We start from the raw sequence: 57671 nt of genomic DNA on the forward strand, positions 1-57671 counted from the left end.
CGATAGCGCCGACAGGTTCACCCCGTGCTGAAGCTGCCGGCGCTATCGCCGGGCAAGCCCGCTCCCACGTTGCAGTTCCAGTCCACTGCCGCGATTACCAGCGCTTTCCAGACAAACGCCTCGCCGCAGATGCCGCGAGGCGTTTTTTTTGCAGGCCCAGGCGGGCATACTAGGCCAGTCTCCATCCCTGGTACGCCCAACCTCATGCTTCGCGCCCTGATTCCTCTCGCCCTGTCTTGCCTGCTCAGCCCGGCCTTCGCCGATGAGCGTGCGCAGACCCAGCAACAACTGGACGCCACCCGCCAGGACATCGCCGAGCTCAAGAAGATGCTGGGCAAGCTCCAGGAGGAAAAGTCCGGCGTGCAAAAAGACCTCAAGAGCACCGAGACCGACATCGGCGCGCTGGAAAAACAGGTGGAGGCGTTGCAGCAAGAACTAAAAAAGACCGAGGGCGAACTGGAGCGCCTTGATACCGAGAAAAAAAAACTCCAGTCCGCCCGCGTTGAACAACAACGCCTGATCGCCATTCAGGCCCGTTCGGCCTACCAGAACAATGGCCGCGAGGAATACCTCAAGCTGCTGCTCAACCAGCAGAACCCTGAGAAATTCGCCCGCACCCTGACGTACTACGATTACCTGAGCAAGGCGCGCCTGGAGCAACTGCGCACCTTCAACGAAACCCTGCGCCAGCTGGCCAATGTCGAACAGGACATCGCCAGCCAACAGGCGCAACTGCTGGCCCAGCGCGGCAATCTCGACAGCCGCCGCCAAGAGCTCGAAGCCGAGCGCAGCAAGCGACAGCAGGTGCTGGCCAAGCTCAACAGCGACCTGAAAGCGCGCGACCAGAAGCTGCAAGCCCGCGAGCAGGATCAAGCCGAGCTGGGCAAAGTCCTCAAGACCATCGAGGAAACCCTTGCTCGTCAGGCCCGCGAAGCCGAGGAGGCGCGCCAGAAGGCCTTGCTCGCTCAGCAGGAGGCTGAGAAGCGTCGCCAGCAAGAAGCCCTGGCCGCTCGCCAAGCGCCAGAGCCGCCAAAGAAAAAGGCCCTGACCACCCTCGGCCCACTGGTTTCTGGTGATGGCGCCAACTACGGCGGCGCATTTTCTGCCGCTCGGGGAAAACTTCCATGGCCAGTCAATGGTCGACTACTGGCACGCTTCGGCGATGCACGCGGTGGTGACGCCCGGGCCAAATGGGATGGTGTGATGATCAGCGCCGCCACCGGCACCCAAGTGCGCGCTGTGCACGGCGGTAGAGTGGTATTTGCCGACTGGTTGCGCGGCGCTGGACTTCTGGTCATTCTCGACCATGGTAATGGTTACCTGAGCCTGTACGGCCACAACCAGAGCCTGCTCAAGAGCGCCGGTGACGTAGTCAAGGCCGGCGAAGCCATCTCCACCGTGGGTGACAGCGGTGGCCAGGATAGCGCAGGCTTGTACTTCGCCATTCGCCAGCAGGGCCGCCCCAGCGACCCCGCGCAATGGTGCCGTGGCTAGGCATTTTATTTTTACGGTGGCTGCACCGTGGCTCCTGCGGGAGCGCCAACAGGATCAGGAGTTCGTTCGACATGCTGCACTCGCCTCGCCTCACCCAACTGGCCCTGACCATCGCCCTGGCGATCGGCGCGCCCCTGGCCGTTGCCGCCGAGCCGGCCAAGCCAGCCGCGGTGCCAGCGCCGGTGCCTGCCACCGAGGTGACGGCCAAGTCGCCGCTGCCCCTGGAGGAGCTGCGCACCTTTGCCGAGGTCATGGACCGGATCAAGGCGGCCTATGTCGAGCCGGTGGACGACAAGACCCTGTTGGAAAATGCCATCAAGGGCATGCTCAGCAACCTCGACCCACACTCCGCCTACCTTGGCCCTGAAGACTTCCAGGAGCTGCAGGAAAGCACTAGCGGTGAATTCGGCGGCTTGGGCATCGAAGTCGGCATGGAAGACGGCTTCGTCAAAGTCGTCTCGCCGATCGACGACACCCCGGCCTCCCGCGCAGGCATCGAGGCGGGCGATTTGATCGTCAAGATTAACGGCGCGCCCACCCGCGGCCAGACCATGACCGAAGCGGTCGACAAGATGCGTGGCAAGATCGGCGAAAAAATCACCCTGACCCTGGTTCGCGATGGCGGTACGCCGTTCGACGTCACCCTCGCCCGCGCGGTCATCCAGGTCAAGAGCGTCAAGAGCCAGCTGCTCGAGAACGATTACGGCTACATCCGCATCACCCAGTTCCAGGTCAAAACCGGCGATGAAGTCGGCAAGGCCTTGGCCAAGATGCGCAAGGACAACGGCAAGAAGCTGCGCGGTGTGGTCCTGGACCTGCGCAACAACCCAGGCGGCGTGCTGCAGTCGGCGGTAGAAGTGGCCGACCACTTCCTCACCAAGGGCCTGATCGTCTACACCAAGGGCCGTATCGCCAACTCTGAACTGCGCTTCTCGGCCAACGCCGCCGACGCCAGCGAAGGCGTACCGTTGGTGGTGCTGATCAACGGTGGCAGCGCCTCGGCCTCGGAGATCGTCGCCGGCGCTCTGCAAGACCAGAAGCGCGCCGTGCTGATGGGCACCGACAGCTTCGGCAAAGGCTCGGTTCAGACCGTGCTGCCACTGGCCAATGACCGCGCCCTGAAGCTCACCACCGCCCTGTACTTCACCCCCAACGGCCGCTCGATCCAGGCCCAGGGGATCGTTCCGGACATCGAAGTGCGCCCAGCCAAGCTGACCGCCGAAGCCGATACCGAGAACTTCAAGGAAGCCGACCTGCAAGGTCACCTGGGCAACGGCAACGGCGGCGCCGACCGCCCGACCGGAAGCAGCAAACGCAAGGATCGCCCACAGGATGATGACTTCCAGCTGAGCCAGGCCCTGAGCCTGCTCAAAGGCCTGAACATCACCAAGGGCGATTGATCCTCTCGATGCGTTATCTGCTGTTTACGCTGTTCTGGCTGCTGGCTGGCACCGCCCATGCGGCGCCAGCCAAGGCTTATATGAGCATCATCATCGACGACCTGGGCCAGAACATCGAGCGCGACAATCGCACGCTCGCCCTGCCTGGGCCGGTCACCATGGCGATCATGCCCGATACGCCGCATGCCATCGATTTCGCCCGTCAGGCGCACAAGGCCGGCAAGACGGTCATCCTGCACATGCCCATGGATCCGGCCACCGGCCCCTACGCCTGGCACCCCGATATCCCGTTGCCGGAACTCGCTAGCCGGCTCAACGCCGCCCTGGCGAAGGTGCCCCACGCTGCCGGCATCAACAATCACATGGGCAGCCGCATGACCGCCCAGCGCACGCCAATGACCTGGTTAATGGCTGAGTTGCAGCAGCGTCACCTGTTCTTCGTCGACAGCCGCACCAGTGCCGCCACGGTCGCCGCCGCCGAAGCTCAGGCGATCGGCCTGGCACATGTGTCGCGGGATGTATTCCTGGACGATGTGCGCACCACAGAAGCGATCACCGCCCAGCTCCAGGTGGGTATTGCCCAGGCCCGCAAGCAGGGCTCGGCGGTACTGATCGGCCACCCCTATCCACAGACGCTGGAGGTTCTGCAACGGGAAATTCCGCGCCTGAAGAGCCAGGGCGTCGAGCTGATCGAGCTTTCACAGATGATTGCCGAGCGTGGTAACCAAGCCATGCCCGGACATGGCAAAAACGGCCGCTACAGCAACCGCTGACTATCTGTCAGATCTATCTACCGCTTGCCGCCCAGGCAGTTGAAAACAATGGAACTCCAAACATTACGGAGACTTCCATGTTCAAGCGCCACCCTTTCTGCCTGGGCGCAGCCCTGATCAGCCTGGCCATAACGGCCAGCGCCGAAGATACCGTCCAGCCTTCGGTCCCCACCCCTGAGCTGCTGACCAATGCCCACGGTGAGCGTCGCCAATGGACCGGCATTGGCCGCCTGACCCGGCCAGGCGGTAGCCAATGCATTGCCAGCCTGATCGACAGCCGCGCGCCCGGAATGGCCGCATCAGGCCCCGCCTACCTGGTCACCGCGGGGCATTGCGTGGACAAACGCAACGGCGTGATCGGCCATGACACTGAGATCGAAGGCAGCATCAGCTTCAACTTCTTCGTAGACACCCAGGACCAGCGCCACACCTTCGCCCTCAAACGCACGCTGTGGAGCAGCATGCAGGGCCTCGATCTGGCCCTATTGGAGCTGGACGCGAGTCTCAGCCAGGTCATGGCGCAAGGCATTGTGCCGTTAGCGCTAGCCGCAGATTCTCCCCCTGGCGCAAACGTGCATGTCATCGGCGAGTCATCCGACAATGAGCTTGGCTTGCGCCTGACAACCTGCAGCCAGGCCACTACCGACTTCGTGATCGCAGCCCCGTGGGTATGGCGCAACATCTACAGCATCGACTGCCTAGGCCTGGGACCCGGCTCCTCCGGCAGCCCAGTGATCGATGTGCAAAGTGGCCGCCTGCTCAGCGTGCTCAACAGCGTTTCTGAACCGATAAGCGGCAAAGCTGCCCCTTGCTCACTGAGCAGCCCCTGCCAAGTGCCGGTTCAAACCGATAAACCCGCGTTGACGACGGGCTTTTCCATACCACTGGGCCGCTTGCAAGGGTGTTTCGCTCAAGGCTCTGCCAATCTGTCACTGGACAGTTGCCAACTGCTGCCGGGCTTTGAGTTGATCGTCGAAAAAAATCCCCGATCGCTCACCAAGATCGCGACCGATGCAGAGGGTAACGAGCGTCTACCCAGGTGGGGCCTTAGCTTTTCCCTGAATACGCCACGCTACCGATACAAAACCGTGCGCAACCCGCTCGCCTGTGAAAACCCTGAGGGCTACAGCGGCACTATCGCTGCTGAGCAAAATCACATTGACGAGCCCATCGGTCCAGAACCAGGCTGGCACTTCCTCTGCCTGATCGGCGTGGACTCAGCCGAGCACAAGCCCTCCCCGGCCTTGATGGGCAATAGCCTGAGCCTAGCGACCCAGCTGCTTCCCGCAGCTCCCGTGCCAGACCCCGACATGACCGTCACAGCGCTGCCCAATGGCAATGTACAAGTCAGTTGGCGCACCGCACCGCCGCACCTGACCCTGTACCGGGTAAAGCGCGGGCCACCTGCGACCACTGACTGCCAGGATCCCGCTGGCTTTCGTCACCTGCGCCATAAGCGCTATGAGTTCAAGGCCCAGCAACTACCACTGACGCTGTGCACGGTCAGTGAAGACTTGATAGAGCAACGCTCTGCAGTACGCACCGATCTGTTACAACCAGCGGCTTCAGGGAAAAAATGAGCGGCGCAACGAGAAAGGGCCCTGTTCTCACGAACAGGGCCCTTCTCTTTTGCTTCAACCGTTGTCAGCTATAGACACGGCCAAGCAACTGGCGATGGCTCTCGAACTGATCGAGCACATCACGCACCACCTGTTCAGGGGTAAAGCCCATCAGGTCGTACTCCTGGCTGCCGTCGTGCAGGTACACCTCGGCGCGGTAGAAACGCTGGCGGACTTCCGGCTCACCTTCGACCGGTGCCTCGCTCGGCGCGGCCATGTAGCCGTCCAGGCTCACTTCATAGACGAATGGATTACCCTCTTCCATCATCACCCGCAGGCCCATCATGTTGCGCGACTGGCCCACTCGGGTTTCGACCTCAAAGCCCAGGGTGCGCAACTGTGCGGCGGCATCCTTGAGCGCAGGGCTGACCTGCTTGTCCATGAAGCGCTGAACCACGGCCTGAGTCGGCTGCAGGTCCATCGCACTGAGGCGCTCGCTGAAACCGCGACGACCACGGGCGGCCAGTTCGGCACGCTCCTGCTCAAGCTGCGAATCCTGCTTCATGGCCTTGTACAGGCCAAACATGAACAGCACCAACACCACCGAGAACGGCAGCCCGGCCAGTACCACCATGGTCTGCATCGCCGCGAAGTTACCCGCGAACAGCAAACCGATGGTGACCAGGGTAATCACCACCGACCAGAACACCACCATCCAATGCGGCGCGTCTTCGTCGACCTGGCCACCTTTGCACGACAGGTTGGCCATCATCACCGCGCCGGAGTCGGCTGGGGTGAGGAACAGCACGAAGCCCACGAACACCGCTACACCAATGACGATCTTGGCCGCTGGGAAATACTCCAGCAGCTGGTAGATCGACATCGACGGCTGCTCCAATGCGGTTTTGCCCAACTCCACGGCGCCATGGTTCATCACCAGGTCCAGCGCAGTGTTGCCGAAGATCGACAGCCAGGCCAGGGTGAAGCCCAGCGGGATCAACAGCACGCCCGCGACCAGCTCACGCACGGTGCGGCCTTTGGAAATACGGGCAATGAACATGCCGACGAATGGGCCCCAGGAGATCCACCAGGCCCAGTAGAACACGGTCCACAGGCCCAACCAGCGCTCGGACTTGCCGGCCTCGCCTTCATAGACGTAGAGGTCGAAGGTCTTGAGCACGATGCCGTTGAGGTAGTCGCCAATGTTCTGCACGAAGCCGTTGAGCAGGTGCAGGGTGTCACCCGCCAGCAGGACAAAGATCAACAGGCCGCTGAACAGCAGGATGTTCAGGTTGGACAGACGGCGGATGCCATTTTCCACACCGGAAACCGCCGCCACCGTGGCGACCGTGGCCATGACCAGGATCACGATCAGCAGGTTGGTCTTGCTGTGGTCCATGCCGAACAGGTATTCCAGGCCCGAGGCCACCTGCATCGAGCCGATACCCAGGTTGGTCACCAGGCCCAGCAGGGTCACGAACATACCGAAGATGTCCACTGCGTGACCGGCGCCACCCTTGACCCAACGCTCGCCCATCAATGGGTACAGCGCCGAGCGCAATGCCAGCGGCTGGTTGTGGCGGTAGGCGAAGTAACCCACGGCCAGGCCGACCAGGGCGTAGATCGCCCAGCCATGCAGGCCCCAGTGCAGGAAGGTCAGTTGCAGGCCCTGGCGCGCAGCCTCGGCGCTGGCCGAAGGTCCTTCAGGCGGATTGAAGTAGTGGTCCAGCGGCTCGGAGGCGCCAAAGTACAGCAGCGAGATACCGATACCGGAGGAGAACAGCATGCCGGCCCAGGCGCCGTAGCTGAAATCAGGCTGGTCGTCCTTGCCGCCAAGCTTGAGCTTGCCGAAATTGGAGAAGGCCAGGACCACCACGAATACCAGGTATCCGCCGATCACCAGCATGTAGTACCAGCCGAAAGTGCGGGTCAGCCAAGTCTGGGCGACGTTGAGAACTTCACCGGCTTTTTCCGGTACAGCGATAAGCAAGGCAGTCAACACAAGGATCAGCAGCGCGGAGGTGATGAACACCACGTTGTTGACCCGGACCCTCTCGGCGGGGGGTTTGGTTAGGGAGGCAGAACTCATTGCACGAATGCTCCGGGGAGTGCGGCTGTGGAGGCTAATCAGTCATTTCCCGCGCAATTGGTGCAATAGCCCTACTGCGTCAGGTGTTATAAAAGCACCTTGGAAACCGTGATCCCGAATCGAAACGTTGCAAAAAACCAGACAGATGGCCTGTGTGCGAACCGCCTCCCATGCTTGGGTGCGCGCATTAGCCACAGCTCATCTCGCCCGCTCCAAGGGCCTGTCGCACGGCCAGTGACCGTTCGGCAGAATCTGTCATTTGCATCGCTCTAGCCCGTCAACGCCTTGTATTCCGGGGGTTACACGATTTCCTGGGGTGACAATCAGTGCCGTTTGAAACAGCTGAAAAACTGTCAATGGCACAAATTGTCGCAGAGCTTATTCTTTATTGATTGAACGTTCAATCAAAACAAAATAGACTGGCCTTCGCCGAGGCAGCCGCTTGTCGTCTGCCCGCAGGCCTGAGGAGAAAGCAAGATGCCCAAGGTCGGTATGCAACCCATCCGCCGCCAGCAGTTGATCGAAGCCACCCTGCAGGCGGTCGATCAGGTCGGACTGGGGGACGCCAGCATTGCGCTTATTGCCCGTTTGGCCGGGGTGTCGAATGGCATCATCAGTCACTACTTTCGGGACAAGAATGGCCTGATCGCAGCGACGATGCGTTACATCATGAACATGCTCAACGAAGGCGTAAGAGCACGTCGCCAGGCCCTGACGGACGACAGCCCACGCGCTCACCTGAAGGTGATCATCGAGGGCAACTTCGATGCCAGCCAGGTGAACGGCCCGGCAATGAAAACCTGGCTGGCCTTCTGGGCCTCCAGCATGCACCAGCCCGATTTGCACAGGTTGCAGCGGATCAACGATCACCGCTTGTATTCCAACCTGTGCTGTCAGTTCCGCCGCGCCCTGCCGCTCTACCATGCGCGCAAGGCAGCCCGCGGGCTGGCAGCGCTGATCGACGGCCTTTGGCTGCGTGGCGCTCTGTCGGGAGATGCATTCGACACCGAGCAGGCAATACGGATTGCCTACGAATACATGGATCTACAACTGGCTAAGCAGCACACCCTGGCCACAACCGACCAGGCCGCTGAACAAGCGCGCACGGCACTTGCCCACCCGGCAGGAGCGTGACGCGCAAAGCCAACCACACACTGCACTTGCGAGGACACTATGGCCCGTTTCGGAACGCAAAAACTCTACATCGATGGTGGTTATGTCGACGCTGGCTCTGACGCCACCTTCGAAGCCATCAACCCGGCTACCGGCGAAGTCCTCGCCCACGTGCAGCGTGCTACCCAGGCTGACGTCGAGAAAGCCGTCGAAAGCGCCGAGCGTGGCCAGAAAGTCTGGGCGGCGATGACCGCCATGCAGCGTTCGCGCATCCTGCGTCGCGCCGTCGACATCCTGCGCGAGCGCAATGACGAGCTGGCCCAGCTGGAAACCCTGGACACCGGCAAGTCGTACTCGGAGACCCGCTACGTCGACATCGTCACCGGCGCCGACGTGCTGGAATACTACGCAGGCCTGGTGCCGGCCATCGAAGGCGAGCAGATCCCCCTGCGCGAAAGCTCCTTCGTCTACACCCGTCGCGAGCCGCTGGGCGTGACCGTCGGTATCGGCGCGTGGAACTACCCGATCCAGATCGCCCTGTGGAAATCCGCTCCAGCCCTGGCCGCTGGCAACGCGATGATCTTCAAGCCGTCGGAAGTCACCTCGCTGACCACCCTGAAACTGGCTGAAATCTACACCGAAGCTGGCCTGCCAAACGGCGTCTTCAACGTACTGACCGGCAGCGGCCGCGAAGTCGGCACCTGGCTGACCGAGCACCCACGCATCGAGAAAGTTTCCTTCACCGGCGGCACCACCACCGGCAAGAAAGTCATGGCCAGCGCTTCGAGCTCCTCGCTCAAGGAAGTCACCATGGAACTGGGCGGTAAATCGCCGCTGATCATCTGCGCCGACGCCGACCTGGACAAGGCCGCCGACATCGCCATGATGGCCAACTTCTACAGCTCCGGTCAGGTCTGCACCAACGGCACTCGGGTGTTCATCCCTGCCGCGATGAAAGCCGCCTTCGAAGCCAAGATCGCCGAGCGCGTTGCGCGCATCCGTGTCGGCAACCCAGAAGACGAAAACACCAACTTCGGCCCGCTGGTCAGCTTCCAGCACATGGAAAGCGTGTTGGGTTACATCGCCAAGGGTAAAGAAGAAGGTGCCCGCGTGCTGTGCGGCGGCGAGCGTCTGACCGAAGGTGATTTCGCCAAGGGCGCATTCGTTGCCCCGACCGTGTTCACCGACTGCACCGACGACATGACCATCGTCAAGGAAGAGATCTTCGGCCCAGTGATGAGCATCCTCTCCTACGAGAGCGAAGAGGAAGTCATCCGCCGCGCCAACGACACCGAGTACGGTCTGGCCGCTGGCGTATGCACCAACGACATCAGCCGCGCCCACCGCATCATTCACCAGCTGGAAGCCGGCATCTGCTGGATCAACGCCTGGGGTGAGTCGCCAGCTGAAATGCCAGTAGGCGGCTACAAGCAGTCGGGCGTTGGCCGTGAGAACGGCGTCAGCTCGCTGGCCCAGTACACCCGCATCAAGTCGGTCCAGGTTGAGCTGGGCGGCTACAACTCGGTGTTCTAAGCACCCCGTGTAGTCACGCCCGTGCCGCTCGGCACGGGCGTTCCCGCTTCCTGATCACCGCAAACGAGGGTACTTCGCATGTCCCAAGAATTCGATTACATCATCGTCGGTGCCGGCTCGGCCGGTAACACGATCGCCACCCGCCTGACCGAAGACGCCAGCGTCAGCGTACTGCTGCTCGAAGCCGGCGGTCCGGACTACCGCTTCGACTTCCGCACCCAGATGCCAGCCGCCCTCGCCTTCCCGCTGCAGGGTCGCCGCTACAACTGGGCCTACGAGACCGATCCAGAGCCACACATGGACGGTCGCCGCATGGAATGTGGCCGCGGCAAGGGCCTGGGTGGCTCCTCGCTGATCAACGGCATGTGCTACATCCGTGGCAACGCCCTGGACTTCGACGGCTGGGCCAAGCTTCCAGGCCTGGAAGACTGGGCTTACCTGGACTGCCTGCCATACTTCCGCAAAGCGGAAACCCGTGACATCGGCCCGAACGATTACCACGGCGGCGAAGGTCCGGTCAGCGTCACCACGCCTAAAGCCGGCAACAACCCGCTGTTCCACGCCATGGTCGAAGCCGGCGTGCAGGCCGGCTACCCGCGCACCGAAGACCTCAACGGCTACCAGCAGGAAGGCTTCGGTCCGATGGACCGCACCGTGACCAAGAAAGGCCGTCGTTCCAGCACCGCTCGCGGTTACCTGGACCAGGCCAAGAAACGTCCGAACCTGACCATCGTCACCCACGCCCTGTCTGACCGCATCCTGTTCGACGGCAAGCGCGCCGTGGGCGTGACCTACCTGGTCGGCGACAGCGAAGAGCGCGTCGAAGCGCGTGCCCGCAAGGAAGTCATCGTCAGCTCCGGCGCCATCGCTTCGCCGCAACTGCTGCAACGCTCCGGCGTCGGCCCGCGCGCCCTGCTGGAAAGCCTCGACGTCCCGGTCGTGCACGACCTGCCGGGCGTCGGCGAGAACCTGCAAGACCACCTGGAGCTGTACCTGCAGTACGCCTGCACCCAGCCGGTCTCGCTGTATCCGTCGCTGCTGTGGTGGAACCAGCCGGCCATTGGCGCCGAGTGGATGTTCAATGGCACTGGCATCGGCGCCAGCAACCAGTTCGAGGCCGGTGGTTTCATCCGTACTCGTCCTGAGTTCGAGTGGCCGAATATCCAGTACCACTTCCTGCCGGTGGCGATTAACTACAACGGCTCCAATGGCGTGAAGGAACACGGCTTCCAGGCGCACATGGGCTCGATGCGTTCGCCTAGCCGCGGCCGTATCCAGCTCAAGTCCAAGGACCCGCGCCAGCACCCGAGCATCCTGTTCAACTACATGGCCACCGAGCAGGACTGGCAGGAATTCCGCGACGGCATCCGCCTGACCCGGGAGATCATGGCCCAGCCAGCGCTGGACCCGTACCGTGGTCGCGAGATCAGCCCGGGTGAGCATGTGCAAACCGACGAAGAGCTGGATAAGTTCATCCGTGAGCACGCCGAGACCGCGTTCCACCCATCCTGCTCGTGCAAGATGGGCAGCGACGAGATGGCTGTGGTCGACAACGAAGGCCGCGTGCATGGCATGCAAGGCCTGCGCGTGGTCGATGCCTCGATCATGCCGATCATCATCACCGGCAACCTCAACGCCACCACGATCATGATCGCCGAGAAAATCTCCGACAAGATCCGTGGTCGCAAGCCACTGCCGCGCAGCACGGCCAAGTATTACGTGGCTAACGGCGCGCCAGTCAAAGGCAAGTCGATGCGTGAAGTGAAGCAAGGCTGATTTGCGCGTTATCCGCTTGGGGCTGCTGCGCAGCCCCAAGCTTCTTCATGAGCACACGCTCAGGTTGGAATAGGGAAAAACCGCCGCATCAACGAGTCATCATCGGCCCCCAGTCGCCGCGCCAACACCTCCCGATCAAACACCTCCCCCGTACGCATCTCATACACCCTCGCCCCCGCCGGCACCTGACCCAATCCCTTCAGCCGCACCTCCATGAACCGATGGTTCATTCCCTTCACAGCGGTCACTTTCTCGACCTGTAGATAACGCCCCGGCAGCATCAACGACTCGACCTCATCCGGCCGTCGCGAGAACGGCGCCACCGGTGTAGCCTCAGCAAACTCGCCTGGCTCCAGCACATACACCACCGCATGGTCATCAAATACCGTCTTGCCGCTAACCTGCGCCTGTGGGTTGTTGAACACTTCCCAAAGCGCGTAGGGGTTCTCGGTGAACGAGGTGAAATCGGTGGTCACCAGCACATCACCCACCCCTACCCCACCCTCGCGAAACACCGACGTGCCGGTACCGCGTAATACCGACGCTGCCCGGTACAGCGTTAACTGATTGTTCACCCCAATCTGGCCCAGCGCATGCGCCAGGTCGTGGCTTCGCTGAATACCGACGCTACGCCTGCCCTCGAGCGGCAAGCCACGCCAGAGGTTGTTGTAGCGCTCCGGTGAGCTGGTGTATTCGGCGATGGCGGCCGAACCATAGCCATACTCGTCGCGGTACACCGGATACGGCTCGCTGAAGGCATCCAGGTATTCGCCACTAGTACCCAACACATCCAGATCAGCCCAGGGCACTGCGCCCATTAGCGACTCTTGACGCGCCAGAGCGCGATCGGAATACGCCAGAAGCTCATCTGCTGCGGGCAGCATGTAACGCTCCCAGTCAGGCCCGGAAACGGCCAGTTCGCTCTGCGCGCCGATCCGCAGCGGTTGCCGCGCACCGGCAAACAACTCGCCACTGCGCATCATCGCCGCGTCCAACAAGATGAACAGGATATCCAGCACCACTGCCGACCACGCCGCTGTGCGCCAGGCCGACTTACCATTGATGGCGCGATCCAGATGCAAGCCAAGACTGCCCACGCCAAGCCCCAGCGAAGTCAGCACCACCGGCCATCCAAACGGCGCCATGGGTGCGATGATCAGGCTGGCAGCCTGCAACCCGGCCAGCCAATCCGCCTTGCGCAGCTCGGCATTACTGGTCAGGCGCTCATGGGCGTTGTTGACCAGTTGCGCCATGGCTTGCTCGCGCAAGCGTACGAACAGATCGCCAGTGATGGCCTGCCCGGCGATGCCGATATCGCCCCGCGCTTGTGCCAACAACTTCAAGTAGTTGCGCAGGCGCGGCCGCAGTGATTGCGCCAGGACATCACCGCCGATGAAGTAGCCGATCAAACGCTCGCGGCCCACGGACGTACCCGCCTGACCGATCAACCACACCTGCAGTGCATGGCGGTCATCGAACACCCGCAGCGCATTCTGCTCATCCGCCAGGTACAGGCAGCACCTGCCCGTGCCGAGCGTTCGCTGGAACAGGGTCCGGGCGGCGATGCCGCCAATGCTCATGGCACTCCAGCCGCTCTGCGCCGAGGCCGCACAGCTGCGACGCAGCGCCTGCACAGTGCTCGGCACAGTGGCTACCACGAGGCTCGCCGCGCGCAGATCGGCGCGCTCCGCCTCGGTAAGTGCCGACCGCTCAAGCGCAGCCAGAAACCGCGCCCGGGCCAGCACACAGAAGTCCTCACTGTGTTGCGCCTGAAAAGTTTGCAGCAACTGCGTGTAGCGCTCAGAGAAGTTCATCTGCCAGAACATATCCAGCACCCCTTGGGGCGCCAGGCGAACTTCGTTGCGCTCGTCATATTCGCCATGGCTGGCATCCACCCGATAGAAACCGCCATAGACAGACAGCTGGTCAGCGTCGGTTTGCTGCGCCGGACTGAATCGCTGCATCACCAGCTCAGTTAGCGTCAGCGAGCGCCGCGGCGGCCCCCGATGACGCCAGCCGGTGTAACTCAGCGAGCTGCTGGCGGCCGATTCGAACTCATGCCAATAGAGCGTGTCAGGATCGAGCCAGTACCCCAGCAGGCGCTGCAGCACGTGGCCGGCAGCCTGCCGGGCAAGGCCATGCAAATCAGGAAATCGACCTAGGAAACGCTGGGCAATGTGTTCAAGTGTCTGGTTGTTGCCGCTACTCATGGTGCTCTGCCTAAGTGAAGGTGGAGCACCACTTCAGCTCAAGTCGCCTGCCGCCATGCGGTAACGCTTTACAGCCCGCGCCGGCATCAGGTTAGAATCGATTGGCACGCAACCTGCGTGCTCGGCGTCAGCCTTCCCTTCGCGTTTCCCCCGGAGTACTGCCTTTGGATGCAAGCACCATCAATAGCCTGTTCCTGATCGGCGCATTGCTGGTGGGTGCAAGTATCCTGGTCAGTTCGCTGTCATCGCGCCTGGGCATCCCTATTCTGGTCATCATCCTCGCGGTCGGCATGGTCGCTGGAGTCGATGGTGGCGGCATCATCTTCAACAACTATCCAACCGCCTACCTGGTGGGCAACCTGGCCTTGGCGGTGATCCTGCTCGACGGCGGCCTGCGCACGCGGGTGGCGAGCTTTCGCGTAGCCTTGTGGCCGGCGTTGTCGCTGGCCACAGTGGGCGTTTTGATCACCACGGCGTTGACCGGCATGGTCGCCGCCTGGCTGTTCGACCTGAGCCTGATCCAAGGGCTGCTGATCGGCGCCATCGTCGGTTCGACCGACGCCGCAGCGGTGTTCTCGCTGCTCGGCGGCAAGGGTCTGAACGAACGGGTCACCGCTACGCTCGAGATCGAATCGGGCAGCAACGACCCGATGGCGGTGTTTCTCACCGTCACCCTGATTGACATGATCGCCAGCGGCCAGACTGGCCTGCACTGGAGCCTGTTGACCCACCTGCTGCGCGAGTTCGGCATCGGCGGCCTGCTGGGCCTGGGCGGCGGCTGGCTGATGTTGCAGCTGGTCAACCGGATCAACCTGGCCGGCGGCCTGTACCCGATCCTGGTGGTCGCCGGTGGTTTGGTGGTGTTCTCCCTGACCAACGCCTTGCATGGCAGCGGCTTCCTTGCTGTGTACCTGTGCGGCCTGGTGTTGGGCAACCGACCCATTCGCAGCCGCCACGGCATCCTGCACATGCTCGACGGCATGGCCTGGCTGGCGCAGATCGGCATGTTCCTGGTGCTCGGCCTGCTGGTCACCCCGCACGACTTGCTGCCGATCGCCCTGCCCGCGCTGGGCCTGGCGCTGTGGATGATCCTGGTCGCCCGCCCCCTCTCTGTGGTCGCCGCCCTGTTGCCGTTCAAGGCTTTCCATGGCCGCGAGAAAGGCTTCATCTCCTGGGTTGGCCTGCGCGGTGCAGTGCCGATCATTCTTGCGGTGTTCCCGCTGATGGCCGGGCTGCCGCAGGCGCAGCTGTTCTTCAACCTGGCGTTCTTCATCGTGCTGGTATCGCTACTGGTGCAGGGCACCAGCCTGCCGTGGATGGCCAAGCTGCTGAAGGTCACGGTGCCGCCGGACCCAGCGCCGATCTCCCGCTCCGCGCTGGAGGTGCACGTCACCAGCGAGTGGGAGCTGTTCGTCTATCGCCTGGGTGCTGAAAAATGGTGCATCGGCGCCGCCCTGCGCGAGCTGAAGATGCCTGAAGGCACGCGAATTGCCGCGCTGTTTCGCGGCGAGCAATTGCTCCACCCCTCGGGCAGCACCGTGCTGGAGGTGGGCGACATGCTCTGCGTAATCGGTCATGAGCACAATCTGTCGGCGCTGGGCAAACTGTTCAGCCAAGCGCCCCAGCGTGGTTTGGATCTACGCTTCTTTGGCGACTTCGTCCTTGAAGGTGATGCCGAGCTGGGTGCGGTGGCGGCACTTTATGGCCTGAAACTCGATGGCCTGGACGCAAAAATGCCGTTGGCGCAGTTCATCCGACAAAAGGTCGGAGGCGCTCCAGTAGTAGGGGATCAGATCGAATGGCACGGCACAATCTGGACCGTCGCGATGATGGACGGGAACAAGATCCACAAAGTCGGCGTCAGATTCCCGGAAGGTACTCGGCCTGGCCCCGGGTTGTTCCTCTAGACTTCGACTTGCCTCGTTTTACAAGAACCCTGCACAAGACTCTGCCTATGTCCCTGCGCGTGTATCTCCGCGCAGCCCTGCTCGGGCTGTGCTTGTCCCTCTCGTTCGCCGTCAGCGCGGCCGAGGCTCCAACCACCGCCAGCATCCAGAACAGCCTCGACAAGATTGCCGATCGCAAGCTTCCGGAGGCCGAGCAGAAGGCTCTGCAGCAGGTCCTCGAAGACACCTTGAGCCTGCTCGGCAGCAAGGAAGACAGCGAGAAGAAGCTCGCCGCGCTCAAGCAACAGCTGGCCGACGCCCCGCGCCTGACCAGCGAAAGCCAGCGCGAACTGATCAAGCTCAAGACCAGCAAGACCGTACCGGTTGCCCAACGCTACGCCAGCCTCAGCGTGCCGCAGTTGGAACAGCTGCTCAGCGAACGCAGCACCCTTCAGGGCGAGCTGCAAAAAGCGCTGTCCGAAGCCAACAGCCTGATCATCAACTCGCAGACCCGCCCCGAGCGCGCCCAACGCGAGATCAGCAACAACCAGACTCGCGCCCAACAGATCAACAGCAGCCTCAAGTCCGGCAAGGACAACGGCAAGACCCTGTCCGCCGACCAGCGCAACCAGCTCAATGCCGAACTGGCCTCGCTCAACGCCGTGACCCTGCTGCGTCGCCAGGAACTGGCCGGCAATGGCCTGCTACAAGACCTGGGCAACGCCCAGCACGACCTCTTGATCGAACGCGCAGCGCGTCTGGAACAAGAAATCCAGGACCTGCAGACGCTGATCAATGACAAGCGCCTGGCCCAGTCGCAGCAAACCGTCACCCAGCAGTCGATCGAAGCGCAGAAAGCCGGCGGCAGCAGCCTGTTGGCCACTGAGAGCGCTGCCAACCTCAAGCTCTCCGACTACCTGCTCAAAAGCACCGACCGCCTCAACGAGCTGACCCAGCAGAACCTCAAGACCAAGCAGCAGCTCGATAGTCTGACCCAGGCCGACCAGGCCCTGGACGAGCAGATCAACGTGCTCAAGGGCAGCCTGCTGTTGTCCAAGATCCTCTACAAGCAGAAGCAGACCCTGCCGCACCTGAAGCTCGACCGCGACCTGGCCGACCAGATCGCCGACATCCGCCTGTACCAGTTCGAGATCAACCAGCAGCGCGAGCAGATGAGCAACCCGGTGGGTTACGTCGACCGCCTGTTGGCCACCCAGCCCGAGCAGGATGTCACCCCACAACTGCGCAAAGCACTGCTGGAAGTGGCGATCACCCGCAGCGACCTGCTTGAGCGGCTGAACCGCGAACTGTCCGCCCTGCTTAACGAGTCGATCACCCTGCAGCTCAACCAGAAGCAGTTGCTGAGCACTGCCCAGGGCCTGCGCACCACCCTGGAAGAGCAGATGTTCTGGATCCCCAGCAACAAGCCGCTGGATTGGGAATGGCTGCGCAGCGTGCCGCAACGCTTCGTCGACCAGGTCGCCAACCTGCCGTGGGGTTCGGGGATCAAGGAGCTGACTGACGGCCTGATCCAACGGCCGCTGCTGTTCCTGCCGCTGTTCCTGGTCATCGGCGGGCTGCTGTGGCGCCGCAAGTACCTGTACCAGCGGCTGGGCAAGGTTCACCAGGACATCGGCCACTTCAAGCGCGATAGCCAGTGGCATACGCCCCAAGCCATCCTGATCAACATTCTCCTGGCACTGCCAGTCAGCATTGCCCTGGCCCTGGGCAGCTACGCACTACAGATCGACGCGCGTGGGCAGAACGCCAACCTCGGCGCGGCCCTTTGGCAACTGGCCCAGGCTTGGTTGGTGTTCTACACCGCCTACCGCATCCTTGCCCCGGGCGGCGTGGCGGAAATCCACTTCCGCTGGCACAAGCCGCAAGTCGAGTTCCTGCGCGGCTGGGTGCGCCGCCTGGGTACCGTGGTGCTGGCATTGGTCGGCGTGGTGGCGGTGGCTGAGCACCAGCCCTCGGCGTTGGCCGACGACGTCCTGGGGATCGGCGTGGTGCTGACCTGCTACGCGCTGATGGCCTGGCTGCTCAGCCGACTGCTGCTCAGCAGCCCGGCGCACCGCGATACTTCGCTGTTCCGCAAAGCAGTCGGGGTGGCCTTCACGGCCCTGCCGATCGCGCTGTTCGTGGCCGTGTGCTTTGGCTACTACTACACCGCGCTGAAACTCACCGACCGGCTGATCTACACCCTCTACCTGCTGCTGTTCTGGCTGGTGATCGAGGCCGCCTTCGTCCGGGGTCTGTCGGTGGCCGCTCGCCGCCTGGCCTACCAACGCGCGCTGAGCAAGCGCCAGGCGACCAAGGAGGGGCTCGATGGCGAGGTCATCGCCGAAGAGCCGACGCTGGACATCGAGCAGGTCAACCAGCAGTCGCTGCGCCTGATTCGCCTGGCCCTGCTTGGCGGTTTCATTGGCGGCCTGTACTGGGTCTGGTCGGACCTGATCACGGTGTTCGCCTACCTCAACAACTTCACCCTCTATGAGTACACCAGCGGCACCGGCGCCGCCGCCAGCATGGTGCCGATCAGTCTCGGCGATCTGCTTGGCGCGCTGGTGATCGTCGGTATCACCTTCGCCCTGGCGGGCAACTTGCCTGGCTTGCTGGAAGTGTTGGTGCTGTCGCGCTTGAACCTGGCCCAGGGCAGCGCCTACGCCACCACCACGTTGCTGTCGTATGTGATTGCCGGGGTGGGCTTCGTCAGTACCCTGTCGACCCTCGGGGTGAGCTGGGACAAGTTGCAATGGCTGGTCGCCGCGCTATCGGTGGGTCTGGGCTTTGGCATGCAGGAGATCTTCGCCAATTTCATCTCCGGCATCATGATCCTGTTCGAACGCCCGGTGCGCATCGGCGACACCATCACCATCGGCAACCTGTCCGGCACGGTGAGCAAGATCCGCATCCGCGCCACCACCATCACCGACTTCGACCGCAAGGACATCATCGTCCCCAACAAGACCTTTATCACCGGCCAGCTGATCAACTGGTCGCTGACCGACACGGTCACCCGGGTGACCTTGAAGCTGGGCATCGACTACGGTTCGGACCTGGACCTGGTGCGCGACCTGCTGCTCAAGGGCGCCCATGAGAACCCGCGGGTGCTCAAGGATCCGGAGCCGCTGGTATACTTCCTCAACTTCGGCGAAAGCTCGCTCGATCACGAGCTGCGCATGCACGTGCGCGATCTAGGCGACCGCAACCCGACCCTGGATGAGATCAACCGCTACATCAACCGCGAGTTCAAGGCGCACAACATCAAGATTTCGGTACGTCAGGTCGAGGTGTTCCTGATGGATACCCAGGGGCAGAAGCAGAAGTTGATTGCTGTCGAGGGTGGCGATGGCACTGCGCCGCAGGGCACTCGGCCGGTGTAACTGGACTCCAAAGGGCGTGAACCGCAGAATTGCGTCGAGGGCTACGCCCTCGTTCGCAGGCAAGCCCGCTCCCACAGGAGCAGCACAATCCCTGTAGGCACGGGCTTGCCTGCGAAGGGCCGCACCGCGGCCGCCAATTCTCCAACCAGGAGCCGGCCCTTGAAAGCCCTCGACCAACTGACCTTCGACAACCGCTTCGCTCGCCTGGGCGATGCGTTCTCCACCCAGGTCTTGCCCGACCCGATCGCCGACCCACGGCTGGTCGTCGCCAGCCACTCAGCCATGGCCCTGCTCGACCTCGACCCCGCGCAAGCCGAGCTGGCGCTGTTCGCCGAGCTGTTCAGCGGGCACAAGTCATGGCAAGACGCCGACCCACGGGCGATGGTCTATTCGGGCCACCAGTTCGGCTCCTACAACCCACGCCTGGGCGACGGCCGCGGCCTGCTGCTCGGCGAAGTGGTCAACGATGCTGGCGAGCACTGGGACCTGCACCTCAAGGGCGCCGGCCAGACCCCTTACTCACGCATGGGCGATGGCCGCGCGGTGCTACGCTCGTCGATCCGCGAGTTCCTTGGCTCCGAAGCCCTGCACGCCTTGGGTATCCCCAGCAGCCGTGCCCTGTGCGTAGTCGGCTCCAGCACGCCGGTCTGGCGCGAAACCCGCGAAAGCGCGGCGATGCTCCTGCGCGTTGCTCAAAGCCATGTCCGTTTCGGCCACTTCGAGTATTTCTACTACACCCGTCAGCCAGAACAGCAACAGCTGCTGATCGATCATGTGCTGGAACAGCATTACCGCGAATGCCGCGAGGCCGAGCAGCCGTACCTGGCCATGTTCCGCAGCATCGTCGAGCGCAATGCCGAGCTGATTGCCCGCTGGCAAGCCTATGGCTTCTGCCACGGGGTGATGAACACCGACAACATGTCGATTCTGGGTATCACCTTCGACTTCGGCCCGTTCGCCTTCCTCGACGACTTCGACGCCAACTTCATCTGCAACCACTCCGATGACCGTGGCCGCTACAGCTACTCCAACCAGGTGCCAATCGCCCACTGGAACCTCAGCGCCCTGGCCCAGGCCCTGACGCCCTACATCGAGGTCGAGGCGCTCAAACAAGCGCTTGGGCTGTTCCTGCCGCTGTACCAGGCGCATTACCTGGACCTGATGCGCCGCCGCCTGGGTTTGACCAGCGCCGAGGACGACGACCTGGCGCTGGTCGAGCGCTTGCTGCAACGCATGCAAAGCGGCGGCGTCGACTACACGCTGTTCTTCCGCCGGCTTGGCGAGCAGCCGATGGCTGAGGCACTGAAGGTGGTGCGTGATGATTTCATCGACCTCGCCGGGTTCGATGCCTGGGGCGCAGACTATCTGGCCCGATGCGAGCGGGAGCCTGGCAATGCCGAAGGGCGGCGTGAGCGGATGCATGCGGTGAATCCGCTGTATGTGCTGCGCAATTACCTGGCGCAGAAAGCCATCGAAGCGGCTGAGGGCGGCGATTACAGTGAAGTGCGGCGGTTGCATCAGGTGCTAAGCAACCCCTTCGAAGAACAACCCGGGATGCAGGCCTATGCTGAACGGCCGCCAGAGTGGGGTAAGCATCTGGAGATCAGTTGCTCATCGTAAACTGACCACTTTCGGGGGCGCAAAGCGGCCCCAAAACACCCAGGAGTTTCTATGTCAGAACCATTACTGATCCCCTGCCCGCACTGCAACGGCCTCAACCGCCTGCCCGCCGCACGCCTGAACGACGCCCCCAAATGCGGCCGTTGCAAACAGAACGTACTCCTGAACAAACCCTTCGACCTCAGCGAAAGCAGCTACGCCAGCCAGATCAAAGGCGACCTGCCGCTCCTGCTGGACGTGTGGGCCGACTGGTGCGGCCCATGCAAATCCTTCGCACCGATCTTTGAACAGGCTGCCAACCAACTCAGCGGCCGCTGCCGCCTGGCCAAGCTCGACAGCGAGGCCAATCGCAACCTCGCCGGGCAACTGGGCATCCGCTCGATTCCCAGCCTGATCCTATTCAACAATGGCCGCGAAATCAGCCGCCAAGCGGGCGCCTTGCCACTCCAGTCATTGCTGGAGTGGCTGCGTAGTCAAGGGGTCTAGGCGTTTTCTTCGAGCAGCGAGTGCAACTCGACAAACTGCTGAGTCAGCTTGTGCCGGGGCTCCAGATGGATCAGCGGCAAACTGGCGTGGTGCGATTCGCGCATCTTCACCGAGCTGCTCAGGTACACCGGCAACACCGGCAATCCCTCTTCCAGCAGCTCGTCGAGCATCTGTTGCGGCAGAGTGGCGCGTGACTGGAACTGGTTGACGACAATGCCTTCAACCACCAAGTCTTCGTTGTGGTCATCCTTGAGCTCTTCGATCTCAGCCAGCAGGCCATACAGCGCCTGGCGCGAGAAGCTGTCGCAATCGAACGGAATCAGCACTCGATCGGCGGCGATCAACGCGGAAACTGCGTAAAAATTCAGCGCAGGCGGGGTATCGATGTAGATGCGCTCGTAATCCTCATCCAGATCATCGAGCAGTTTGCGCAGCTTGTTGATCTTGTGCTTGGCCTCAAGCTTGGGCTGCAGGTCGGCCAGCTCCGGGGTCGCGGTGACCACGTGGAGGTTGTCGAACGGTGTCTCGTAGATATCGACCTTGTTCTTCTTGGCAAACGGCCCGCTGGACAGGCTCTGCTTGAAAAAGTCGGCGATACCCATGGGGATGTCCTCACCGGTCAGCCCGGTCAGGTATTGGGTCGAGTTGGCCTGGGCATCCAGGTCGATCAGCAGGGTCCGATAGCCCTCATTGGCGCTCACCGCCGCCAGGTTGCAGGCGATGCTCGACTTGCCCACACCACCTTTCTGATTGAATACCACGCGCCGCATGAGAGACCTCCGTGTATCAACGAATGCCCGAGTATGTGTGCAGCGGCCGGGCTTGACCAGTACCGTTGCTCAACCTTCTCCTACAACAACCGATACCTTGTCCAGGCACTGTTATCAGACGCATCTGGCTCGCCAGCAAAGTCATGTATCGCTAACCTCGTGATTTTTCCGCTGGCCACGGTCTAAGCATTTGCTACAGCTCGGCAGCACCGGGATAATGCGCGCCAGTCGGCGAATGCCAATCCCCTGTCAGGCCGTTGTGGCGCTCATTTCAATGGCGAACGCGTCTCCACAGGGCGGGAAACAGACACATCGTGATCACCTTCGACATCAGCCAATGGCGCGCTTGGGCTCCAGGCCTGCAGACGCCTGCCGATTGGCAGGCCTGGGCCGATGGCGCCGATCTGCCTGCAGATGACGGCCAAGCGCCAGACGTAGGGTTCTTGCCGGCCATGCAACGGCGGCGCCTGAGCTATCTGGCGCGCATGGCGTTTGCGGTTGGCTGGCCACTGGCCGAAGGTATCGAGGCCCTGCCGCTGGTGTATGTCTCGCGTCACGGCGAAACCCCGCGCACCTTCGCCCTGCTCAGCGAGCTGGCCGAGCGCCAGCCGTTATCACCCACCCAGTTCAGTTTGTCGGTGCACAACGCGGTGATCGGCTTGTGGTCGATCCTGCGCGGCGAAACCAGCGAAATGACCGCCCTGGCGGCGGCCGGCGACGGTTTCGAGCAAGGCGTGATCGAAGCCGCTGGCCTGCTCCATGAGGGGGCGCCGGCGGTCCTGCTGATCGTCGCCGAAGAGCAGCCGCCAGTCGCTTACCGGCCGTGGATCGACGATGTGCCCTGCGCCTACGCCGTGGCCCTGCTGCTAACCCCCGGCACGCAGTGGCAACTGACCCTCGGCCAAGCGGTCTCAGGGCAAGCAGCACCAGGCCCTGCGCCGCTGCCGCATGCACTGAGCTGGCTACGCGCCCTGCTCAGCGAGCAAACCCGCCTCACTCACCCAGGAAAGCAGCGCTCATGGACCTGGCAACGACAGCCATGAACACGCCTCGCGACGCCTACTATTGGCGCCTGCTGGCGACCGCCCTGAGCTTCTTGCTGTTCGGCGTCGGTGGCCTGTGCCTGCGGCTGCTGGTGTTTCCCTTGCTCGCCTGCCTGCCAGGTGATGCCGAGCGCCATCAACAACGCGCCAGGCGCACCATCGGCTGGCTGTTCTGGCGCTTCATCCGCTTCATGCGTGCCAGCGGCGTGCTGACTTATGAGATCATCGGCGCCGAGCGCCTGGGGCGCCCTGGGCAGATGATCATTGCCAACCATCCGTCGCTGATCGATGTGGTGTTTCTTATCGGTCTGGTGCGCAACGCCAACTGCGTGGTCAAGCAAAGCTTGTTCGCCAACCCGTTCACCCGTGGCCCGGTCCGCGAGGCGCAGTACCTGGGTAACGATGGCAGCATGCAGATGTTCGATGCCGCAGTCGATGCGCTGCACCAGGGCCAGCCACTGATCATCTTCCCGGAAGGCACCCGCACCGAACCCGGCAAACCACCGGCCTTTCATCGTGGCGCCGCCGCAATCGCCCTGCGCGGTGCGAAGATCATCACGCCTGTGACCATCAGCGTCAGCCCCACCACGCTGACCAAGAACGAGCCGTGGTACCGCATCGCCCGGCGCCGCGTGCACGTGCGCCTGAAGGTCGGCGGCGACATCGACCCGGCGGCTTTCGCAGCCCTGGGCCCGGCGCCCATGGCCTCGCGCCGGCTCAACGACTATCTGCATCACTATTTCATCAAGGAGCTCGCCGAAGATGAGCGATCCACAGCAACACCTGAACCGTGATATCAAGCAGTTGATCATCGATGCCCTGGGCCTTGAAGACATCACCGTGCAGGACATCGACGACCAACAGCCCCTGTTCGGCGAAGGCCTGGGCCTGGATTCGGTGGACGCGCTCGAACTCGGCCTGGCCCTGCAGAAGCACTTCGGCATCAAGATCGACGCCGATGCCAAGGACACCCGTAGCCATTTCAGCAACGTCGCCAGCCTGGCGGCGTTCGTCACTGCCCGTCAGGCCGCCTGAGACCGCCCCATGCAAAACCGTGAAGACATCTTCAATATCCTGCGCGACGCCTTGGTCGAGCTGTTCGAAACCAACCCTGCCAGCATCACCCTGGACTCCAACCTGTACCAGGACCTGGAAATCGACAGCATCGATGCCATCGACCTGATCGACCATATCAAGCGCCAGACCGGCAAGAAGATCAGCGCCGAAGACTTCAAGAGCGTGCGCACCGTGGGCGATGTGGTCGAAGCCGTATTCCGCCTGGTCAACACTGCGGCATGAAACGCCTGGTCGGCCTGGGCCTGGTGCTGGCCGGCGTGCTGTATCCGTTTGCCGTGCATTTCGGTCTCGGCCATTTCGCGCCCTGGCAGTTCGCCGTGCTGCTCGGCGGCCTGTGGCTGGCCCGCAGCGTCAGCGCACCGCGCCGCCCCGGCAACCTGTGGATGGCGGCAGCAGCGCTGACGTTCTGCGCCGTGCTCGCGCTTTCCGACAGCAGCCAACTGCTGCGTTGGTATCCGGTGCTGGTCAACGCCTTCATGCTGGTGCTGTTCGGTTCGAGCCTGAAATACGGCCCGCCGCTGGTTGAGCGCTTGGCCCGTTTGCGCGAACCGCAGCTGCCTGAAGCGGCGCTCAGCTACACCCGCCGAGTGACCCAAGTGTGGTGTGGCTTCTTTGTGCTCAACGGCGGGACCGCTGCGGCTCTCACCCTCTGGGCGCCGCTGAGCTGGTGGACCCTGTACAACGGCCTGATTGCCTATATCGCCATGGGCCTGCTGTTTGCCGGTGAATGGCTGACACGACAACAGGTGCGAGGACGCGCATGAACTGGATCAACCCCGAGCAGCTGTTGCGCCCCGTGGACGGGCCGCGCTTGGTCACGCAGGCGCCCGCCCTGACGCATGCCGAGCTGTGTGAACAGGCCCTGCGCCTGGCCGGTGGCCTGCAAGCGAAAGGTATCCAGCGCCTGGCGGTGCACCTGCAAGACGCTGCCGAGCTGGCCATCGCGTTGCTCGGTGCCTGGCGCGCCGGCGTGCAGGTCTTGCTACCGGCCGACCTGCAAGCGCAGACCCGCGCACGCTGGGACGATCAGGTCGACCTGTGGATAAGTGACCAGCCCGGTGACCTCAGCATCGCCGACCTACAGGACGAACCGCTGTCGCCCGCCGAGCTGGATCTCGATAAGTGCCGGATTGGCCTGTGCACCTCAGGTTCCAGCGGCCAAGCCAAGCTGATCGACAAGCGCCTGCGCCAGCTGGCCAATGAAGTCGCCGCCCTGGAGCAGCTGTGGGGCGCGGCCCTTGGCGATGCCTGGATCATCGGCAGCGTGGCCACCCAGCATATCTACGGCCTGTTGTTCCGCGTGCTTTGGCCTCTCTGTGCCGGCCGGGGTTTCCTGCGCCAGCCAATGCCCTTCCCCGAAGATCTGCAGCGGGCCAGCCTCGAACTGCCAAGCTTTGCCTGGGTGGCCAGCCCGGCGCTGCTCAAGCGCATGGGCGATAACCTCGATTGGCCAGCATTGAGCCAGGTGCGCAAAGTGTTCTCATCAGGGGGCGAGCTGCCGGCCGAGGCAAGTGCACGTCTGCAGCAGCGGCTTGGCCAATGGCCCGTGGAGATCCTCGGCAGCTCGGAAACCGGCGGCATCGCCTGGCGAGAGGGCGGCGACCTGTGGCAACCCTTCGCAGGCGTGCAACTTGCTGTGGATGAACAGGGCGCCCTGCGCATCGCCTCGCCCTACTTGCCGCCTGGCCATATCGAACAAAGTGCCGATGCTGCCGAACTGTTCAGTGATGGCCGCTTGCGCCTGCTCGGCCGCCTCGACCGCATCGTCAAGCTGGAAGAAAAACGTATCGCCCTGCCCATGCTCGAACAGGCGCTGTGCCGCCACGCCTGGGTCAGCGAAGCGCGCCTGGGCGTGATCGAGGAAGGCCGTGCCTCGCTGGGCGCCTTGTTGGTACTTAGCCCAGCCGGCGTGCACGCCTTGCGCAACCAGGGCCGGCGGACCTTGCTCGACAGCCTGCGCCAGCACCTGGCCCAGTATTGCGAGGCGCTGGCCCTGCCGCGGCGCTGGCGACTGCTACGGCAATTGCCGATGAACGCCCAAGGCAAACTAGCCGAGGCGCAGGTCCAGGCCCTGCTCAAAGCGCCACGGGCGAATGATCCCCAGGTGCTTGAGCGGCTGGAAGAGGGCGCTCTGCTGCGCCTGTGGGTGCCTGCGGACCTGCCCTGCTTCACCGGCCATTTCCCGAGCACGCCGATCCTGCCGGGCGTGGTACAGATCGACTGGGCCATTACCCTCGGCGCCGCACTGGTGCCGCCAGGGCTGCGTTTCGCCGGCATGGAAGTGCTCAAGTTCCAGCAACTGGTGCGCCCCGCAGACGAGCTCGAACTGAGCCTGCGCTTCGACCCGCAACGCAGCAAGCTGTACTTCGCCTTCAGCCGCGCAGGGCAACCCTGCTCCAGCGGCCGCATTGTGTTGGAGGCCGCCTGTGCATAAGCCTTGCGCGGTGATCCCGGTGTACAACCACGAACGGGCGGTGCCTGCCGTGGTCGCTGAATTGCGGCGGGCGGGCTTACCCTGCGTGCTGGTGGACGACGCCAGCCATCCGCCTTGCGCCGAAGTGCTACGCCAGCTGGCTGGCGAGCCGCAGGTGTTCCTGGTCACCCTGAGCAGCAACCAGGGCAAGGGCGGCGCGGTGATGGCCGGTTTGCGCGAGGCGGCGCGGCTGGGTTTTAGCCACGCCCTGCAAGTGGACGCCGATGGCCAGCACGACCTGGCTGATATCGCCACCTTCCTGGACCAGTCGCAGGCCCATCCACAGGCGCTGATCTGCGGTTATCCACAGTACGACGCCAGTGTGCCCAAGGGCCGCCTGTATGCCCGCTACCTGACTCACGTATGGGTGTGGATCAACAGCCTGTCGCTGGCGATCCCTGATTCGATGTGCGGTTTTCGGGTTTACCCGCTGCCAGCGACCCTGGCCCTGATCGACTCGGTGCAACTGGGCCTGCGAATGGATTTCGACACGGAAATTCTCGTGCGCCTGGCTTGGCGCGAGCAACCGATGCGCTGGCTGCCAACCCGTGTGCATTACCCGCAGGACGGCGTCTCGCACTTTCGCCTGGTGCACGACAACGCGCTGATTTCGCGCATGCACGCGCGCTTGTTCTTCGGCATGCTGCTGCGCGCGCCACTGATCCTCTGGCGCCGGTGGCGACGATGAACAGCCCATCACGGCACTGGGCCGAGCAACGCGAACGCGGCAGTTTCTGGTTGATGAAGCTGACCGCCGGGCTGGTGCGCCTGCTTGGCCGGCGCCTGCTCAGCCCGCTGATCCACGCCATCGTGCTGTACTTTTTCCTGTTCGGCCGCCGTGCCCGGCGCAGCGCCTGGCAGTATCAACAACGGCTGGCTGCGTACAGCGGCACAGCCACGCCAGCGCCCAGCCATTGGCAGGTGTTCCGCCAGTTCATGGCCTTCGCCGATTCCCTGCTGGACAAGCTCGACGCCTGGAACGGCAAGCTGCGCCTGCAAGATATCGAAATCGACGACCCTGCCGGCCTGCGCCAGCAACTGCGTGGCAGCCGCGGGCAAATGCTGGTCGGCGCGCACCTGGGCAACCTGGAAGTCTGCCGGGCCTTGGCCGAGTTGGGCGAGCAGGTGACCATGAACGTGCTGGTGCACACCCGCCATGCCGAACGCTTCAATCGCTTGCTGGGCGAAGCCGGGGCCAGCCACCTGCGGCTGATCCAGGTCAGCGAGCTGGACCCGGCGATCATGCTGCAGCTGTCCGAACGCCTGGAACGCGGCGAATGGCTGGCGATTGCTGGCGACCGCGTGCCCCTGCATGGCGCGCGTACGGTCGAGGTGGATTTCCTCGGCCATCCGGCCGCATTTCCCCAAGGCCCCTGGTTGCTGGCAGGGTTGTTGGGTTGCCCGGTCAACCTGCTGTTCTGCCTCAAGCGCGAAGGCCGCTATCGGATCACTCTGGAGCCGTTCGCCGAGCGCCTGCACTGGCGGCGCGACAACCGCGAACAGGTGATCGGCGAATGGGCCGCGCGCTACGCTGCGCGACTGGGCCATTATTGCCAGCAGGCGCCCACCCAATGGTTCAACTTCTACCCCTTCTGGAAAGACCGATGACGACGCATGAGTCTGTAACCTTCGGCGAGGCGCCGCTCGCCATCGAGGATGTCCTGGCCCTGAGCCAGCGCCAAGCAGCCGCACGCCTGGAAGAGGACCCCGCCTATCGTGAGCGGATCGCTCGCGGCGCGCGTTTTCTCGACACCCTGCTGGACAAGGAAGGGGTGATCTACGGCGTCACCACCGGCTATGGCGACTCGTGCGTGGTGGCAGTACCGCCGGAGCACGTCGAAGCCCTGCCGATCCACCTGTACACCTTCCACGGCTGCGGCCTGGGCAAGCTGCTCGAGCCTGCGGCCACCCGCGCGGTACTGGCAGCGCGGCTGCGCTCGCTGAGCCATGGGATGTCGGGGGTGCGCCTGGAGTTGCTGGAACGGCTGCGCGCGTTCCTCGAACACGACATCCTGCCGCTGATCCCGGAAGAGGGCTCGGTGGGCGCCAGCGGCGACCTGACCCCGCTGTCATACGTAGCGGCGACCCTGTCTGGCGAACGCGAGGTGCTGTACCGCGGTGAAAAGCGCAGCAGCGCCGAGGTACATCGTGAACTCGGCTGGCAACCGCTGGTGCTGCGCCCCAAGGAAGCCCTGGCATTGATGAACGGCACCGCCGTGATGACCGGCCTGGCCTGCCTGGCCTTTGGCCGCGCCGACTACCTGCTCAAGCTGGCCACCCGGATTACCGCACTCAACGTGATCGCGTTGCAAGGCAACCCTGAGCATTTCGACGAGCGCCTGTTCGCCGCCAAACCGCACCCCGGCCAGACCCAGGTCGCCGCCTGGCTGCGCCAGGATCTGGCCATCGACGCCCCAGCAGCCCCGCTGCAGCGCCTGCAAGACCGCTACTCGCTGCGCTGCGCACCCCATGTACTGGGGGTGCTGGCCGACAGCCTGGGCTGGTTGCGCAGTTTTATCGAAACCGAGCTCAATAGCGCCAACGATAACCCGATCATCGACGGCGACGCCGAGCGAGTTCTGCATGGCGGGCATTTCTATGGCGGGCATATCGCCTTCGCCATGGACAGCCTGAAGACCCTGGTGGCCAACGTCGCCGACCTGCTCGACCGCCAGCTCGCGCTGCTGGTCGACGAGCGCTACAACCATGGCCTGCCGAGCAATCTGTCCGGTGCAGAAGCAGGCCGTGCGATGCTCAACCATGGCTTCAAGGCAGTGCAGATCGGCGCCAGCGCCTGGACCGCCGAGGCGCTCAAGCAGACCATGCCCGCCAGCGTGTTTTCCCGCTCCACCGAATGCCACAACCAGGACAAGGTAAGCATGGGCACCATCGCCGCACGCGATGCCTTGCGCGTTCTTGAGCTGACCGAGCAGGTCGCTGCGGCAACCCTGCTGGCAGCCAATCAGGGCGTCTGGCTGCGTCGCCGCCAGGCGGGTGAGCGACCACTGCCGCCAGCGCTGGCCGAGATGCATGGCGCATTGCTGGAAGACTTCGCCCCCGTCATCGAAGACCGCGCATTGGAGCGAGAACTGCGCCTGTGCCTGAGCCGTATCGCCGAACGACACTGGAGGCTGCATGCGTAGCCCCGGCGTGTTCCACGTCGATACTGAGATCGTCGTGCCGTTCTTCGATGTCGACAGCATGCACATCGTCTGGCACGGGCACTACGTCAAGTACCTGGAAGTCGCCCGCTGTGCCTTGCTCGACAAGCTCGAGCACGACTATCGGCAGATGCACGCCAGCGGCTACATGTGGCCGGTGATCGACTTGCAGCTGCGCTACATCCGTGGCGCCACGTTCGGCCAGCGCCTGAACGTGCGCGCCAGCCTGGTGGAATGGGAAAGCCGACTGAAGATCAATTACCTGATCAGCGATGCCGCAAGCGGCGAGCGCATGACCCGCGCCAGCACAGTGCAGGTTGCGGTGCACATCGACAGCGGCGAAATGCAACTGGCCTCACCGCAGGTGATGCTGGACGCGGTGCAGAAGGTGCTGTCATGAAATGTGCCACTGGGCCTGCGTTGCAGGCCATCAAAACACTGCAAAGCCCTGTGGGAGCGGGCTTGCCCGCGAAGGGTCGCAAGGCGACCCCAAACCCTCAAAACCACTCCATGGCGCTGGCGTTACGCGCCCTCACCACGTTAGCCCTGCTGCTCACCAGCCCACTAACCTTAGCCTTCACCCTCGAAGACCTGCAAAAGCAGCTAAGCGAACCCGCCGTAGTCAAAGGCCCCTTCATCCAGGAAAAACACCTGCGCGCCCTCCCCCAGCCCCTGGTCAGCCGCGGCCAATTCGTCCTGGCCCGCGACCACGGCCTGCTCTGGCTGTTGCAAACACCGCTGCGCCAGGACTACCGCATCACCGCCAGCGGCATTGCCCGGCGTGATCCATCCGGCTGGCAAACCCTGCCCAGCCGTAGCGCCGGCGCCGAGCAGAACCGTCTGTTTTTCGCTGTCCTGCAAGGCGACAGCAGCGGCCTGCAACGCGACTTCGAGCTGAACTTGCAAGGCACCGCCGAGCACTGGCAACTGCAGCTGAACCCTCGCTCGCTGTTGCTCAAGCAGATCTTCCGCCGTATCGACATCGCCGGCGGCCAGTACGTCGAGCGCATCGAGCTTGAAGAAAGCCAAGGCGACAGCACCGTGCTGCGCATGCCAGCCAGCAGCGGCGCCACCGCCCTGAGCGATACGGAGCGCAGCGATTTTGCCGATTGAACGTCTGTTGCCACGGCTGTTCCTGGCCTTGCTGATTGCTGTGCTCGCCGTCGCCGGCTGGCAGTGGCAGCGTGGCGCGCCGCTGTCGGGCGACTTGATGGCGCTGGTGCCGGGCGACACCCAGGATCCGTTGGTACAGCGCGCCGAGCAACGCATGCAGGCACCGCTGAACCGCGAGATGCTGGTGTTGGTCGGCGACCAGGACCGCGAGCGCGCCGTGGCGCTCGCCGAACGCCTGGCCAAACAGTGGCAAGCCAGCGGCCTGTTCGAAAAGGTCCAGTGGAGCTTGCAGACCGACCTGCAAGCAGTGCGCGAACAATTGCTGCAAGGCCGCCTGGCAATGCTTTCGGCCGCTGATCGCAGGCAGCTGGTCGAACAGCCCGATGCCTTTATCGAACAACGCGTGCAAAGCCTGTTCGACCCCTTCACCGGCTTTAGCCTGGTCCCCAGCCAGGACGATTGGCTAGGCCTGACTGGACGCATCCAGGCCAGCCAGCCGAAGCCCGCCAATGTCCAGCTCGACACCGCCAGCGGTGCGCTGATCGCCGAGGCTGACGGCAAGCACTGGGTATTGCTGCGCGCGCGCAGCCAGGGCGATGCCTTCGACCTGAAGTTGCCGTTGCAGGTCGCCGACCTGCTGGCCGCCAGCCGGCTCCAAGCCGAGCAGAGCGGGGCCCAACTGATGGCGGTCAGCGGCCTGTTGCACGCCGCCAATGGTCAGCGCCAGGCCAGCCGGGAGATCACCTGGGTCGGCGGTGGCGCCACCCTGGGCATTCTTCTGCTGTTGCTGCTGGCGTTTCGCCGCTGGCGGGTGTTGCTGGCATTCGTGCCGGTGCTGGTTGGCATGCTGTTCGGCGCGGTGGCCTGCGTGGCGCTGTTCGGCAAGATGCATGTAATGACCTTGGTCCTGGGTTCCAGCCTGATCGGGGTGGCGGTGGACTATCCGCTGCACTACCTGTCCAAGAGCTGGAGCCTGCGCCCTTGGCGCAGCTGGGCGGCGCTGCGGCTTACCTTGCCGGGGCTGAGCCTGAGCCTGGTCACCAGCTGCATCGGTTACCTGGCCCTGGCGTTCACCCCGTTCCCGGCACTGACCCAGATCGCTGCATTCTCGGCGGCGGGCCTAGTCGGCGCCTACCTCAGCGCAGTGTGCCTGCTACCGGCACTGCTACAGTCTGTCGAGCTGCGCCCGGCAGACTGGCCACTGCGCATCGCCCAGGCCCTCACCGACCTACGTGAACGCCTGCTGAGCAAAGTCCCCAGTGCCGTGTTGCTGGGCCTTTTGATGCTGTTCTGCGCCGCAGGCCTGTGGCAACTGGACAGCCGTAACGATATCCGCCAGTGGGTCGGTAGCTCACCGCAGTTGCTGCAAGAGGCGCAGGCCGTCGCACGCATCACCGGTTACCAGCCGACCAGCCAGTTCTACCTGGTCCGCGCCGCCGACCAAGGCCAACTGCTCGAACGCTTGCAGGGGTTGAGTACAAAGCTCGACGAGCTGGCTGAACTGGACAAGCTCAAGGGCTACATGAGCCTCAGCCAACTGGTCGCCAGCGCTGGCGCTCAGCAACAGCTACGCCAGGCGCTGGCGCAATTGCCTGCCCATTGGCAACCGTTGCTGGCGCTGGGCGTGCCGCAAGATGCATTGGCCGCAGAGCTTGAACAACTGCGCAGCCTGCCCGATCGCTCGATCGAGCACGTCCTGGCTGGCCCGCTCGGCGAGGCTTGGCGACCGTTGTGGCTGGGCAAGGATGGTCATGGCGTGGCGGCGATCGTCAGCCTGCAAGGGCTCAATGATCCGGCGCTGCTGCGCTTGCAGACCGATGAACTGCCAGGGGTGCAACTGGTGGATCGGCTCGGTCAGCTGAACCAGTTGTTCGCCGCTACCCAAGTCAGCGCCGCCGAGTTGAAACTGCTGTCGTGCGCGCTGATCCTATTGCTGTTGGTCGTGCCCTTCGGTTTGGCTGGCGCCCTACGGCTGGTAGCCCTGCCGCTGCTGGCCGCGCTGTGCAGCCTGGCCAGCCTTGGCTGGCTGGGGCAACCGCTGACCCTGTTCAGCCTGTTCGGCCTGCTGCTGGTAACGGCGATCAGTGTCGACTACGCGATCCTCATGCACGAACGGATCGGCGGCGCTGCGGTCAGTCTGCTCGGCACCTTGTTGGCGGCGCTCACCACCTGGCTGTCGTTTGGCCTGTTGGCACTGTCCAGCACGCCGGCGGTGAGCAACTTTGGTCTGGCAGTGAGCCTGGGCCTGGCCTTCAGTTTCGTCCTGGCGCCTTGGGCCGCCGCCCGTGATAGAGAACCCGCGCAATCATGAAACCCCTGCTGCTGTTGCTGACCCTGCTGCTGAGCGCCTGCGCTGCGCGGCCACCGCTACCGGAGCGCCTACCCCAGCTGACGCTGCCGCAGCAATTGCACGTGCAACGCGAACAAGCCGGGCAACGTCAGGACTGGTTGTTGGTGGTGCAGCGTGAAAATGGCCACCTGCGCTGGTCGCTGCTCGACCTGATGGGCATCCCCCAGGCGCGGCAATTGCTCGATGGCCAGGACTGGCAAGCCGATGGCCTGCTGCCGCCCAACCCCGCTGCGCGCGAGTTGTTCGCCGCCGTGCTGTTCGCGCTAACTCCCGAGCAGCAACTGCTGCAGCTTTATCCACAGGCCCGGCAGCAGGAGCAGCGGCGCTGGCTGGATACGCGCTGGCAGGTCGACTATCGCCAGGCCGACCACTTCACCTTGAACCTCGGCCAGGGCCTGCGTTACCTCGTCAGCCCTCTGCCCAATGAGACTGCGCCATGACCGCCTACCTCAATGCCCTGGGCCTGGTCTGCGCCCTTGGCCAGGGCCAGGCCGAAGTCGCCCGCAAGCTGTTCGCCGGTGACTGCTCAGGCATGCAAGCGCAGGACGGCTGGGTGCCGCAGCGCAGCCTGCCGGTCGGCGCCGTGGCCGGCCCGTTGCCGCAGCTACCCCTAGCAGGCCAGCAAAGCCGCAACAATCAGCTGCTGTATGCCGCTGCCCTGCAGATCGAGCCGGTCATCCGCCAGGCCATCGAGCGCCACGGCGTACAGCGGGTCGGTGTGGTGCTAGGCACCAGCACCTCGGGAATCGACGAAGCCAGCGCCGGCATCGCCCACTACCTGGACGCTGGGCACTTCCCTGCGGACTATCGCTATGACCAGCAGGAACTGAGCGCACCGGCCAACTTCCTGGCCGCTTGGCTGCAACTCGAAGGCCCGGCTTATGTCATCTCGACCGCCTGCACCTCCAGTGGCCGCGCCCTGTTGAGCGCACGCCGACTGCTCGATTTGGGCCTGTGCGATGCGGTGCTGTGCGGCGGCGTCGACAGCCTGTGTGGCCTGACCGTCAATGGCTTCAACGCCCTGGAGGCCGTCAGCTCACAGCGCTGCAACCCATTGTCGGTCAACCGCGCTGGGATCAATATCGGCGAAGGCGCGGCGCTGTTCCTGATGACCCGCGAAGGTCCAGGCATTGCCCTGCTCGGAGCAGGCGCCAGCTCAGACGCGCACCACATTTCCGCCCCCGAACCGAGCGGCAAGGGCGCCTTGCAGGCCATGGGCAAAGCGCTGGACAATGCCCGTCTCAAGCCCGCGCAGATCGATTACCTGAACCTGCACGGCACCGCCACCGAGCACAACGACGCCATGGAATGCCGGGCCGTGCACAACCTGTTCGGCGCCCAGCTGCCTTGCTCATCGAGCAAGCCGATGACCGGCCATACCCTCGGCGCCGCCGGCGCCCTGGAAGCAGCCTTCTGCTGGCTGAGCCTGAGCGAGCACAACCCACTCGGCCTGCTGCCGCCGCATGTGTGGGATGGCCAGGCCGACCCACAACTGCCCGCGCTCAATCTGGTCGATGGCAGCCAGCGCCTGGCCCTGCACGGCCCGCGCCGGTTGATGAGCAATTCGTTCGCCTTCGGCGGCAACAATGTCAGCCTGATTCTCGGAGATGCACCATGACCACCTGGCCCCTGGCCGACCTGCTGCCACACGCCGGTGACATGATCCTCATCGATGGCATCGACAGTTGTGACGAGGAGCAGATCCACACCCACGCAACGGTCCGTGCCGGCGGCCAATTCAACCGTGCCGACGGCAGCCTGCCCGCCTGGCTGGCGCTGGAGCTGATGGCGCAGAGCGTGGCGGCCTATGCCGGCTGTCGCGCACGGCGCCTGGGCCAGCCGGTGGAAATGGGCTTTCTGCTCGGCACGCGCAAGTTCGAGTGCACTGTCGAACACTTCCCCGTCGGCGCCCAACTGCGTATCCATGCCCTGCGCTCGTTGGAAGACGACAACGGCATGGGTGTGTTCGAATGCCACCTGCGCGGCGACGGCATCCAAGCCAGCGCCCGCCTGAATGTCTATCGCCCGCCCCAGGCAAGCCAGTACCTGGCCGAGCCGGCACCCGAGGAACACCCGCATGACTGACACCATCCTGGTCACCGGCTCCAGCCGCGGCATTGGCCGCGCGATCGCCCTGCGCCTGGCCCGCGCCGGCTACGATCTGGTCCTGCATTGTCGCAGTGGCCGCAGCGAGGCCGAGGCGGTTGCCGAACAGGTCCGCGCGCTGGGGCGCCAGGCACGCATCCTGCAATTCGATATCGCCGATCGGGCTGCCTGCGCTGCCATCCTCAATGAGGATGTCGAAGCGCATGGCGCTTACTACGGCGTGGTGTGCAACGCCGGGCTGACTCGCGATGGCGCCTTCCCGGCCCTGAGCGAGGACGATTGGGACCAGGTCATGCGGACCAATCTGGATGGTTTCTACAACGTCCTGCACCCCTTGATGATGCCGATGATCCGCCGCCGTGCGCCGGGGCGGATCGTCTGCATCACCTCGGTTTCCGGGCTGATCGGCAATCGCGGCCAGGTCAACTACAGCGCCTCCAAGGCCGGCCTGATCGGTGCGGCCAAGGCCCTGGCGATCGAACTGGGCAAGCGCCGGATCACGGTCAACTGCGTCGCCCCAGGGCTGATCGACACGGCCATGCTCGACGAGCACGTGCCGGTCGAGGAGTTGCTCAAGATGATTCCGGCCCAGCGCATGGGCACCCCGGAAGAGGTCGCCGGTACGGTCAACTTCCTGATGTCCAGTGAAGCGGCCTACATCACCCGCCAGGTCATCGCGGTCAACGGAGGGTTGTGCTGATGCGCCGTGTCGTGGTCACCGGCATGGCCGGCATCACTGCCCTGGGCAATGACTGGGAAACCCTCTCCAGGCATTTTGTGAGCAACCGCAGTGGCATTCGCCGCATGCACGAATGGGACGTTTTCGAAGACCTCAATACCCGCCTGGGCGGGCCCATCGACGACTTCGCAGTGCCCGCGCACTGGACCCGCAAGCAACTGCGCAGCATGGGCCGGGTCGCCCGCCTGGCGGTAGCGGCTGCAGAACGAGCGCTGGCCGATGCCGGCCTGCTCGACGACCCGAGCATCCGCGATGGCCGCATGGGCGTGGCGTGCGGCTCCTCTGCTGGCAGCACCGACGAGATCAAGGCATTCGGCAACATGCTGCTCAACGCCAGGGCCGATGGCCTCAATGCCAACTCCTACGTGCGCATGATGCCGCACACCACTGCGGCCAACATCAGCATCTTCTTTGGCCTCACCGGCCGGCTGATCCCCACCTCCAGCGCCTGCACCAGTGGCAGCCAAGGGGTCGGCTATGCCTACGAGGCGATAAAATTCGGTCGCCTGCCGATGATGCTCGCCGGTGGCGCCGAAGAGCTGTGCCCGACCGAGGCCATGGTGTTCGATGCCCTGTATGCGACCAGCCTGATGAACGACACCCCTCAGCTGAGCCCGCGCCCTTACGACAGCGCCCGCGACGGGCTGGTAGTGGGTGAGGGTGGCGGCATGCTGGTGCTGGAGGAGCTGGAGCATGCGCTGGCCCGTGGCGCGCGCATTCATGCCGAGATCGTTGGTTTTGGCAGCAATGCCGACGGCCAGCACATCACGCGTCCTGAACAGACCACCATGCGCCGCGCCATGGAGCTGGCGCTGGAGGATGCCGGGTTGGCGCCCGAGGCGATTGGCTACGTCAACGGCCATGGCACGGCCACTGAACAGGGCGATATCGCCGAGACCCTGGCTACCAGCGAACTGTTTGGGCCGCGGATGCCGATCAGCTCGCAGAAGAGCTTCCTCGGCCATACCCTGGGCGCCTGTGGTGCGCTGGAGTCGTGGTTCAGCATCGAGATGATGAATCGCGACACGTACGTGCCCACCCTCAACCTCGACAACATCGACCCGCGCTGTGGCGAGCTCGACTACTTGCGTGGCGGCATGCGGGTGATGAGCAATGAGTACGTGATGAACAACAATTTTGCCTTTGGTGGGGTGAATACCTCGTTGATCTTCCGGCGCTGGCCGACGGTTTGATGGCGCTTGCACCGGCCTCTTCGCGGGCAAGCTCCCACAGGGTCCGGTGGTGTTGCATAACCTTGTGGAGGCGGGCTTGCCCGCGAAGAGACCAGGACGGGCTACAGGGTACTTTCGCGGGTCAGGAGCTCGGCAAATGCCCTGGCCATCGCCGACCCTCCTGCCTGGCGCTGGACCAGCCACACCGATGTCCCCGCGCCCTCATCGAGCAGGGTGCGATACACCACGCCATCAATACGCATGCGCTGGAACGACGCCGGCAGCACCGACACCCCCAACCCCGCCGACACCAGGCCAATGATGGTCATCGCCTCCCCCGCCTCCTGGGCAAAATGTGGGCTGAACCCCGCTTGCCGGGCCAGGCTCAATAACTGCGCATGCAAGCCGCTGCCATAGCTGCGCGGAAAGAACACGAACGGCTCATGGGCCAGCGCCGCCATGTACACGCCCTGCTCGCTCCCCTGCGCCAGCGGGTGCGAGGCGTTGATCACTGCCACCAGCGGCTCTCGGAACAACTCAGTGACGACCAATCCCTCTGGCAGCGGCATTGGCCGCATCAGGCCGACTTCGATCGACTCGTCGAATACCGCCTCGGCGACATCTCGACTGCTCATCTCCTTGAGGTTCAAGTGCACGGCGGGAAAGCGCTGGCGAAATGCATGAATCGCCTTGGGAATCTTCGAGGTAAACGGCGCCGAGGAGGTGAAGCCGATCTTCATCTCACCCAACTCGCCCAGTTGCGCTCGACGGGCGACATCAGCGGCTTTTTCCACTTGGGCGAGTACCTGGCGCGCCTCCTCTAAAAACAACCGGCCCGCTTCGCTCAGCTCGACCCGACGATTGGTGCGCTCGAACAGACGCGCGCCCAGCTCCTGCTCCAGCGCCTGGATCTGCTGACTCAGGGGGGGCTGGGAAATCCCCAGCTGCTGCGCGGCGCGGCCAAAGTGCAGCTCCTCGGCAACGGCGATGAAGTAGCGCAGGTGACGCAATTCCATGAGCAGTTCCAAACAAGTCGTACAACGTCTTAAATAGGTCGAACAATATATTGGATCTAATCATTAGCCAGCTATATGCTTTTTACAATTCGCAACACCGGCCCGCGTGCCCGAGGGACCCCTTCGTGAAAACTGCTGTAGCGCCCCTGCCTGTCGACCCTGAGCCTGCCCCACTGAACGAGATCTGGATCGAGAAAGGCACTCCCGCCTTCCTCAAGACCGTGCTGGCATTGTTCAGCGGCGGCTTTGCCACCTTTGCCCTGCTCTACTGCGTGCAACCGATGATGCCGCTGCTGTCGCAGGAGTTCTCCATCAACGCCGCGCAGAGCAGCCTGGTGCTGTCGGTGTCGACGGCGATGCTCGCCTTTGGCCTGCTGGTCACCGGGCCGATCTCGGACCGGATCGGCCGCAAGCCGGTGATGGTATTCGCCCTGGTCTGCGCTGCGCTGTCGACCCTGGCCAGTGCGGTTATGCCAAGTTGGGAGTTGGTGCTGGCGACGCGGGCCTTGGTTGGCTTGTCGCTAAGCGGCCTGGCAGCGGTGGCAATGACCTACCTGAGTGAGGAGATTCATCCGCAGCACATCGGCTTGGCCATGGGCCTGTACATCGGCGGCAACGCCATCGGCGGCATGAGCGGGCGGCTGATCACTGGCGTGCTGATCGACTTCGTTAGCTGGCACACGGCGATGCTGACCATTGGCGGGCTGGCCCTGGCGGCGGCGGTGGTGTTCTGGAAAGTGCTGCCCGAGTCGCGCAACTTCCGCCCACAAGCGATGAACCCGCGCAGTCTGCTCGACAGCTTTGTCATGCACTTTCGCGACGCCGGGTTGCCGTGGTTGTTCCTTGAAGCGTTCCTGCTGATGGGCGCCTTCGTTACCCTGTTCAACTACATTGGCTACCGCTTGCTGGCCGAGCCGTATCACATGAACCAAGCGCTGGTGGGCTTGCTCTCGGTGGTTTACCTGTCGGGTATCTACAGTTCGGCGCAGGTCGGCGCCCTTGCTGACAAGCTGGGGCGGCGCAAGGTGTTCTGGGCGAGCATCCTGGTGATGGCAGGTGGTCTGTTGCTGACCCTGTCCAGCCCGCTGGTAATGGTGATCCTGGGCATGCTGGTGTTCACCTTTGGCTTCTTTGGCGCGCACTCGGTGGCCAGCAGCTGGATTGGCCGACGCGCATTGAAGGCCAAGGGCCAGGCGTCTTCGCTGTACCTGTTCTGCTATTACGCCGGATCGAGTGTGGCCGGGACGGCCGGTGGGGTGTTCTGGCACATGGCCGGATGGAATGGGATTGGGCTGTTCATTGGCAGCCTGTTGGCGGTGGCGTTGCTGGTTGCGTTGCACCTAAGCCGGCTACAACCCAAGGCCCTCTGATCGAAGTGGTGCAATGTGGGAGCGGGCTTGCCCCGCGATAGCGCAGAAGACCTCTGCATCGCCATCGCGGGGCAAGCCCGCTCCCACGTTTTGATCAGGGATCACTGCTGATCAGTTAATGATCTCGACGATATCCACATCCACTTCGCGGCTCATCAGGTTCTTCTCGACTTCACCGGTCAGCTTGACCTTGGTCTTGTCGTTGAAGCCTGCCGCTGGCATGTCCTCATCGTCGATCTCGACTTTGATGGTGCCGGTGTTGTCCTTGAATTCGTACTTGTCGTCGTTATCCAGCTTCTTGGTCACGAAGCCTTGCAGGACCACGCGGGTGTCGTCAGCGGCGTCGTTGGCAGCAGCCACAGTGGTGACCGGTTGAGCACCTGGACCGGTGTAGGTATTGGCCAGGGCAGCGGTGCTGAACAGCGGCGCGAGAATCAGGGCGAAGTAGCGAGCTTTCATGAGGTCAGGTCCTGTATCGGTTGAGATGGGACCAGATTAACGACGATCGCTGAATTAAACCTTAATCCAAACGTATCGCGGGGCAAGCCCACTCCCACGCCTCGTCCCTGAGGACTTTTGCGTGGGAGCGGGCTGGCCCCGCGATAGATTCAACGCTTACTGATGATACTGCGCGGACAGCTCGTGCACCGCGTTGATGAACGCGCCTGCGTGCTCTGGATCGACCTCTGGGGTAATGCCATGCCCCAGGTTGAATACATGCCCAGTGCCCTTGCCGTAGCTGGCCAGAATCCGCGCAACTTCCTGGCGAATCGCGGCAGGCTTGGCATACAGCACGGTTGGGTCCATGTTGCCCTGCAGGGCCACCTTGTCGCCGACCCGGCGGCGGGCATCGCCAATCTCGCAGGTCCAGTCCAGGCCCAACGCGTCAGCGCCAGCCTCGGCGATGCTTTCCAGCCACATGCCGCCGTTCTTGGTGAACAGGATCACCGGCACCTTGCGCCCGTCGTGCTCGCGGATCAGGCCGCTGACGATCTTGCGCATGTAGGCCAGGGAGAACTCCTGGTAGGCCGCCGCCGACAGGTTGCCACCCCAGGTGTCGAAGATCTGCACCGCCTGGGCACCGGCCTGGATCTGGCCGTTGAGGTAGCTGGTGACCGACTGGGCCAGCTTGTCCAACAGCAGGTGCAGGGCCTGCGGGTTGTCGTAGAGCATGGCCTTGGTCTTGCGGAAGTCCTTGGAGGAGCCGCCTTCGACCATGTAGGTGGCCAGGGTCCAGGGGCTGCCGGAGAAGCCGATCAGCGGTACACGGCCATTGAGCTCACGGCGGATGGTGCTGACCGCGTCCATCACGTAGCCCAGGTCCTTGTGCGGATCAGGGATCGGCAGCGCTTCGATGTCCGCCAGGGTGCTGATGACCTTCTTGAAACGCGGGCCCTCGCCAGTTTCGAAGTACAGGCCCTGGCCCATGGCATCGGGGATGGTGAGGATGTCCGAGAAGAGGATCGCTGCGTCCAGCGGGTAACGGTCCAGCGGCTGCAGGGTGACCTCGCAGGCGAACTGCGGGTTCATGCACAGGCTCATGAAGTCACCCGCCTTGGCCCGGCTGGCGCGGTACTCCGGCAGGTAGCGGCCGGCCTGGCGCATCATCCAGACTGGAGTGACGTCTACGGGTTGCTTGAGCAGTGCACGCAGGAAACGATCGTTCTTCAGGGCAGTCATGTCGGCATCCGGAAAAAAAGTGCGGGCATTTTCTCAGACGTACAGAGAAAAGGCACGGTTGTTTGTCTATCCGTCTGCCTTGGATCAATTATTTTTGTATACAAAAAGCATCGCGGGGCAAGCCCGCTCCCTCGCAGCACACTCATCTGCATGGGAGCGGGCTTGCCCCGCGATAGCGATCGGTCAGACTTCGAGGTAGTCCAGGATCCCTTCGGCAGCGGTGCGCCCTTCGAAGATCGCCGTCACCACCAGGTCAGAACCGCGCACCATGTCGCCACCGGCAAACACTTTAGGGTTGCTGGTCTGGTGCTTGAACTTGGCCTTCTCAGGTGCAACCACCCGCCCTTGGCTGTCGGTTTGAATGCCGTACTGCTCGAACCACGGCGCTGGGCTCGGACGGAAACCGAAGGCGATCACCACGGCATCGGCCGGCAGGATCTCCTCGGAGCCTGGAATCGGCTCAGGGCTGCGACGACCACGGGCATCCGGCTCGCCGAGACGGGTCTCGACCACCTTCACCCCTTCGACCTTGTCTTCGCCGACAATGGCGATAGGCTGGCGGTTGTAGAGGAATTTCACCCCCTCTTCCTTGGCGTTCTTCACCTCTTTGCGCGAACCGGGCATGTTTGCCTCGTCACGACGATAGGCACAGGTCACCGACTTGGCGCCCTGGCGGATCGAGGTGCGGTTGCAGTCCATCGCGGTATCGCCACCGCCAAGCACCACCACCTTCTTGCCCTGCATGTCGACGAAGTCTTCCGGCGACTTTTCAAAGCCCAGGTTGCGGTTGACGTTGGCGATCAGGAAGTCCAACGCATCGTGCACGCCCGGCAGGTCTTCACCCGGGAAACCGCCCTTCATGTAGGTGTAGGTGCCCATGCCCATGAACACTGCGTCGTACTCGGCGAGCAGTTGTTCCAAGGTGATGTCCTTGCCCACTTCGGTGTTCAGGCGGAACTCGATGCCCATGCCGGTGAAGACTTCGCGGCGATTGCTCAGCACGGTCTTTTCCAGCTTGAACTCGGGGATGCCGAAGGTCAGCAGGCCACCGATTTCAGGGTTGCGGTCGAACACCACCGGAGTCACCCCGGCACGCACCAGCACGTCAGCGCAACCCAGGCCGGCCGGGCCGGCACCGATGATGGCGACACGCTTGCCGGTCGGCTTGACCTTGGACATGTCCGGACGCCAGCCCATGGCGAAGGCGGTGTCGGTGATGTACTTCTCCACCGAGCCGATGGTCACCGCGCCAAAGCCGTCGTTGAGGGTGCAGGCACCTTCGCACAGACGATCCTGCGGGCACACGCGGCCACAGACTTCCGGCAGGGTGTTGGTCTGGTGCGACAGTTCCGCCGCGGCCAGGATGTTGCCTTCGGAGACCAGCTTCAACCAGTTGGGGATGAAGTTGTGCACCGGGCATTTCCATTCGCAGTACGGGTTGCCGCAACCCAGGCAACGGTGCGCCTGGTCGACGGACTGCTGGGGCTTGAAGGGTTCGTAGATCTCGACGAACTCCTTCTTGCGCTGACGCAGCAGCTTTTTCTTCGGGTCTTTGCGCCCGACTTCGATGAACTGGAAGTCGTTATTCAGACGTTCAGCCATTTTTCAAAACCTCTCAACAGCAGCTGCAAGCGATAAGCTGCAAGCCGCAAGACGATCACGTAAGCCCGGCAAACCTCGCACTGCGGTCACTTGCAGCTTGAGGCTTGCCACTTGCAGCTGCTTTTACTGCGGGTTGGCACGGGTACTGGACAGCAACTGCTTGAGATTGGCCGCCTTCGGCTTGACCAACCAGAAGCGCCGCACGTAGTCGTCCAGGTTCTCCGAGAGCTCACGCCCCCACTCGCTGCCGGTCTCTTCGACGTATTCGGCAAGGACCCGCGCCAGGTGGCTACGGTAAGCCTCCATCGCTTCACCACTGATACGCTGGATTTCCACCAGCTCGTGGTTGAGCTTGTCGACGAAGCTGTTGTCCATGTCGAGCACGTAGGCGAAGCCGCCAGTCATGCCAGAACCGAAGTTGTAACCGGTCTTGCCCAAGACGCAGACAAAGCCGCCGGTCATATATTCACAGCAGTGATCGCCGGTGCCCTCGACCACAGCGTGGGCGCCGGAGTTACGTACAGCGAAGCGCTCACCTGCGGTACCGGCGGCGAACAGCTTGCCGCCAGTGGCACCGTACAGGCAGGTATTGCCGACGATGGCGCTGTCCTGGGTTTTGAACGGGCTGCCAGCAGGCGGCACGATGGTCACCTTGCCACCGGTCATGCCCTTGCCGACGTAGTCGTTGGCATCGCCTTCGAGCAGCAGGTTCAGGCCACCGGCGTTCCACACGCCGAAGCTCTGCCCTGCAGTACCCTTGAAGCGGAAGGTGATCGGCTTGGCGGCCATGCCCTGGTTGCCGTACAGCTTGGCGATTTCGCCAGAGATGCGCGCACCAATCGAACGGTCGCAGTTGCAGATGTCCAGGCTGAACTCACCACCGGCCTGGTCGCGGATCGCCGGCAAGGCCATCTCGACCATCTTCTCGGCCAGCTCGCCTTGGTCGAACGGCGGGTTCTTGTCGACTTCGCAGAACTGCGGCTTGTCAGCCGGGATGTGCGAGCTGCCCAACAGCGGGCTGAGGTCGAGGTACTGCTGACGCTCGGTGTCGCCTGGCAATACTTCGAGCAGGTCGGTGCGACCGATCAGCTCGCCGAGGCTGCTGACGCCGAGCTTGGCCAGCCACTCACGGGTTTCTTCGGCGACGAAGGTGAAGAAGTTGATCACCATGTCGACCGTGCCGATGTAGTGATCCTTGCGCAGCTTGTCGTTCTGGGTGGCGACGCCAGTGGCGCAGTTGTTCAGATGGCAGATACGCAGGTATTTGCAGCCCAGGGCGATCATCGGCGCGGTGCCGAAACCGAAGCTTTCGGCGCCGAGAATGGCGGCCTTGATCACGTCCAGGCCGGTTTTCAGGCCACCGTCGGTCTGCACCCGAACCTTGCCGCGCAGGTCGTTGCCGCGCAGGGTCTGGTGGGTCTCGGCCAGGCCCAGCTCCCACGGTGCACCGGCGTACTTGATCGAGGTCAGCGGCGAAGCGCCGGTACCGCCGTCGTAGCCGGAGATGGTGATCAGGTCGGCATAGGCCTTGGCCACGCCGGCGGCGATGGTGCCCACGCCAGCTTCAGCGACCAGCTTGACCGAGACCAGCGCCTGCGGGTTGACCTGCTTGAGGTCGTAGATCAGCTGGGCCAAGTCTTCGATCGAGTAGATGTCATGGTGCGGCGGCGGCGAGATCAGGGTCACGCCCGGAACCGCATACCGCAGCTTGGCGATCAGGCCATTGACCTTGCCGCCCGGCAGCTGACCACCTTCGCCCGGCTTGGCACCCTGGGCCACCTTGATCTGCAGCACTTCGGCGTTGACCAGGTATTCGGGGGTGACACCAAAGCGGCCAGTGGCGACCTGCTTGATCTTGGAGCTGCGCACGGTGCCGTAACGCGACGGGTCTTCACCGCCCTCACCGGAGTTGGAGCGTGCGCCCAGGCGGTTCATCGCCTCGGCCAGGGCCTCGTGGGCTTCTGGCGACAGCGCGCCCAGGGAGATACCGGCAGAGTCGAAGCGCTTGAGGATCGCCTCCAGCGGCTCGACCTGATCCAGCGCCAGCGGCTGCTCGGCCACCTTGACCTTGAGCAGGTCGCGGATCATCGACACCGGCCGGGTGTCGACCAGCGTGGTGTATTCCTTGAACTTGGCGTAGTCGCCCTGCTGCACGGCGGCCTGCAAGGTGTTGACCACATCCGGGTTGTAGGCGTGGTATTCGCCACCATGGACGAACTTGAGCAGCCCGCCTTGCTGGATCGGCTTGCGCGCGCTCCAGGCTTCGGCGGCGAGCAGCTTCTGGTCGCCTTCCAGGTCGACGAAACGCGCGCCCTTGATGCGGCTCGGCACGCCCTTGAAGCTCAGCCCGACCACTTCGTCGGACAGGCCGATGGCTTCGAACAACTGCGCGCCACGGTACGAGGCGATGGTCGAGATCCCCATCTTCGACAGGATCTTCAGCAGACCCTTGGAGATGCCCTTGCGGTAGTACTTGAACACTTCGTCCAGATCGCCCAGCACTTCGCCGGTACGGATCAGGTCGGCCAGCACTTCGTAGGCCAGGTAGGGGTACACCGCCGAGGCACCGAAGCCCAGCAGCACGGCGAAGTGATGCGGGTCACGGGCGGTAGCGGTTTCTACCAGGATGTTGCTGTCGCAGCGCAGGCCCTGTTCGGTCAGGCGGTGATGCACCGCGCCCACGGCCAGCGAAGCGTGCACCGGCAGTTTGCCAGGGGCGATGTAACGGTCGCTCAGCACCAGCTGGGTCTTGCCTGCCCGCACCGCTTCTTCAGCCTGATCGGCGATGTTGCGGATGGCAGCTTCCAGGCCAATGCTTTGTTCGTAGTTGAGGTCGATCAGCTGACGCTCGAAGCCTTCGCGCTCCAGGTTCATCAGCGAGCGCCACTTGGCTGGCGAGATCACTGGCGAGCTGAGGATCACCCGCGAAGCATGCTCCGGGGACTCCTGGAAGATATTGCGCTCGGCCCCCAGGCAGATCTCCAGCGACATCACGATCGCTTCGCGCAGCGGGTCGATCGGTGGGTTGGTCACCTGGGCGAACTGCTGGCGGAAGAAGTCGTACGGCGAACGCACGCGCTGCGACAATACTGCCATCGGCGTGTCGTCACCCATCGAACCGACCGCTTCCTGGCCCTGCTCGCCGAGCGGACGCAGGACCTGGTCACGCTCTTCGAAGGTGACCTGGAACATCTTCATGAATTGCTTGAGCTGGTCAGCATCGTAGCTGGCCGCGCCCTGGTCATCGCTCAGGGTCGCCTGGATGCGCGTGGCGTGCTGGCGCAACCAGCGCTTGTACGGATGGCGCGACTTTAGGCGGTTGTCGATGGCGTCGGTGTCGAGGATCTGCCCGGTCTCGGTGTCCACGGCAAAGATCTGCCCCGGACCAACCCGGCCCTTGGCGACCACGTCCTCTGGTTTGTAGTCCCACACGCCGATTTCCGAGGCGAGGGTGATGTAGCCGTTGCGCGTGGTGACCCAGCGCGCCGGGCGCAGGCCGTTGCGGTCGAGCAGGCAGACGGCATGGCGACCTTCGGTCATGACGATACCGGCCGGGCCGTCCCACGGCTCCATGTGCATGGAGTTGTATTCGTAGAAGGCGCGCAGGTCGGCGTCCATGGTCTCGACGTTCTGCCACGCTGGCGGCACCAGCATGCGCACGCCGCGGAACAGGTCGATGCCGCCGGTGACCATCAGTTCGAGCATGTTGTCCATGCTCGAGGAGTCCGAACCTACGCGGTTGACCAGCGGGCCAAGCTCTTCGAGATCGGGAATCAGGTCGTTGGCGAATTTGGTGCGACGGGCCATGGCCCAGTTGCGGTTGCCGGTGATGGTGTTGATCTCGCCGTTGTGGGCGAGGAAGCGGAACGGCTGGGCCAACGGCCATTTCGGCAGGGTGTTGGTCGAGAAACGCTGGTGGAACACGCAGATCGCGGTTTGCAGGCGTGGGTCATCGAGGTCTGGATAGAACGCCGCGAGATCGCGCGGCATCATCAGGCCTTTGTAGATGATGGTCTTGTGCGAGAAGCTGCAGATGTAGTGGTCGCTGTCGTGGGCGTTGGCCACAGACGAGCGACGACGGGCACTGAACAGCTTGATGGCGAACTCTTGGTCGCTCAGGCCTTCACCGCCGATGAATACCTGCTCGATCTGCGGCAGGCGCTCCAGGGCCAGGCGGCCGAGCACGCTGGTGTCGATCGGCACTTTGCGCCAGCCGACCAGCTTCAGGCCAGCGGCGAGGATCTCGCGGTCCATGTTGGCGCGTGCGGCTTGCGCTTTAACCGGGTCCTGGTTGAAGAACACCATGCCTACCGCGTACTGCTTGGGCAGCTCGACGGCGAAATGCTCTTGGGCCACGGCGCGCAAAAACTGATCGGGCTTCTGCATGAGCAAGCCGCAACCGTCGCCGGTCTTGCCGTCGGCGTTGATCCCACCGCGGTGGGTCATGCAGGTCAACGCCTGCATGGCAGTTTGCAGAAGGTGGTGACTTGGCTCGCCCGTCATATGGGCGATCAGGCCGAAACCACAGTTGTCCTTGAATTCTTCCGGATGGTACAGACCTGTTTTCATAGACACATTCTCACCAGGTTCACCTCTCGACGGAGGCAAATCTCTTTTTAGTACAACCACTTACCATCCACACCGGTCGAATGCCAGCTTTTTTGCGGGGGGCAACGTGAAACCATTGTTGCACAGCGACAGTGAAGCTCACAAATTCTAACGACGAATCGTTGTAAATTTATGTCGCAATTTTGAATGTTTTTTACCTGTCGCCGTGGTACGGCATTGGTCGGAGTCTGAAGCGTTTCAGCCTGGACTGCAAGAGAGGGCTTGTGGCCGGCAGTCTGGGACAGAAAAGCCTGCCGCATTTGAACGCAGCAGGCTAGACGAAAGTCAGGAGTCGCTCAGCATCTGGGCAGCGGGGTGGTGCCGCCCGGAAGGTATCAGCGAGCCGTAGCCAGCTCTTGTTGGACGCTGGCAACGGTACGTGGCCAAGGTTTACCAGCCTGGACCTTCGCTGGCAAGTTCTTGATTGCCGCAACCGCTGCATCACGGTTGGCGAAGTTGCCGTAAGTGACGACGTACAGTGGCTTGCCCTGCAGGGTTTTCTTGAAGTAGCGATAGTCGCCACCCTGCGCTTTGACGAACGACTGGGCCGATGCTTCGGAGCTGGTGCCGAGGATCTGCACCACGTAATTGCCTGGTTTTTGGCCCGAGTACCAGCCGCTGTTACCACTACCACCAGCAGCAGGTTTAGCCGCTGGCTTGGCGGTTGCAACCTGAGTCGGAGCGGGCGCTGGCTTGGCAGGCGCTACCGGTTTGGCCGGCTGGGTTGCAACAGGCTTTGGCGCAGGCGCAACCGGCTGGCTTGGCGCGCTGGCGATTGGCTGCGCAGGCGCCGCAGCTGGCCCCGCAGGAACACCTTCAGGCGGCGCAATGGTGGTAACGGTCGGCGGGTTGGCGGGTTGTAACGCAGTGTTGCCAGCTGGACCGCCCTCTTCGCCATCGCCCATGCCTGCGGCCTGGGCTAGCGGCTCGCGCATGACCGGCTGCGACTGACCTACCAGCGGCAGTGGCATTGGCTGGGAGGAGCCGGAGAACTCGATGGCAGGGTTGCCATTGTTGGCCTGGGCGTTGCCCGGCTGGCCTTCACCCAAGGGCAGCTGGGCCTGGGCCGCAGGCGCGTCGGTAGGGGCTTTATCGGCGCCCTTCTTGGGCATCAGGACCGCCGCAGCAACGGCGACCACTACGACAGCAGACAGCGCGAGCACGTGTTTTTTAGGCATTTTGAACCCCATGGATGGTCGCTTCGCCGTACTGCGGGTGGCGATCATGGCTTCGATCAAGGTATCGCGGGCGACCTGGTTGATAGTGCCAGGCCAGCCGTCCGAATGTTCATGGATATCGACGATCTGTTCAGCGCTGAACACCTCGATGCCCCGGCCAGCGCCCTCCAGGCGTTGCTCCAGATACTCGCGGGTTTCTTCCTCGCTGTAGGGGGCAAGCTCGATGACGTGGAAACGATCACCATCAGCATTGAGCTCATCCAACCCTGCGATCAGCGAGGGCTCACCGAACAGGAACACGTGCGGACGCCCTTCCGGAACCCCCGCCGCCAACTCCAGCAACGCTTGGAGTGCCGACTCGCCGAGTTGTTCCGCATCGTCCACCAACAGATAGACTTCCTGGCCGGTCAGCGCCAGTTGTACCACCTGGGACAGAATGGCTTGCACCTCGGCCTGGGCTACCCCAAGCGCCTGGGCCACCTGGCCGAGCACGCTGGCAGCATCGCTGGCGCCACGGGCGGAAACCACCACGCTTTGTACCGACTGTTTGTTGGTGCTTGCCACCAGCGCCTGGCGCAGCAGGGTCTTGCCGCTGCCCACCGGGCCGGTGACTACCAGCATCAGCTGGCTGTAGCGGGCCAGGTGATGCAGTTGCCCCAACACCGGCTTGCGCTGGGCGGGGAAGAACTTGAAGCCGGGCACACGCGGCGCGAACGGATCGTGGCTCAGTTGGTAATGGTCGAGAAACGCCTCATCGGCATGCAAACTGGTCATTGCGCTGTCACAACCTCAAAGCTGGGCCACGATCGCGCGGTAATCCGCTGCCAGCGTGGCCTGAAGGATCTCTTTCGGATAGTCGTCGGTAATCACGGCTTCGCCCAGCTGGCGCAACAGCACCAGGCGCAAGCGACCGTCGAGAACCTTTTTGTCGACCGCCATATGCTCCATGAAATGCGCCGGGGTCATTTCCTGTGGGGGCACCACCGGCAATCCTGCGTCCTGCAGCAGGCGAATAGCGCGATCACGCGCCGGCTGGTCGATCCAGCCCAGGCGCATGGACATTTCCAGGGCCATTACCGTGCCTGCTGCCACGGCTTCGCCGTGCAGCCAGACGCCGTAGCCCATGTGGGTCTCGATGGCATGGCCAAAGGTATGACCCAGGTTGAGGGTCGCACGCACGCCAGACTCACGCTCGTCAGCCCCGACCACCGCAGCCTTGGCCGCGCAGGAGCGGCGAATGGCCTCGGTCAGGGCAGCGTTATCCAGGCCACGCAGGGCCGTCATATTTTCTTCGAGCCAGTCAAGGAACGGCTTGTCGCAGATCAGGCCGTACTTGATGACTTCGGCAAGCCCTGCCGACAGCTCGCGCTCTGGCAGGGTCTTGAGGGTAGTGGTGTCGATCAGCACCGCATTGGGCTGATAGAAGGCACCGACCATGTTCTTGCCAAGCGGGTGGTTGATGCCGGTCTTGCCGCCAACCGAGGAATCGACCTGGGACAACAGCGTGGTCGGCACTTGAATGAAATCGACACCGCGCTGATAGCAAGCGGCAGCGAAACCCGCCATGTCACCGATCACCCCTCCGCCCAGTGCGACCACGGTGGTACGCCGATCATGGCGTGCGCTGAGCAGGCCATCGAAGATCAGTTGCAGGGTTTCCCAGTTCTTGTAGGCTTCGCCGTCGGGCAGCACCACATGCACCACCGAGTAGGCGCCCAGGGTGCGACTCAAGCGTTCGAGATACAGCGGCGCGACGGTCTCGTTGGAAACGATGGCGACTTGCCGGCCGGCAATGTGCGGTGCCAGCAACTCAGGCTGGTCCAACAGGCCTTCGCCAATGTAGATCGGGTAGCTGCGTTCGCCCAGATCGACCTTTAGTGTCTGCATGTATCCCCACAATGTGCTTGGGCGCGGCATCGCCAGTGCAATCCGCGCGGTAACGTTGAACCCTGCCTCGGCATTGGCTGCCGAGGATAGTCCCCGGCTCAGCGGGGCGGCAACTTCTCCAGGCGCTCGAGGATGTCGAGCACCACCATGCGCGGTGGCCGTTCGTCGGTTTCCACCACCAGGTCAGCGATCTCGCGGTAGAGCGGATCGCGCGATTCCAGCAGCGCACGCAAGGTCGCCTCGGGATTGGCTGTGCGCAACAGCGGGCGATTGCGATCACGTGCGGTGCGGCCGACCTGCTGCTCCACCGAGGCGTGCAGGTAGATCACTCGTCCGCCGGCGTGCAGTGCCTGGCGATTGGCCTCACGCATCACTGCGCCGCCACCGGTGGCCACGACCACGCCGTCCAGCTCGCAGAGCTCGGCGATCATCGCCTCTTCACGATCACGGAAACCCGGTTCGCCTTCCTTGTCGAAGATCCACGGGATATTGGCGCCGGTTCGCAGCTCGATTTCCTTGTCGGAATCCTTGAACAGCAAACGCAGCTCTTTGGCCAAAAGGCGACCGATGGTGCTTTTACCAGCACCCATGGGGCCTACAAGTATCAAATTTCGCACAGAATCAACGACTCACAGCAATCGCCTGGTCACTCATGATACGCGGAGTCAGGAAGACCAGCAGCTCGGATTTTTTCTCTTGTAATGCATCGCGTCGAAACAGCCGCCCAACATACGGCAGATCGCCGAAAAATGGCACCTTGTCGACCACATTGTTTTGCGAAGTCGAGTAGACGCCACCGATGACAATGGTTTGGCCATCCGCCACCCGGACCTTGGCATTGACCTCGTTCTTGCGAATCGGCGGTACGTTGTTCAAGGCATTGACGAAGTCTGGCTCGTCCTTGGTCACCTTGACCGTCATGATAACGCTACCGTCTGGCGTAATTTGTGGTGTGACCTCCAGCGACAGCGATGCCTCGCGAAAGGAGATAGAGGTCGCGCCGTTTCTGCTGGTCTCCTGATAGGGCACCTCGGTGCCCTTGAGGATGCGGGCGGTCTCCTTGTCTGCCGTAACCACTTTGGGCTGGGAGATGATCTCGCCATTGCCGCTTTTTTCCATGGCACTGAGCTCCAGATCGAGCAACGTATCGCCACGCAGCAACCCCAAACCCACCCCGGATGTGGCGCGATCGACACCAAGGTCGACAAACAGGCCGTTAGTCAGCTGCGCATCGCCCGCCGAGAATGACGCGCCCCAACGCACACCCAGGCTTTTCTCGTAATCGACATTGGCCTCGACGATACGCGCCTCGATCATGACCTGACGCACAGGCACATCCAGTTGCGCGACCAAGCGCCGCAACTCTTTGAGTCGCGCTGCCGGCTGGTGGGCAACCAAGGTGTTGGTGCGCACATCCACGCTCAGGCTGCCGCGCCCAGCTTCTCCCGCTTCGGCGAGCGTGGCCCGCAACAGCTCGGCAAGTTCGCTCGCCTTAGCGTGATGGATGGGCAGCAGCTCGCGAACCAGCGGCTGCAACTGTGCATCGAGCTCCAGCCCCAACTGCGCCTCGCGTGACTGCCCCGCCAACTCGGCCACTGGCGCTACCAGCAGGACACTCCCCTCTTGGCGCCGGGCCAGCCCCTTGCTGCGCAGTACCAGGTCCAAGGCCTGATCCCAGGGCACCTGCTCCAGCCGCAAGGTGATGTTGCCAGTGACCGAGTCGCTGACCACCAGATTGATCCCGGCGTAGTCAGCCAGCACTTGTAGGATCGAGCGCACTTCTACGTCCTGGAAGTTCAACGACAACGGTTCACCCTCGTAAGTCGCCGCTGACGCCCCCTGAATCCACAGGATCATTGCCACTACCCACACCGACAGCTGCTTCACGCTCATCCTTGACCCCTTTGCCCGCGCGCTTCCTGAGCGCGAGATACGTCGACCGGTGCTGCCAGGCACCCCCGAGGAACACTCGTTCAAGCACTTCTATCTGGCGCTCATCGATGCGCGTGACGACGCCCTCATCCCTGCCCAGGGGATCGCCCACCTTGACCCGATAGATTCGGCCCGCTGACCACACCAGCGCCTGCGATTGGCCAGCACGCGAAAGGCTGCCGACCATTTCCAGTTGTGCCAGCGGCACCCTGGCCAAACCATCCACTGCGAGCCTCGATGACCAAGATTGGAACGGATCTGAGCGAGGCGCCTCGGTGGCTTCCCGGGCTGGTTCATCAGCCAGCGACAATGGCAGCGGCAGCGTCTGCCCGGCGTGATAGGCCTGAACCTGCAGACGCATCCGCAACACGCCCGTGCGGCCCTGCGCTGCTTCCAGGCGCAGCCCTGAGGGGCGCAACAAGCGCATTTGCCCCAGCCACTCGTCGAGCCACATGCGCAACGCCGAATAGCTACCCATGACTTCAATCTGCAAAGGCGCAACCCAATAGTCGCTGGCCTGGACCTCCTCCAGCACATCGAGCCGCTCGAACGACAGTCCATGGGCGTGTCCGGAACTGGCCAATTGGTCGAGCAGATCACTCATGCCCTCTCCCGCCGCAAGGCGCCAACGGGCGTCTTGTAGCTGGACTTGGCTATCAGCCAGCGCGGCCTTGATAGTCGGCAGATCCTGCATCTGCTGCGACTTTTGCGCGTGCGCCCGCGCCAACTCGACGAGCACCTCAGAACCCTGCCGATACGATTGCTGTGGCTCTTGCAGTCGTAACAGCCAGCCCAGGCCCAACACCAGCAAGGCGGGAGCAGCCAGGGCCACTACCTTGAACGCTCGAGAACTGACAGCAAGCCCCTGCCATTCGGGCAACCACGCGCCAATCACTTGGAAAGCGCCGGCAAACGGGCCAACAGCAGGAACTCATCGCCCTGGGAATGCGCCTTGATTTGCTTGAGTTCCAACCCTTCAAGTAGCCGTGACTGTTGCAGTTCGCGCATAAACTGAGCGACCACAGCCGAAGACGCCGCCAGCCCGGTCAATTCAAGCTGCCCGTCTTGCAAGGACAGGTCGGTGAGTTGCAGCCCCTCCGACAACGCCCTTTCCAACTCGGCGAACAGTCTTGGCAGTACGCCCTGGTCCACCCTCAAGGCCGCCAGGGCAACTGATTGTGCCAGCGTGCGCTCACGCGCCTGGCGCAACTGAGCAAGGCTCTCCAGTTGTCCATCCAGCTGCGCGAGGCCAGCTTGGCGCTCAGCAATCCTTGAGGCTTGCTGGAGCCCACGCTGACGCGCCATATGGTCCAGCACCATGACCGCGCAAAGCGCGAACAGTAGGCTAACCACTAGACCACGCTGAAACCGTCGCACTGCCGCCAGTCGCTGTCGCTCACGCCAGGGCAATAGATTGAGGCGAACCATCATTGTCCCCCTCCCAGCGCCAAGCCGCAGGCCAGTGCCATGGACGGCGCGAGCAAAGAGAGTTCTTTTACATCGCCCCGCACCCCATGTAGAGCGCGGAACTGATCGCAAGGTATCCCCAAGCGCTGCTGTAAGCCGTCGATCCAGCCAGGCTCTATAGGTTGCGTTGCAACCATCAGCCCCTGCGGGGTGGCACCATGGAAAAGCTGGGCAACCCGCTCCAGACGCGCTTCGCAAGGTTCAGATGGGGCAAAGCGCACCTCCTGACGTTGCGGCAAGCCCGTGTCAGACCAGGTATGCAGAGCTGCACCAGCCGATTCAATCCGCAGCAAAGCGTGGTTGCCAGCCGGTAGAACCCGTCGCAGGGCGATACTGTCGACCTCCACCGCTACGGCCTGCAAACCTGCCTCTTCAAACATCTGCTCCAACAGCTCGAGTGAGCGCTGACGACAGGCAGCCACCAGGACATCCACATGTCCCTCAGCCTGCGGCGAAACGCCCATGACCTGAAAATCCATGGCCAGGTCTTCGAGTGGAAAAGGAAACAGCCGCTCTGCGTCTGCGAGCAGCCGCTCCTCCAGCTGCGCGGCGGTCAGCCCTGCCGGTAGAGAGCAAACCTTGCAGATCACCTCAGCACCAGGCAGCGCTACGGCGACTTGCGGGCGCTTGCAGCCACTGCGCAGATAGGCGCTGCGCAGCGCTTTGATCAGTGGCTGATAGTCTTTTGACCAATCTGCGTGCAATGGCACGTCCAGCGCTTCTTGCGCCCAGGCGAGTACCCGGTAGCGCCCTTGTCGACGCTGCACTTGCAGCATGCGTATCGAGTCATGGGCTATTTCCACCCCCAGTAGTGAACCGGCATCCTTGCCAAAGCGTCCAAGCATCGCTGCCTCCCTGCTCCATCGTCGCCAAACCGCGCCCACCGATCCGGTGGCCAGGGCCGGCCGGTCGCCCGGAAAGGCGAAAAATGCTTATAATGCCCAGCGTTTTTTTCTGTCCGCCGGACCCGCGTGCAATCCACTTCTCAATCTGGACACCCCAAAGCCTTGATACGCCTGCTGAAGTTTTTCTGGTGGTCTTTCGTCGCAGTCATCTGTGCGCTCGTACTCGGTCTGAGCGGTGCGTTTCTGTATCTTAGCCCCAGCCTGCCTTCGGTCGAGTCGCTACGAAGCATCCAGTTGCAGATCCCCCTGAGGGTGTACAGCAGCGATGGCAAGCTGATTGCCGAGTTCGGCGAAATGCGGCGGTCTCCAATCCGTTTTGCGGAAATTCCCCCACAGTTCATTCAGGCGCTTCTGTCAGCCGAGGACGACAATTTCCTCAATCACTATGGCGTCGATCCGAGCAGCTTGATGCGCGCCGCGACCCAGTTGGTGAAGTCTGGTCACATCCAGACTGGCGGCAGCACCATTACCATGCAGGTGGCGAAGAACTTCTTCCTCACTAGCGAGCGCAGCTTCTCGCGCAAGACCAACGAAATTCTCCTGGCCCTGCAGATCGAACGCGAGCTGACCAAGGACGAGATCCTTGAGCTGTACGTCAACAAGATCTACCTGGGCAACCGCGCCTACGGCATCGACGCCGCCGCACAGGTCTACTACGGCAAATCGATCCGCGATGTCAGCCTGGCGCAGATGGCCATGATCGCCGGCCTGCCCAAGGCGCCGTCACGTTTCAACCCGCTGGCCAATCCGGTGCGCGCCAAAGAGCGCCGCGACTGGATCCTGGGCCGCATGTACAAGCTGGGCAAAATCGACGAAGCCAGCTATCAGGCCGCCTTGGCCGAGCCGCTCAACGCCAGCTATCACGTGCCAACCCCGGAAGTGAACGCGCCCTACATCGCCGAAATGGCCCGCGCCGAAATGGTTGGCCGCTATGGCAGCGATGCCTACACCGAAGGTTTCCGCGTGACCACCACGGTGCCGAGCGACATGCAGAACATGGCCAACAGTGCCGTGCTCAATGGCTTGTCCGACTATGACGAGCGCCATGGCTACCGCGGGCCGGAATCGCGCTTCCCCGGCAAGACCCACGCCGCCTGGCTGCAAGAGCTGAGCAAGCAGCGCACCCTCGGCGGCCTGGAGCCGGCCATCGTCACCCAGGTCGACAAGGCTGGGCTGAAGGTGCTGACCCGCAATGGCGAAGAGCAGGATGTCGCCTGGGACACCATGAAATGGGCCCGGCCGTATCTGAACAACAATGCCCAGGGCCGTGCACCGCAGTCGCCGGCAGACGTGGCCCAGATCGGCGACCTGATCCGCATCCAGCGCCTGGAAGAAGGCAAGCTCAAGTTCAGCCAGGTGCCTGCCGCGCAGAGTGCGCTGGTCACCCTCGACCCTTATAACGGTGCTATCCGCGCCCTGGTCGGCGGCTTCTCGTTCGAGCAAAGCAACTACAACCGCGCCATGCAGGCCAAGCGCCAACCGGGCTCGAGCTTCAAGCCGTTCGTTTATAGCGCGGCCCTGGACAACGGCTACACCGCCGCCAGCCTGGTCAACGACGCACCGATCGTGTTCGTCGACGAGTACCTGGACAAAGTCTGGCGACCGAAGAACGACACCAACACCTTCCTCGGGCCGATCCGCATGCGTGAGGCGCTGTACAAGTCGCGCAACCTGGTGTCGATCCGCCTGCTGCAAGCGATGGGCGTAGACCGCACCATCGACTACATCGCCAAGTTCGGTTTCAACAAGCAGGACCTGCCGCGCAACCTCTCGCTGGCGCTGGGCACCGCGACCCTGACGCCCATGGAGATCGCTACCGGTTGGAGCACCTTTGCCAACGGCGGCTACAAGATCAGCCCGTACCTGATCGAGCGCATCGAGAGCCGCAGCGGTGAAACCCTGTTCACCGCCAACCCGGCTCACGTGCCGCAAGGTGGTGGCGAAGACCAGGCCGGCATTGCCGCGCCAGAGCAGCCGATCAGCACCGTCGCCATGCCGGGCGAAGCGCCGTCGGCCCTTGGCCAGGTCGCTCCGGCCCCGCAGACACCGGTGATTGCCGAGCAGATCATCGATGGGCGCACCAGCTACATTCTGACCAGCATGCTTCAAGACGTGATCAAGCGCGGTACCGGGCGCCGCGCCTTGGCGCTGGGCCGTACTGACCTGGCAGGCAAGACCGGTACCACCAACGAGTCCAAGGACGCCTGGTTCTCTGGCTATAACGCTGATTACGTGACCACTGTGTGGGTCGGCTTCGACCAGCCGGAAACCCTGGGCCGGCGTGAGTACGGTGGTACGGCAGCGCTGCCGATCTGGATGAGCTTCATGGGCGCCGCCCTCAAGGACAAACCGAACCATCCACCTGCCGAGCCTGAGGGCATTCTCAGTCTGCGGGTCGACCCGGTTAGCGGTCGTGCGGCTACGCCGAATACGCCCAATGCCTACTTCGAGCTATTCAAGGCTGAAGACTCGCCGCCGTCGGTGGATGAGCTGGGCAATGGTGCAGCGCCGGGCAGCCCGCTGCCAGCGGATGAAGCGGCGCCGATGGATTTGTTCTGATACCGGCCCGGTCTCTCCTTATCAAACGACGCTAGTATTTGGGGCTGCTTTGCAGCCCCAAAATCCCCACAAAAAAGCCCCGACTCTCACGAGCCGGGGCTTTTTCATGACGCTACGGACAATCAGCCGTTGAACACG

General features: G+C 63.2%; 46 protein-coding genes (1 of these 46 running past the window's edge). 30 read left to right on the top strand and 16 right to left on the bottom strand.

Going from position 1 to position 57671, the window contains the following annotated elements; translation table 11 throughout:
• The first annotated feature begins 204 nt into the window (after positions 1-204).
• The 4 genes from AAZU54_RS20380 to AAZU54_RS20395 all read left to right on the top strand — a co-directional run bounded on the left by AAZU54_RS20380 (position 205) and on the right by AAZU54_RS20395 (position 5247).
• A complete protein-coding gene (locus AAZU54_RS20380) occupies positions 205-1494 on the top strand; it encodes a murein hydrolase activator EnvC family protein (protein WP_186556608.1) in 1290 nt (429 codons plus the stop codon).
• A gap of 71 nt (positions 1495-1565) precedes the next feature.
• On the top strand, positions 1566-2894 hold the full coding sequence (locus AAZU54_RS20385) for a S41 family peptidase (protein ID WP_186556607.1): 1329 nt from the start codon (positions 1566-1568) through the stop codon (positions 2892-2894).
• Between the two features lie 8 nt (positions 2895-2902).
• A complete protein-coding gene (locus tag AAZU54_RS20390) occupies positions 2903-3667 on the top strand; it encodes a divergent polysaccharide deacetylase family protein (RefSeq protein WP_434727580.1) in 765 nt (254 codons plus the stop codon).
• A gap of 77 nt (positions 3668-3744) precedes the next feature.
• A complete protein-coding gene (locus AAZU54_RS20395; RefSeq protein WP_434727581.1) occupies positions 3745-5247 on the top strand; it encodes a trypsin-like peptidase domain-containing protein in 1503 nt (500 codons plus the stop codon).
• Positions 5248-5311: 64 nt separating this feature from the next.
• Here AAZU54_RS20395 and AAZU54_RS20400 read toward each other — a convergent pair whose 3' ends face one another.
• On the bottom strand, positions 5312-7315 hold the full coding sequence (locus AAZU54_RS20400; protein ID WP_189661935.1) for a BCCT family transporter: 2004 nt from the start codon (positions 7313-7315) through the stop codon (positions 5312-5314).
• 477 nt (positions 7316-7792) lie between these two features.
• On the opposite strand from AAZU54_RS20400, the gene betI reads away from it, so the two are divergent.
• The 3 genes from betI (at position 7793) to betA (ending at position 11737) form a co-directional block, all read left to right on the top strand.
• Positions 7793-8449, top strand: coding sequence for a transcriptional regulator BetI (gene betI / locus AAZU54_RS20405; RefSeq protein WP_186556604.1), 657 nt, complete (start codon positions 7793-7795; stop codon positions 8447-8449).
• Positions 8450-8488: 39 nt separating this feature from the next.
• On the top strand, positions 8489-9961 hold the full coding sequence (betB, locus tag AAZU54_RS20410; RefSeq protein ID WP_434727582.1) for a betaine-aldehyde dehydrogenase: 1473 nt from the start codon (positions 8489-8491) through the stop codon (positions 9959-9961).
• A gap of 78 nt (positions 9962-10039) precedes the next feature.
• The gene (gene betA, locus AAZU54_RS20415; RefSeq protein WP_312151464.1) at positions 10040-11737 is read left to right on the top strand and encodes a choline dehydrogenase; all 1698 of its coding nucleotides are present in this window, start codon (positions 10040-10042) and stop codon (positions 11735-11737) included.
• A 59-nt stretch (positions 11738-11796) separates the two neighbouring features.
• Here betA and AAZU54_RS20420 read toward each other — a convergent pair whose 3' ends face one another.
• Positions 11797-13947: a dermonecrotic toxin domain-containing protein gene (locus AAZU54_RS20420; RefSeq protein ID WP_434727583.1), complete on the bottom strand. Its 2151-nt coding sequence runs from the start codon at positions 13945-13947 to the stop codon at positions 11797-11799.
• A gap of 164 nt (positions 13948-14111) precedes the next feature.
• Between AAZU54_RS20420 and AAZU54_RS20425 the strand changes: the two genes are divergently transcribed.
• The 4 genes from AAZU54_RS20425 (at position 14112) to trxC (ending at position 21325) form a co-directional block, all read left to right on the top strand.
• Positions 14112-15854, top strand: a complete 1743-nt coding sequence (locus tag AAZU54_RS20425; RefSeq protein ID WP_186556600.1) for a potassium/proton antiporter — start codon at positions 14112-14114, stop codon at positions 15852-15854.
• A 47-nt stretch (positions 15855-15901) separates the two neighbouring features.
• Positions 15902-19219 (top strand): mechanosensitive channel MscK, encoded by a 3318-nt coding sequence (gene mscK / locus AAZU54_RS20430; protein WP_434727584.1) that lies wholly within the window; start codon positions 15902-15904, stop codon positions 19217-19219.
• Between the two features lie 159 nt (positions 19220-19378).
• Positions 19379-20839, top strand: a complete 1461-nt coding sequence (gene selO / locus AAZU54_RS20435) for a protein adenylyltransferase SelO (protein WP_434727585.1) — start codon at positions 19379-19381, stop codon at positions 20837-20839.
• Between the two features lie 51 nt (positions 20840-20890).
• Entirely contained in the window at positions 20891-21325 is a 435-nt protein-coding gene (gene trxC / locus AAZU54_RS20440; protein ID WP_312151458.1) for a thioredoxin TrxC, read from the top strand.
• On the opposite strand, the gene AAZU54_RS20445 is transcribed toward trxC, so the two are convergent.
• A complete protein-coding gene (locus AAZU54_RS20445; RefSeq protein ID WP_186556596.1) occupies positions 21322-22095 on the bottom strand; it encodes a ParA family protein in 774 nt (257 codons plus the stop codon). The genes trxC and AAZU54_RS20445 overlap by 4 nt on opposite strands.
• Positions 22096-22409: 314 nt before the next feature.
• Between AAZU54_RS20445 and AAZU54_RS20450 the strand changes: the two genes are divergently transcribed.
• From AAZU54_RS20450 to AAZU54_RS20530, 17 genes are all read left to right on the top strand, one after another.
• The gene (locus AAZU54_RS20450; RefSeq protein ID WP_405129223.1) at positions 22410-23138 is read left to right on the top strand and encodes a beta-ketoacyl synthase chain length factor; all 729 of its coding nucleotides are present in this window, start codon (positions 22410-22412) and stop codon (positions 23136-23138) included.
• Positions 23114-23932, top strand: a complete 819-nt coding sequence (locus tag AAZU54_RS20455; protein WP_186556594.1) for a lysophospholipid acyltransferase family protein — start codon at positions 23114-23116, stop codon at positions 23930-23932. The genes AAZU54_RS20450 and AAZU54_RS20455 overlap by 25 nt, the downstream gene beginning before the upstream one ends.
• Positions 23901-24173, top strand: a complete 273-nt coding sequence (locus tag AAZU54_RS20460; protein ID WP_186556593.1) for a phosphopantetheine-binding protein — start codon at positions 23901-23903, stop codon at positions 24171-24173. Before AAZU54_RS20455 ends, AAZU54_RS20460 begins: the two co-directional genes overlap by 32 nt.
• 9 nt (positions 24174-24182) lie before the next feature.
• Positions 24183-24437 carry an acyl carrier protein gene (locus AAZU54_RS20465; protein WP_186556592.1) on the top strand — a complete coding sequence of 85 codons (255 nt, stop codon included), beginning with the start codon at positions 24183-24185 and terminating at the stop codon, positions 24435-24437.
• Entirely contained in the window at positions 24434-24979 is a 546-nt protein-coding gene (locus AAZU54_RS20470) for a hypothetical protein (protein WP_434727586.1), read from the top strand. Before AAZU54_RS20465 ends, AAZU54_RS20470 begins: the two co-directional genes overlap by 4 nt.
• A complete protein-coding gene (locus AAZU54_RS20475) occupies positions 24976-26649 on the top strand; it encodes an AMP-binding protein (protein WP_434727587.1) in 1674 nt (557 codons plus the stop codon). Before AAZU54_RS20470 ends, AAZU54_RS20475 begins: the two co-directional genes overlap by 4 nt.
• The gene (locus tag AAZU54_RS20480; RefSeq protein WP_312155956.1) at positions 26642-27376 is read left to right on the top strand and encodes a glycosyltransferase family 2 protein; all 735 of its coding nucleotides are present in this window, start codon (positions 26642-26644) and stop codon (positions 27374-27376) included. Before AAZU54_RS20475 ends, AAZU54_RS20480 begins: the two co-directional genes overlap by 8 nt.
• On the top strand, positions 27373-28296 hold the full coding sequence (locus tag AAZU54_RS20485; RefSeq protein ID WP_405129225.1) for a glycosyl transferase: 924 nt from the start codon (positions 27373-27375) through the stop codon (positions 28294-28296). Before AAZU54_RS20480 ends, AAZU54_RS20485 begins: the two co-directional genes overlap by 4 nt.
• Positions 28293-29831 carry an HAL/PAL/TAL family ammonia-lyase gene (locus AAZU54_RS20490; RefSeq protein WP_434727588.1) on the top strand — a complete coding sequence of 513 codons (1539 nt, stop codon included), beginning with the start codon at positions 28293-28295 and terminating at the stop codon, positions 29829-29831. Before AAZU54_RS20485 ends, AAZU54_RS20490 begins: the two co-directional genes overlap by 4 nt.
• The gene (locus AAZU54_RS20495) at positions 29824-30249 is read left to right on the top strand and encodes an acyl-CoA thioesterase (protein WP_186556586.1); all 426 of its coding nucleotides are present in this window, start codon (positions 29824-29826) and stop codon (positions 30247-30249) included. The genes AAZU54_RS20490 and AAZU54_RS20495 overlap by 8 nt, the downstream gene beginning before the upstream one ends.
• Positions 30250-30359: 110 nt before the next feature.
• On the top strand, positions 30360-30962 hold the full coding sequence (locus tag AAZU54_RS20500; protein ID WP_312156574.1) for an outer membrane lipoprotein carrier protein LolA: 603 nt from the start codon (positions 30360-30362) through the stop codon (positions 30960-30962).
• Complete coding sequence (locus AAZU54_RS20505; RefSeq protein WP_434727589.1) at positions 30952-33273, top strand: MMPL family transporter; 2322 nt, start codon at positions 30952-30954, stop codon at positions 33271-33273. Before AAZU54_RS20500 ends, AAZU54_RS20505 begins: the two co-directional genes overlap by 11 nt.
• The gene (locus tag AAZU54_RS20510; protein ID WP_189661932.1) at positions 33270-33752 is read left to right on the top strand and encodes a hypothetical protein; all 483 of its coding nucleotides are present in this window, start codon (positions 33270-33272) and stop codon (positions 33750-33752) included. The genes AAZU54_RS20505 and AAZU54_RS20510 overlap by 4 nt, the downstream gene beginning before the upstream one ends.
• The gene (locus AAZU54_RS20515) at positions 33749-34930 is read left to right on the top strand and encodes a beta-ketoacyl-[acyl-carrier-protein] synthase family protein (protein ID WP_186556583.1); all 1182 of its coding nucleotides are present in this window, start codon (positions 33749-33751) and stop codon (positions 34928-34930) included. Before AAZU54_RS20510 ends, AAZU54_RS20515 begins: the two co-directional genes overlap by 4 nt.
• Positions 34927-35397, top strand: a complete 471-nt coding sequence (locus AAZU54_RS20520; protein ID WP_186556582.1) for an ApeP family dehydratase — start codon at positions 34927-34929, stop codon at positions 35395-35397. Before AAZU54_RS20515 ends, AAZU54_RS20520 begins: the two co-directional genes overlap by 4 nt.
• Entirely contained in the window at positions 35390-36118 is a 729-nt protein-coding gene (gene fabG, locus AAZU54_RS20525) for a 3-oxoacyl-ACP reductase FabG (RefSeq protein ID WP_186556581.1), read from the top strand. The genes AAZU54_RS20520 and fabG overlap by 8 nt, the downstream gene beginning before the upstream one ends.
• On the top strand, positions 36118-37350 hold the full coding sequence (locus AAZU54_RS20530) for a beta-ketoacyl-ACP synthase (RefSeq protein ID WP_186556580.1): 1233 nt from the start codon (positions 36118-36120) through the stop codon (positions 37348-37350). Before fabG ends, AAZU54_RS20530 begins: the two co-directional genes overlap by 1 nt.
• 101 nt (positions 37351-37451) lie before the next feature.
• On the opposite strand, the gene AAZU54_RS20535 is transcribed toward AAZU54_RS20530, so the two are convergent.
• On the bottom strand, positions 37452-38345 hold the full coding sequence (locus AAZU54_RS20535) for a LysR family transcriptional regulator (RefSeq protein WP_186556579.1): 894 nt from the start codon (positions 38343-38345) through the stop codon (positions 37452-37454).
• A gap of 125 nt (positions 38346-38470) precedes the next feature.
• On the opposite strand from AAZU54_RS20535, the gene AAZU54_RS20540 reads away from it, so the two are divergent.
• Positions 38471-39715 carry an MFS transporter gene (locus tag AAZU54_RS20540; RefSeq protein WP_312154919.1) on the top strand — a complete coding sequence of 415 codons (1245 nt, stop codon included), beginning with the start codon at positions 38471-38473 and terminating at the stop codon, positions 39713-39715.
• 111 nt (positions 39716-39826) lie between these two features.
• Here the strand turns inward: AAZU54_RS20540 and AAZU54_RS20545 are convergent, their stop codons facing one another.
• From AAZU54_RS20545 to pilM, 11 genes are all read right to left on the bottom strand, one after another.
• Positions 39827-40174, bottom strand: a complete 348-nt coding sequence (locus AAZU54_RS20545; protein WP_186556577.1) for a YgiW/YdeI family stress tolerance OB fold protein — start codon at positions 40172-40174, stop codon at positions 39827-39829.
• A 156-nt stretch (positions 40175-40330) separates the two neighbouring features.
• Positions 40331-41395: a uroporphyrinogen decarboxylase gene (gene hemE, locus AAZU54_RS20550; RefSeq protein WP_186556576.1), complete on the bottom strand. Its 1065-nt coding sequence runs from the start codon at positions 41393-41395 to the stop codon at positions 40331-40333.
• 183 nt (positions 41396-41578) lie between these two features.
• The gene (locus AAZU54_RS20555; protein ID WP_186556575.1) at positions 41579-42997 is read right to left on the bottom strand and encodes an FAD-dependent oxidoreductase; all 1419 of its coding nucleotides are present in this window, start codon (positions 42995-42997) and stop codon (positions 41579-41581) included.
• 123 nt (positions 42998-43120) lie between these two features.
• Complete coding sequence (gene gltB / locus AAZU54_RS20560) at positions 43121-47566, bottom strand: glutamate synthase large subunit (RefSeq protein ID WP_186556574.1); 4446 nt, start codon at positions 47564-47566, stop codon at positions 43121-43123.
• A gap of 374 nt (positions 47567-47940) precedes the next feature.
• Positions 47941-49557, bottom strand: a complete 1617-nt coding sequence (locus AAZU54_RS20565; RefSeq protein WP_186556573.1) for an AAA family ATPase — start codon at positions 49555-49557, stop codon at positions 47941-47943.
• A gap of 15 nt (positions 49558-49572) precedes the next feature.
• Entirely contained in the window at positions 49573-50670 is a 1098-nt protein-coding gene (gene aroB, locus AAZU54_RS20570) for a 3-dehydroquinate synthase (RefSeq protein WP_392467889.1), read from the bottom strand.
• Positions 50671-50768: 98 nt separating this feature from the next.
• Positions 50769-51287 carry a shikimate kinase AroK gene (gene aroK / locus AAZU54_RS20575; RefSeq protein WP_186556571.1) on the bottom strand — a complete coding sequence of 173 codons (519 nt, stop codon included), beginning with the start codon at positions 51285-51287 and terminating at the stop codon, positions 50769-50771.
• 4 nt (positions 51288-51291) lie between these two features.
• Positions 51292-52563, bottom strand: coding sequence for a type IV pilus secretin PilQ (locus AAZU54_RS20580; protein ID WP_312151418.1), 1272 nt, complete (start codon positions 52561-52563; stop codon positions 51292-51294).
• Positions 52481-53407, bottom strand: coding sequence for a pilus assembly protein PilP (locus AAZU54_RS20585; RefSeq protein WP_434727594.1), 927 nt, complete (start codon positions 53405-53407; stop codon positions 52481-52483). Before AAZU54_RS20585 ends, AAZU54_RS20580 begins: the two co-directional genes overlap by 83 nt.
• A gap of 86 nt (positions 53408-53493) precedes the next feature.
• The gene (locus AAZU54_RS20590; RefSeq protein WP_186556612.1) at positions 53494-54030 is read right to left on the bottom strand and encodes a PilN domain-containing protein; all 537 of its coding nucleotides are present in this window, start codon (positions 54028-54030) and stop codon (positions 53494-53496) included.
• Entirely contained in the window at positions 54030-54914 is an 885-nt protein-coding gene (pilM, locus tag AAZU54_RS20595; RefSeq protein ID WP_186556611.1) for a type IV pilus biogenesis protein PilM, read from the bottom strand. The genes AAZU54_RS20590 and pilM overlap by 1 nt, the downstream gene beginning before the upstream one ends.
• 162 nt (positions 54915-55076) lie before the next feature.
• Here pilM and AAZU54_RS20600 point away from each other — a divergent pair, with 162 nt between their 5' ends.
• Positions 55077-57533 (top strand): penicillin-binding protein 1A, encoded by a 2457-nt coding sequence (locus tag AAZU54_RS20600; protein WP_434727590.1) that lies wholly within the window; start codon positions 55077-55079, stop codon positions 57531-57533.
• A 122-nt stretch (positions 57534-57655) separates the two neighbouring features.
• On the opposite strand, the gene AAZU54_RS20605 is transcribed toward AAZU54_RS20600, so the two are convergent.
• Positions 57656-57671 carry the 3' portion of a malic enzyme-like NAD(P)-binding protein gene (locus AAZU54_RS20605; RefSeq protein WP_186556568.1) on the bottom strand. Its footprint extends 1253 nt past the window's final position, so the window shows 16 of its 1269 coding nt (coding positions 1254-1269); its start codon lies beyond the right edge, outside the window — the gene reads right to left on this strand; the stop codon is at positions 57656-57658.

Source organism: Pseudomonas sp. Je.1.5.c, from assembly GCF_051129895.1.
Classification (GTDB): Bacteria; Pseudomonadota; Gammaproteobacteria; order Pseudomonadales; family Pseudomonadaceae; genus Aquipseudomonas; species Aquipseudomonas urmiensis.

Coding starts and splice junctions, on each gene's coding strand:
- AAZU54_RS20380 (WP_186556608.1), top strand. CDS start 205: ATGCTTCGCGCCCTGATTCCTCTCGCCCTGTCTTGCCTGCTCAGCCCG.
- AAZU54_RS20385 (WP_186556607.1), top strand. CDS start 1,566: ATGCTGCACTCGCCTCGCCTCACCCAACTGGCCCTGACCATCGCCCTG.
- AAZU54_RS20390 (WP_434727580.1), top strand. CDS start 2,903: ATGCGTTATCTGCTGTTTACGCTGTTCTGGCTGCTGGCTGGCACCGCC.
- AAZU54_RS20395 (WP_434727581.1), top strand. CDS start 3,745: ATGTTCAAGCGCCACCCTTTCTGCCTGGGCGCAGCCCTGATCAGCCTG.
- AAZU54_RS20400 (WP_189661935.1), bottom strand. CDS start 7,315: ATGAGTTCTGCCTCCCTAACCAAACCCCCCGCCGAGAGGGTCCGGGTC.
- betI (WP_186556604.1), top strand. CDS start 7,793: ATGCCCAAGGTCGGTATGCAACCCATCCGCCGCCAGCAGTTGATCGAA.
- betB (WP_434727582.1), top strand. CDS start 8,489: ATGGCCCGTTTCGGAACGCAAAAACTCTACATCGATGGTGGTTATGTC.
- betA (WP_312151464.1), top strand. CDS start 10,040: ATGTCCCAAGAATTCGATTACATCATCGTCGGTGCCGGCTCGGCCGGT.
- AAZU54_RS20420 (WP_434727583.1), bottom strand. CDS start 13,947: ATGAGTAGCGGCAACAACCAGACACTTGAACACATTGCCCAGCGTTTC.
- mscK (WP_434727584.1), top strand. CDS start 15,902: ATGTCCCTGCGCGTGTATCTCCGCGCAGCCCTGCTCGGGCTGTGCTTG.
- trxC (WP_312151458.1), top strand. CDS start 20,891: ATGTCAGAACCATTACTGATCCCCTGCCCGCACTGCAACGGCCTCAAC.
- AAZU54_RS20445 (WP_186556596.1), bottom strand. CDS start 22,095: ATGCGGCGCGTGGTATTCAATCAGAAAGGTGGTGTGGGCAAGTCGAGC.
- AAZU54_RS20455 (WP_186556594.1), top strand. CDS start 23,114: ATGGACCTGGCAACGACAGCCATGAACACGCCTCGCGACGCCTACTAT.
- AAZU54_RS20460 (WP_186556593.1), top strand. CDS start 23,901: ATGAGCGATCCACAGCAACACCTGAACCGTGATATCAAGCAGTTGATC.
- AAZU54_RS20465 (WP_186556592.1), top strand. CDS start 24,183: ATGCAAAACCGTGAAGACATCTTCAATATCCTGCGCGACGCCTTGGTC.
- AAZU54_RS20470 (WP_434727586.1), top strand. CDS start 24,434: ATGAAACGCCTGGTCGGCCTGGGCCTGGTGCTGGCCGGCGTGCTGTAT.
- AAZU54_RS20475 (WP_434727587.1), top strand. CDS start 24,976: ATGAACTGGATCAACCCCGAGCAGCTGTTGCGCCCCGTGGACGGGCCG.
- AAZU54_RS20485 (WP_405129225.1), top strand. CDS start 27,373: ATGAACAGCCCATCACGGCACTGGGCCGAGCAACGCGAACGCGGCAGT.
- AAZU54_RS20490 (WP_434727588.1), top strand. CDS start 28,293: ATGACGACGCATGAGTCTGTAACCTTCGGCGAGGCGCCGCTCGCCATC.
- AAZU54_RS20495 (WP_186556586.1), top strand. CDS start 29,824: ATGCGTAGCCCCGGCGTGTTCCACGTCGATACTGAGATCGTCGTGCCG.
- AAZU54_RS20500 (WP_312156574.1), top strand. CDS start 30,360: ATGGCGCTGGCGTTACGCGCCCTCACCACGTTAGCCCTGCTGCTCACC.
- AAZU54_RS20510 (WP_189661932.1), top strand. CDS start 33,270: ATGAAACCCCTGCTGCTGTTGCTGACCCTGCTGCTGAGCGCCTGCGCT.
- AAZU54_RS20515 (WP_186556583.1), top strand. CDS start 33,749: ATGACCGCCTACCTCAATGCCCTGGGCCTGGTCTGCGCCCTTGGCCAG.
- AAZU54_RS20520 (WP_186556582.1), top strand. CDS start 34,927: ATGACCACCTGGCCCCTGGCCGACCTGCTGCCACACGCCGGTGACATG.
- fabG (WP_186556581.1), top strand. CDS start 35,390: ATGACTGACACCATCCTGGTCACCGGCTCCAGCCGCGGCATTGGCCGC.
- AAZU54_RS20530 (WP_186556580.1), top strand. CDS start 36,118: ATGCGCCGTGTCGTGGTCACCGGCATGGCCGGCATCACTGCCCTGGGC.
- AAZU54_RS20535 (WP_186556579.1), bottom strand. CDS start 38,345: ATGGAATTGCGTCACCTGCGCTACTTCATCGCCGTTGCCGAGGAGCTG.
- AAZU54_RS20545 (WP_186556577.1), bottom strand. CDS start 40,174: ATGAAAGCTCGCTACTTCGCCCTGATTCTCGCGCCGCTGTTCAGCACC.
- hemE (WP_186556576.1), bottom strand. CDS start 41,395: ATGACTGCCCTGAAGAACGATCGTTTCCTGCGTGCACTGCTCAAGCAA.
- AAZU54_RS20555 (WP_186556575.1), bottom strand. CDS start 42,997: ATGGCTGAACGTCTGAATAACGACTTCCAGTTCATCGAAGTCGGGCGC.
- gltB (WP_186556574.1), bottom strand. CDS start 47,566: ATGAAAACAGGTCTGTACCATCCGGAAGAATTCAAGGACAACTGTGGT.
- AAZU54_RS20565 (WP_186556573.1), bottom strand. CDS start 49,557: ATGACCAGTTTGCATGCCGATGAGGCGTTTCTCGACCATTACCAACTG.
- aroB (WP_392467889.1), bottom strand. CDS start 50,670: ATGCAGACACTAAAGGTCGATCTGGGCGAACGCAGCTACCCGATCTAC.
- AAZU54_RS20580 (WP_312151418.1), bottom strand. CDS start 52,563: ATGAGCGTGAAGCAGCTGTCGGTGTGGGTAGTGGCAATGATCCTGTGG.
- AAZU54_RS20590 (WP_186556612.1), bottom strand. CDS start 54,030: ATGGTTCGCCTCAATCTATTGCCCTGGCGTGAGCGACAGCGACTGGCG.
- pilM (WP_186556611.1), bottom strand. CDS start 54,914: ATGCTTGGACGCTTTGGCAAGGATGCCGGTTCACTACTGGGGGTGGAA.